The 57,231-nt window shown below is 65.6% G+C and carries 49 protein-coding genes and 1 pseudogene (1 of these 50 only partly in view); 21 read left to right on the plus strand and 29 right to left on the minus strand.

Annotated features, from left to right (window positions below; genetic code table 11):
* Positions 1-84: 84 nt before the first annotated feature.
* Positions 85-507 (plus strand): annotated as a pseudogene (locus AC5RV1_RS13905) (HNH endonuclease); the annotation flags it as partial.
* Positions 508-662: 155 nt separating this feature from the next.
* Here AC5RV1_RS13905 and AC5RV1_RS13910 read toward each other — a convergent pair.
* The 3 genes from AC5RV1_RS13910 to AC5RV1_RS13920 all read right to left on the minus strand — a co-directional run bounded on the left by AC5RV1_RS13910 (position 663) and on the right by AC5RV1_RS13920 (position 4,149).
* A complete protein-coding gene (locus AC5RV1_RS13910) occupies positions 663-2,021 on the minus strand; it encodes an ABC transporter substrate-binding protein (RefSeq protein ID WP_493949152.1) in 1,359 nt (452 codons plus the stop codon).
* Between the two features lie 252 nt (positions 2,022-2,273).
* On the minus strand, positions 2,274-3,215 hold the full coding sequence (locus tag AC5RV1_RS13915) for a carbohydrate ABC transporter permease (RefSeq protein ID WP_493994954.1): 942 nt from the start codon (positions 3,213-3,215) through the stop codon (positions 2,274-2,276).
* Entirely contained in the window at positions 3,205-4,149 is a 945-nt protein-coding gene (locus tag AC5RV1_RS13920) for a carbohydrate ABC transporter permease (protein ID WP_493949150.1), read from the minus strand. The genes AC5RV1_RS13915 and AC5RV1_RS13920 overlap by 11 nt, the downstream gene beginning before the upstream one ends.
* A gap of 355 nt (positions 4,150-4,504) precedes the next feature.
* Between AC5RV1_RS13920 and AC5RV1_RS13925 the strand changes: the two genes are divergently transcribed.
* Genes AC5RV1_RS13925 through AC5RV1_RS13940 form a run of 4 tightly spaced genes read left to right on the plus strand, consistent with a single transcriptional unit; the run spans position 4,505 to position 10,367 of the window.
* Positions 4,505-5,800: an ABC transporter substrate-binding protein gene (locus tag AC5RV1_RS13925; RefSeq protein ID WP_493994955.1), complete on the plus strand. Its 1,296-nt coding sequence runs from the start codon at positions 4,505-4,507 to the stop codon at positions 5,798-5,800.
* Between the two features lie 51 nt (positions 5,801-5,851).
* Positions 5,852-7,075 (plus strand): acetylxylan esterase, encoded by a 1,224-nt coding sequence (locus tag AC5RV1_RS13930; protein WP_493994956.1) that lies wholly within the window; start codon positions 5,852-5,854, stop codon positions 7,073-7,075.
* On the plus strand, positions 7,075-9,192 hold the full coding sequence (locus tag AC5RV1_RS13935; protein WP_493994957.1) for a DUF6807 family protein: 2,118 nt from the start codon (positions 7,075-7,077) through the stop codon (positions 9,190-9,192). The genes AC5RV1_RS13930 and AC5RV1_RS13935 overlap by 1 nt, the downstream gene beginning before the upstream one ends.
* Before the next feature lie 53 nt (positions 9,193-9,245).
* Positions 9,246-10,367, plus strand: a complete 1,122-nt coding sequence (locus tag AC5RV1_RS13940; RefSeq protein ID WP_493994994.1) for a M24 family metallopeptidase — start codon at positions 9,246-9,248, stop codon at positions 10,365-10,367.
* 120 nt (positions 10,368-10,487) lie between these two features.
* Here AC5RV1_RS13940 and AC5RV1_RS13945 read toward each other — a convergent pair whose 3' ends face one another.
* The 5 genes from AC5RV1_RS13945 to AC5RV1_RS13965 are packed head-to-tail and all read right to left on the minus strand — an operon-like array spanning position 10,488 to position 16,426.
* Positions 10,488-11,939, minus strand: a complete 1,452-nt coding sequence (locus AC5RV1_RS13945; protein WP_493994958.1) for an aldehyde dehydrogenase (NADP(+)) — start codon at positions 11,937-11,939, stop codon at positions 10,488-10,490.
* A 52-nt stretch (positions 11,940-11,991) separates the two neighbouring features.
* The gene (locus tag AC5RV1_RS13950; RefSeq protein WP_493994959.1) at positions 11,992-13,095 is read right to left on the minus strand and encodes a mandelate racemase/muconate lactonizing enzyme family protein; all 1,104 of its coding nucleotides are present in this window, start codon (positions 13,093-13,095) and stop codon (positions 11,992-11,994) included.
* Positions 13,095-14,000, minus strand: coding sequence for a 5-dehydro-4-deoxyglucarate dehydratase (locus tag AC5RV1_RS13955; RefSeq protein ID WP_493949143.1), 906 nt, complete (start codon positions 13,998-14,000; stop codon positions 13,095-13,097). Before AC5RV1_RS13955 ends, AC5RV1_RS13950 begins: the two co-directional genes overlap by 1 nt.
* A complete protein-coding gene (locus AC5RV1_RS13960; protein WP_493949141.1) occupies positions 13,997-14,962 on the minus strand; it encodes an NAD-dependent epimerase/dehydratase family protein in 966 nt (321 codons plus the stop codon). Before AC5RV1_RS13960 ends, AC5RV1_RS13955 begins: the two co-directional genes overlap by 4 nt.
* Before the next feature lie 18 nt (positions 14,963-14,980).
* Positions 14,981-16,426 carry a Gfo/Idh/MocA family oxidoreductase gene (locus AC5RV1_RS13965; protein ID WP_493949140.1) on the minus strand — a complete coding sequence of 482 codons (1,446 nt, stop codon included), beginning with the start codon at positions 16,424-16,426 and terminating at the stop codon, positions 14,981-14,983.
* 363 nt (positions 16,427-16,789) lie between these two features.
* On the opposite strand from AC5RV1_RS13965, the gene AC5RV1_RS13970 reads away from it, so the two are divergent.
* Positions 16,790-17,824, plus strand: coding sequence for a LacI family DNA-binding transcriptional regulator (locus tag AC5RV1_RS13970; protein WP_493994960.1), 1,035 nt, complete (start codon positions 16,790-16,792; stop codon positions 17,822-17,824).
* Here the strand turns inward: AC5RV1_RS13970 and AC5RV1_RS13975 are convergent.
* Positions 17,821-18,528 carry a FadR/GntR family transcriptional regulator gene (locus AC5RV1_RS13975; protein WP_493994961.1) on the minus strand — a complete coding sequence of 236 codons (708 nt, stop codon included), beginning with the start codon at positions 18,526-18,528 and terminating at the stop codon, positions 17,821-17,823. The two genes, AC5RV1_RS13970 and AC5RV1_RS13975, sit on opposite strands and share 4 nt — an antisense overlap.
* Positions 18,529-18,635: 107 nt before the next feature.
* Between AC5RV1_RS13975 and AC5RV1_RS13980 the strand changes: the two genes are divergently transcribed.
* Entirely contained in the window at positions 18,636-19,985 is a 1,350-nt protein-coding gene (locus AC5RV1_RS13980) for an alpha-hydroxy acid oxidase (protein ID WP_493994962.1), read from the plus strand.
* A 67-nt stretch (positions 19,986-20,052) separates the two neighbouring features.
* On the opposite strand, the gene AC5RV1_RS13985 is transcribed toward AC5RV1_RS13980, so the two are convergent.
* Positions 20,053-20,631, minus strand: a complete 579-nt coding sequence (locus AC5RV1_RS13985) for an ArsR/SmtB family transcription factor (protein WP_493949136.1) — start codon at positions 20,629-20,631, stop codon at positions 20,053-20,055.
* Positions 20,632-20,708: 77 nt separating this feature from the next.
* A complete protein-coding gene (locus tag AC5RV1_RS13990; RefSeq protein ID WP_493994963.1) occupies positions 20,709-21,920 on the minus strand; it encodes an acetoin utilization protein AcuC in 1,212 nt (403 codons plus the stop codon).
* A 104-nt stretch (positions 21,921-22,024) separates the two neighbouring features.
* Here AC5RV1_RS13990 and AC5RV1_RS13995 point away from each other — a divergent pair, with 104 nt between their 5' ends.
* Both AC5RV1_RS13995 and AC5RV1_RS14000 read left to right on the plus strand, forming a co-directional pair.
* The gene (locus tag AC5RV1_RS13995; protein ID WP_493949133.1) at positions 22,025-23,455 is read left to right on the plus strand and encodes a TrkH family potassium uptake protein; all 1,431 of its coding nucleotides are present in this window, start codon (positions 22,025-22,027) and stop codon (positions 23,453-23,455) included.
* A 40-nt stretch (positions 23,456-23,495) separates the two neighbouring features.
* Positions 23,496-24,134, plus strand: a complete 639-nt coding sequence (locus tag AC5RV1_RS14000) for a potassium channel family protein (RefSeq protein ID WP_172801511.1) — start codon at positions 23,496-23,498, stop codon at positions 24,132-24,134.
* Positions 24,135-24,148: 14 nt separating this feature from the next.
* On the opposite strand, the gene proC is transcribed toward AC5RV1_RS14000, so the two are convergent.
* From proC to AC5RV1_RS14025, 5 genes are all read right to left on the minus strand, one after another.
* Positions 24,149-24,982, minus strand: a complete 834-nt coding sequence (gene proC / locus AC5RV1_RS14005; RefSeq protein ID WP_493949132.1) for a pyrroline-5-carboxylate reductase — start codon at positions 24,980-24,982, stop codon at positions 24,149-24,151.
* A 270-nt stretch (positions 24,983-25,252) separates the two neighbouring features.
* On the minus strand, positions 25,253-26,242 hold the full coding sequence (locus tag AC5RV1_RS14010) for a Ppx/GppA phosphatase family protein (protein WP_493994964.1): 990 nt from the start codon (positions 26,240-26,242) through the stop codon (positions 25,253-25,255).
* 72 nt (positions 26,243-26,314) lie between these two features.
* Positions 26,315-26,767 (minus strand): SseB family protein, encoded by a 453-nt coding sequence (locus AC5RV1_RS14015; protein ID WP_493994965.1) that lies wholly within the window; start codon positions 26,765-26,767, stop codon positions 26,315-26,317.
* Between the two features lie 47 nt (positions 26,768-26,814).
* Entirely contained in the window at positions 26,815-29,544 is a 2,730-nt protein-coding gene (topA, locus tag AC5RV1_RS14020; RefSeq protein WP_493994966.1) for a type I DNA topoisomerase, read from the minus strand.
* A gap of 124 nt (positions 29,545-29,668) precedes the next feature.
* Positions 29,669-31,330 (minus strand): DUF7059 domain-containing protein, encoded by a 1,662-nt coding sequence (locus AC5RV1_RS14025; RefSeq protein ID WP_493994967.1) that lies wholly within the window; start codon positions 31,328-31,330, stop codon positions 29,669-29,671.
* A gap of 68 nt (positions 31,331-31,398) precedes the next feature.
* Here AC5RV1_RS14025 and AC5RV1_RS14030 point away from each other — a divergent pair, with 68 nt between their 5' ends.
* Both AC5RV1_RS14030 and AC5RV1_RS14035 read left to right on the plus strand, forming a co-directional pair.
* Entirely contained in the window at positions 31,399-31,875 is a 477-nt protein-coding gene (locus AC5RV1_RS14030) for a DUF6023 family protein (RefSeq protein WP_493994968.1), read from the plus strand.
* Positions 31,876-31,913: 38 nt separating this feature from the next.
* Positions 31,914-32,486: a DUF6023 family protein gene (locus AC5RV1_RS14035; protein WP_493994969.1), complete on the plus strand. Its 573-nt coding sequence runs from the start codon at positions 31,914-31,916 to the stop codon at positions 32,484-32,486.
* Between the two features lie 47 nt (positions 32,487-32,533).
* Here AC5RV1_RS14035 and trhO read toward each other — a convergent pair whose 3' ends face one another.
* Complete coding sequence (trhO, locus tag AC5RV1_RS14040) at positions 32,534-33,427, minus strand: oxygen-dependent tRNA uridine(34) hydroxylase TrhO (protein WP_493994970.1); 894 nt, start codon at positions 33,425-33,427, stop codon at positions 32,534-32,536.
* Positions 33,428-33,575: 148 nt separating this feature from the next.
* Here trhO and AC5RV1_RS14045 point away from each other — a divergent pair, with 148 nt between their 5' ends.
* Both AC5RV1_RS14045 and AC5RV1_RS14050 read left to right on the plus strand, forming a co-directional pair.
* A complete protein-coding gene (locus AC5RV1_RS14045) occupies positions 33,576-34,268 on the plus strand; it encodes a GNAT family N-acetyltransferase (RefSeq protein ID WP_493949123.1) in 693 nt (230 codons plus the stop codon).
* 83 nt (positions 34,269-34,351) lie between these two features.
* Positions 34,352-36,727, plus strand: a complete 2,376-nt coding sequence (locus AC5RV1_RS14050; RefSeq protein WP_493994971.1) for a DEAD/DEAH box helicase — start codon at positions 34,352-34,354, stop codon at positions 36,725-36,727.
* Positions 36,728-36,798: 71 nt separating this feature from the next.
* Here AC5RV1_RS14050 and AC5RV1_RS14055 read toward each other — a convergent pair whose 3' ends face one another.
* The 7 genes from AC5RV1_RS14055 to ssd form a co-directional block, all read right to left on the minus strand.
* Positions 36,799-37,155, minus strand: a complete 357-nt coding sequence (locus AC5RV1_RS14055; protein WP_493994995.1) for an Rv3654c family TadE-like protein — start codon at positions 37,153-37,155, stop codon at positions 36,799-36,801.
* A 17-nt stretch (positions 37,156-37,172) separates the two neighbouring features.
* Entirely contained in the window at positions 37,173-37,613 is a 441-nt protein-coding gene (locus tag AC5RV1_RS14060; RefSeq protein WP_493994972.1) for a TadE family type IV pilus minor pilin, read from the minus strand.
* A gap of 128 nt (positions 37,614-37,741) precedes the next feature.
* The gene (locus AC5RV1_RS14065; protein WP_493994973.1) at positions 37,742-38,092 is read right to left on the minus strand and encodes a DUF4244 domain-containing protein; all 351 of its coding nucleotides are present in this window, start codon (positions 38,090-38,092) and stop codon (positions 37,742-37,744) included.
* A gap of 168 nt (positions 38,093-38,260) precedes the next feature.
* Positions 38,261-38,881 carry a type II secretion system F family protein gene (locus tag AC5RV1_RS14070; protein ID WP_493994974.1) on the minus strand — a complete coding sequence of 207 codons (621 nt, stop codon included), beginning with the start codon at positions 38,879-38,881 and terminating at the stop codon, positions 38,261-38,263.
* Positions 38,878-39,747: a type II secretion system F family protein gene (locus AC5RV1_RS14075; protein ID WP_493994975.1), complete on the minus strand. Its 870-nt coding sequence runs from the start codon at positions 39,745-39,747 to the stop codon at positions 38,878-38,880. Before AC5RV1_RS14075 ends, AC5RV1_RS14070 begins: the two co-directional genes overlap by 4 nt.
* Positions 39,744-41,009 carry a TadA family conjugal transfer-associated ATPase gene (locus AC5RV1_RS14080; RefSeq protein ID WP_493994976.1) on the minus strand — a complete coding sequence of 422 codons (1,266 nt, stop codon included), beginning with the start codon at positions 41,007-41,009 and terminating at the stop codon, positions 39,744-39,746. Before AC5RV1_RS14080 ends, AC5RV1_RS14075 begins: the two co-directional genes overlap by 4 nt.
* Complete coding sequence (gene ssd, locus AC5RV1_RS14085) at positions 41,006-42,070, minus strand: septum site-determining protein Ssd (RefSeq protein WP_493949156.1); 1,065 nt, start codon at positions 42,068-42,070, stop codon at positions 41,006-41,008. The genes AC5RV1_RS14080 and ssd overlap by 4 nt, the downstream gene beginning before the upstream one ends.
* Before the next feature lie 278 nt (positions 42,071-42,348).
* Here ssd and AC5RV1_RS14090 point away from each other — a divergent pair, with 278 nt between their 5' ends.
* Positions 42,349-44,067, plus strand: coding sequence for a bifunctional 3'-5' exonuclease/DNA polymerase (locus AC5RV1_RS14090; RefSeq protein ID WP_493949112.1), 1,719 nt, complete (start codon positions 42,349-42,351; stop codon positions 44,065-44,067).
* Positions 44,068-44,243: 176 nt separating this feature from the next.
* The gene (locus AC5RV1_RS14095) at positions 44,244-44,435 is read left to right on the plus strand and encodes a YegP family protein (protein WP_493949111.1); all 192 of its coding nucleotides are present in this window, start codon (positions 44,244-44,246) and stop codon (positions 44,433-44,435) included.
* A gap of 83 nt (positions 44,436-44,518) precedes the next feature.
* Here the strand turns inward: AC5RV1_RS14095 and AC5RV1_RS14100 are convergent, their stop codons facing one another.
* From AC5RV1_RS14100 to AC5RV1_RS14110, 3 genes are all read right to left on the minus strand, one after another.
* Positions 44,519-45,196, minus strand: coding sequence for an NUDIX hydrolase (locus AC5RV1_RS14100; protein WP_493994977.1), 678 nt, complete (start codon positions 45,194-45,196; stop codon positions 44,519-44,521).
* The gene (nth, locus tag AC5RV1_RS14105) at positions 45,193-45,987 is read right to left on the minus strand and encodes an endonuclease III (protein WP_493994996.1); all 795 of its coding nucleotides are present in this window, start codon (positions 45,985-45,987) and stop codon (positions 45,193-45,195) included. Before nth ends, AC5RV1_RS14100 begins: the two co-directional genes overlap by 4 nt.
* A 66-nt stretch (positions 45,988-46,053) precedes the next feature.
* Positions 46,054-47,436, minus strand: coding sequence for a reticulon family protein (locus AC5RV1_RS14110; RefSeq protein WP_493994978.1), 1,383 nt, complete (start codon positions 47,434-47,436; stop codon positions 46,054-46,056).
* Between the two features lie 403 nt (positions 47,437-47,839).
* Between AC5RV1_RS14110 and acs the strand changes: the two genes are divergently transcribed.
* Both acs and AC5RV1_RS14120 read left to right on the plus strand, forming a co-directional pair.
* The gene (gene acs / locus AC5RV1_RS14115) at positions 47,840-49,849 is read left to right on the plus strand and encodes an acetate--CoA ligase (RefSeq protein ID WP_493994979.1); all 2,010 of its coding nucleotides are present in this window, start codon (positions 47,840-47,842) and stop codon (positions 49,847-49,849) included.
* A gap of 205 nt (positions 49,850-50,054) precedes the next feature.
* On the plus strand, positions 50,055-50,846 hold the full coding sequence (locus AC5RV1_RS14120) for a DeoR/GlpR family DNA-binding transcription regulator (RefSeq protein WP_493949107.1): 792 nt from the start codon (positions 50,055-50,057) through the stop codon (positions 50,844-50,846).
* 21 nt (positions 50,847-50,867) lie between these two features.
* Here the strand turns inward: AC5RV1_RS14120 and AC5RV1_RS14125 are convergent, their stop codons facing one another.
* Positions 50,868-51,890, minus strand: coding sequence for a LacI family DNA-binding transcriptional regulator (locus tag AC5RV1_RS14125; RefSeq protein ID WP_493994980.1), 1,023 nt, complete (start codon positions 51,888-51,890; stop codon positions 50,868-50,870).
* 10 nt (positions 51,891-51,900) lie between these two features.
* A complete protein-coding gene (locus AC5RV1_RS14130; protein ID WP_493994981.1) occupies positions 51,901-53,106 on the minus strand; it encodes a Gfo/Idh/MocA family protein in 1,206 nt (401 codons plus the stop codon).
* 212 nt (positions 53,107-53,318) lie between these two features.
* On the opposite strand from AC5RV1_RS14130, the gene AC5RV1_RS14135 reads away from it, so the two are divergent.
* From AC5RV1_RS14135 to AC5RV1_RS14150, 4 genes are all read left to right on the plus strand, one after another.
* On the plus strand, positions 53,319-54,263 hold the full coding sequence (locus tag AC5RV1_RS14135) for a carbohydrate ABC transporter permease (protein WP_493994982.1): 945 nt from the start codon (positions 53,319-53,321) through the stop codon (positions 54,261-54,263).
* Between the two features lie 8 nt (positions 54,264-54,271).
* Positions 54,272-55,198 (plus strand): carbohydrate ABC transporter permease, encoded by a 927-nt coding sequence (locus AC5RV1_RS14140; RefSeq protein WP_493994983.1) that lies wholly within the window; start codon positions 54,272-54,274, stop codon positions 55,196-55,198.
* 59 nt (positions 55,199-55,257) lie between these two features.
* Entirely contained in the window at positions 55,258-56,595 is a 1,338-nt protein-coding gene (locus tag AC5RV1_RS14145) for an ABC transporter substrate-binding protein (RefSeq protein WP_493994984.1), read from the plus strand.
* Between the two features lie 156 nt (positions 56,596-56,751).
* Positions 56,752-57,231: the start of an alpha-galactosidase gene (locus tag AC5RV1_RS14150; protein ID WP_493994985.1), read on the plus strand. 1,701 nt of this gene lie beyond the right edge of the window; 480 of the gene's 2,181 nt are visible here — the first part of the coding sequence; the start codon lies at positions 56,752-56,754; its stop codon lies off the right edge, out of view.

A 57,231-nucleotide genomic window follows, 5' to 3' on the forward strand; every position in this document is an offset into this window, starting at 1 on the left:
GGCAAAACGACACCAGGGCCACGTTCGTCCGAAGTCACAGCACCAGCCTGACAGCCAGTCTCGGACCGGCTGTCAATAACACTCCCAGACGACACCTGCCGCACCCCCTACTGCGACGCGCCCATCCGCCACCACGACCACATCATCCCCTGGCACAAAGACGGCCCCACCAACAGCGGAAACGGACAAGGCCTCTGCGAAGCCTGCAACCACACCAAAGAAGCACCCGGATGGACAGCCACACCTACCCCGGGACCCCGACACTCAGTAGAACTCCGCACACCCACGGGCCATACCTACCGATCCACTGCCCCACCCCTGCCAGGAACCGCATTACCGATGGCCGCGAAGCACTCGGTCCAGGTACTCGGCCGTGTTGCACCACGCAACTTCCGCCCCAGCGGCGGCGGGTCCTTATCCCGTCGGGCGACCGGGCCCAATAAGCAGAACGCCTTGGGTCCCACGGCTTGTAGCGGCTTACCACTGACGGCCCGAACAACTCCTTAAACAGCTCCGCCTTAAACAGCTCCGTCCCGGGAGGAACCAATGGTTCCTGCCGGGACGGAGCTGCCACCCGCCGTCGGACGTTATGGGCGGAGGAGGCGTCCTCCCAAGGTGTCCAGAGCCGTGTTTGTTGGCGGTGTGAAAACTAGGCGTGAATGCTAACTGCTGATGGCGGACTTCATCTCGTCATGCGCCTTCTTGCCAGCCTCTTCCGTGGATAGCCGCTCGAAGAGAACCTCAGAGGTGTAGCGCTTGATGATTTCCTGGATGGAGCCGGCGCCCTTCGGCGGCGGAGCAGGAGCCTCGCCCAGCTCGTCCTTGATCTGGTCGATGAACTTGACCACCTTGACGTCAGCAGGAGTCAGCTTGGATTCAATGGCTGCCCGGACATCCGAGTTCGGGTAGACACCGCGGTCGGCCAGGAGCGCTTCGCCGGCCTTGACGTTGTTGGCCAGGAAGTCGATGAACTTGGCCGTTTCCTCAGGGTGCTTGGTGCGTGAGGAAGCAGACCAGAACTGCGAAGCCTTGTACCAGAGTCCGGCGTCATCGGCCTTTCCGGTCTTAGTGGGGAACCGCAGGATCTTCAGGTCACCGCCGGATGCCTTTTCGAGGGCAGGAGCCTGGTTGGACCACCAGAAGGCCATGCCGTTCTTGCCGGTGGCGAGTCCGCTCTGGTCCAGCGGCGCGGCCTCAGCTTCTACCACCTCGGAAGCGGACGGAACTGCCTTCTTCTCGCTGAGCTGCTTCAGGAACTCCCACCATTCGGCGATGTCGCTCGGCTCAAAGCCCAACTTGCCGTCGGACGTGTACAGGGACTTGCCGTTCTGGCGGAGCCAGACGCCCAGTGAAGCCTCATCGGTTCCGTAAGCTGCGGCGCCGTAGGTGCCCTGGGGAGACTTGGCCGTTATTTCGGTGGCAATCCGTTCGAAGTCCTGCCAGGTCCAGGTGGAGTCGTCGGGCAGCGGCACTCCAGCGGCTTCGAAGACTTTGGGGTTGGCCAGGATGGTTGCGGCGTTAATTCCGGCAGCGATGCCGGTCAATCCGTCATCACTCTTGCCGGCATTGAGCGCGGCTTCGTCGAGTTTGGAGGTGTCGATCTCGTACTTCGACAGGTCCAGAAGGGCCCCGCGGCTGGAGTATTCAGTGATGTACTTTTCGTCCATCTGGATGATATCCGGGGCATCGTTGGCCGCGACCTGAGTGGCCAGCTTGTCCCAGTAGCCGCTCCAATCACCAAATTCGGGCTTGATCTTGATGTTGGGGTTTTCAGCCTCGAACTGCTTGATGGCTTCCTGCGTCAGCTGGGCCCGCTTGTCGCCACCCCACCAGGAGAAACGCAGTTCGACGGGACCATCAGCGCTTTCCGAAGCAGCTCCTCCGCCACAGGCACTAAGGGCCATGACGACGGCGGCAGCGGCTGCTACCAGGCCTGTCTTGCGTAGCGGGCGGCGTGAGCCCGTGGTGGGTGTCTCTGCCGATTGCTTGGCAGCAGACGCAGGGCGGGTAAATAGCGGCACTGGATACTCCGATCTTCTTTGATCATGATGCTGGTTGATCAGGTGCTGGGGATTGGGTGGGGGGATGAAACCAGGAGCAGGAGGGGAAAACGGGAAACCGCTTTCTGCACCTAATGCTACAAGTGCTCAACTTGTATTACAAGATGTTTTTGAAACTCTTTTGGAACTGCAGAAACGGCCCGCCATCGGACGGGCCGTTTCGCGAAGTGCCGGAGCGCCATCAGCAACTGCCGCGCTGCTGATCGGCAGGGACTACTTGATGCCGGTGGTCGCGATGCCCTTGATGAGGAATCGCTGGCCAAACAGGAACACCAGGAAGACCGGCAACAGTGACACGATGGACATCGCGAACAGCGATCCCCAGCTCGTGGCCGACTGTGCATCCACGAAGGCCCTCAGTGCCACCGGAACCGTGAACATGTCCGGGTCCGTCAGGTAGATCAGGGCGCCGAAGAAGTCGTTCCAGGTCCAGATGAAGGTAAAGATGGTGGTGGTGGCCAGTGCCGGCACCATCAGCGGCAGGATGACCTGCAGGAAGATGCGCGGGTGGCCGGCTCCGTCGATCCTGGCGGCCTCGTCCAGTTCGCGGGGAATGCCGCGGATGAACTGCACCATCAGGAAGACGAAGAACGCTTCCGTTGCCAGCAACTTGGGAACGATCAGCGGCCAGAACGTATTCACCCAGCCGATCTGCGAGAACAGGATGTACTGCGGGACGATCACCACGTGGAACGGAAGCATGATGGTCAGCAGCATGATGCCGAACAGCAGTTTCTTGGCGGTGAACTGCAGCCTGGCGAAGGCGTACGCAGCCATCGAGCACGAGATCAGGTTGCCCAGGATGGATCCGATCACCACAATCGCGGAGTTGATCATGTAGTGCCCGAAGGGGTGGGTCAGCGCGGACCAACCGGACGTGTAGTTGCTCATCTCCAGGCTGTTCAGCCACAGGCCGGGCTCCCGGAAGATCAGCTCATTGGGCCGCAGCGAGGACACCACCATCCACAGCAGCGGGTAAATCATGAGCCCGCCGGCAAGGATGAGGATGGCATGTTTCATCAGCGCTTTGCTGCGCTGCGCCTTGCTGAAGGCCAGGGTGCCCCGGGACTCCCTGACTTTGGGCTTGCGGCGGTTCGTAGGCTTGCCCGCGCCGGCAGTCTCCGGGGTGGGCAGCGTCTCAAGCTTAGTCGTCATAGAAAACCCAATACTTAGAAGCGATGAAGTTGATGGCGGTGAAGATGCCGATGATCACCAGGAGGAGCCAGGCCATGGCGGACGCGTAACCCATGTCGAACTGGCCGAATCCCTTTTGGTAGAGGTACAGGGTGAAGAACATGGTGGAGTCCGAGGGCCCGCCGTTACCGCCGGAGACGATGAACGCCTGGGTGAACGACTGGAACGAACCGATGATCTGGAGCACAAGGTTGAAGAAGATGATGGGGCTCAGCATCGGCATGGTAATCCGCCAGAACTGCTGGAGGGTGGTAGCCCCGTCAACCTTTGCCGCCTCGTAGTACATGGCAGGGATCTGCCGCAGGCCTGCCAGGAAGATGATCATGGGAGCGCCGAAGGTCCACACGTGCAGCAGGATGATGGAACCAAGGGCCGTGCTGGGATCCGAGATCCAGCCCGGTCCCTGGATACCGAACATCGCAAGGACCTGGTTGACCAGGCCGGTAGTGCCGAAAATCTGCTTCCAGAGGATGGCAACAGCCACCGACCCGCCCAGCAGGGACGGCAGGTAGAACACCGAGCGGTAGAACGGCAGCCCGCGCAGGCCCTTGTCCAGGACAAGGGCGATCAGCAGCGCCACGGCCAACTGGAGCGGGACGCCGATGAAAACGTAGGTGAAGGTCACGCCCAGGGAGTTGTGCAGCCGGGCGTCCGTGAGCATCCGGGTGAAGTTCTCCAAACCGACCCATTCCGGAGGCTGGAGGAGGTTGTAGTCCGTGAAGGACAGGTAAAGGGACATCAGCATCGGGCCGATGGTGATGGCGACGAGGCCTACCAGCCACGGCAGCAGGAAGATATACGCGGCCTTATTGTCGCGGCTGTTCGCCTTCTTCTCTTCCGGGGTCGCTTTACCCTTCTTCCGGGAAATCGAGCTGAGTTCGCTGATGGCGCTCACTGCGGCAACCCCGTTCCGTGTAGCAGGCCCGCTGCAGCCGGCATTCCAGCCGGGCGCGATGCCCTGGGTATGTGTTTAGCGGCCATGTGGTCTCCTTTGGTCATCGTGGCCTCCACGTATTTGGTATCGCCGGAGCGAGTACGGACGCCCACCGCCCCGGGCGCAGTTCCTAAAGAAGCGGACCAGGAGTGGCGGTCATCCGTTGCATCACCTGGCGGTGGTTCGGATTCAAAAGCGGCTCGGTACCAAAGTAAACGGTTTCTTGACTCTTGTATAGCCCTTTGTTAGTTTTTGAGAAAACGCTTTCTGTTACCGGCGTCACTTCACCGGAAAACACCAACTGAGGGGCAGGACAATGCGGTTTAGTCTCAAAAAGTCGTCCAAGGCAGTCGCCGGCGCATCGGCAGCGCTGGCACTCGTTTTAACAGGCTGCGGCAGCAGTCCGGAAGCCAGCAAGGTGGGGACTGTTGAAGACCCCGTCACCATCCGCTTCGCCTGGTGGGGCAACGATTCCCGCGCCAAGACCACCCTGGAAGTCATTAAGGACTTCGAAGCGGCGAACCCCACCATCAAGGTGCAGGGCGAGAACACGGAATTCAGTTCCTACTGGGACAAGATGGCCACACAGATCGCCGGGGGCACCACTCCGGACGTCTTCGCCATGAGCGGTGCCTATCCCAGTGAATACGCGAGCCGGGGCGTGCTGCTGGACCTGGACAAGGTCAAGGACCAGATCGATACGTCAAAGTTCGCAGAGGGCACAGTGGACCTGGGCAAGATCGACGGCAAGCAGTACACCATCACCGCCGGCGTCAACTCCATGTCCATGGTGGTCGACCCGAAAGTATTCGAGGCCGCCGGAGTCGAGCTGCCCGACGACGAGACCTGGACCTGGGACGACTACGCCGAAATCGCCGCCGAGATTACCAAGAAGTCTCCGGCCGGAACCTTTGGAACCACCCCCATGACCAACGACTCGTTCCTTGCGGTATGGGCACGCCAGCACGGCGAGGACCTCTACACCGATGACGGCAAGAAGCTGGGCATCAGCGAGGACACCGCCACCGAGTGGTTCGAGATGAACAAGAAGCTGATGGAAACCGGCGCCGCACCGTCGGCCTCCCAGACTGTCGAGGACAACTCTGCCCAGCCCGAGTTGACGCTGATGGGCCAGGGCAAGCAGGGCATGAAGATCTCTTGGAGCAACCAGATGAACTCATACTCGGGTTCACCGCTGGTGATGATGAAGCTCCCGAATGAGAGCAAGCAGCCGGGCGCGTGGTTGCGGTCCTCCATGGAATACGCCGTCTCTTCGAAGTCGGCTCACCCCAAGGAAGCAGCCATGTTCATCAACTACCTGGTGAACAACGTGGACGCGGCCACCAAGATCAAGAGCGACCGCGGCATGCCTGCCAACACCGAACTCAAGGCCGCCATCACGCCTCTCCTCAAGGAATCCCAGCAGAAGGAAGCGGAATACCTGGACCGGATTGCCGAGCTGAAGATCGAGCCGCCGTTGCCCTTCCCCGCCGGATCGTCGGCCACCATGGAGGTCATTAACCGGCTCAACACGGATGTACTGTTCGGAAAGACCTCACCGCGGGATGCTGCCAAGGCCTTTATCCAAGAGGTCAACTCGAACCTGGGCTAACCGCACGCCCGGACAATTCCGCACTGCAACATCAGAACAGGAGGCAGGCCAGTGAGCCCCGATGCCGAACTGACCTTCGAAGCCCGGCCACCACGGCCCAGCGCGATAGCCGGCTACGGCGACTGGCCTGCCTATGTTCAGCAAAACCCCCGGTACCAGGCCGCCGCCCCGGCGTCGCAGGAACTTGCGGACGCGCTTGGGGTACCTGGCGCGTCCCAGCAGCCTGAGGTAACCGTCCATTGGGCGAAAACGTACGACGGCGTCACCACCTCCCAGCTCAGCTGGCAGTTGGGTTTCGGCCCCCGCACCACTGGCTGGCTGGTCCGGCCGGCCGGGGTTTCCGGACCCCTGCCCGGTGTCCTTGCCCTGCACTGCCATGGGGGCAACAAGTTCGGCGGGGCGGACCGGCTGGTGGAACTCCCGGAATCACATGCCTCGGCGGAAAACGCACGGGCAGGCCACTACGACGGCCGCGCGCTTGCCATCGAGGTGGCCCGCAGGGGCTTCGCCGTCCTCGCCCACGACACGTTCGCCTGGGGCAGCCGCCGCTTTGACCTTTCCGTTCCGCCGTGGCGGACGGCCTCGGCCCTGGAGGCGCGGCTGGCGCAGTGGCGGCAGGACGGCGTCGTGCCTTCCGAAGCTGATGAATACAACGCCGCCGCCGCATTCCACGAGGAAACCGTGGCCAAGACCGCCGGCCTGCTGGGCACCAGCCTCGCCGGCATGGTGGCCCATGACGACCTGGCGGCCCTGGAGATTCTCGCCGGACTGCCGGACGTGGACCAGGACCGGCTGGGCTGCATCGGCTTCTCGGGTGGCGGTGGCCGCGCCCTGGCCCTTGCCGCCCTGAGCCCGCGGATCCGCAGCTACGTGGTGACGTGCATGATGACCACTTTCCGGTCGCTTCTTCCCGCCCACCTGGACGCGCATTCCTGGCTGCTGCAGACCCCCGGCCTGTGGCGGCTGGGTGACTGGCCTGAGCTCACGGCAAGATCCGGCGCAAGACACCTGCTGGTGCAATACGCCCTGGCAGATGAACTTTTCCCCGAAGACGGCATGCGTGAGGCCCACCGCATCCTGGAGTCACTGCACCGCCCGGGGAGCTACACCGGAAGCTTCTGGCCGGGCGGCCATGTTTTTACGGCCCGGATGCAGGAGGAAGCCCTGGACTTCCTGTCTTCCACGCTGCATGCCACGCAGCCGGACACATCCGGCCCGGCTGCTGCGGGCACACCCGACTTCCAAACCACCTTCAGCCCGGGAGGAACTTCCTGATGACTCAACAATCCGCCACCGCGGAGAACAGCACCCGCACGGCACCGGCAACTGACCCGGCAGCGGTTCCGCGCATAGCCTTGGTGGGCGTCCACGGATTCGGCGAACGCCACCTTGCCAACCTCGCCCGGCTCGAGGAAGCCGGGGCCCTGGAACTGGTCGCCGTCGCAGACCCCAATCCTCCCGCAGAAGGACGGCTGGCAGAGTCGGTAGCCGTCTTCGATGACCTGGGACAACTGCTGGCAGCGGATCCGGGGGTCGACGTCGTTATCCTTGCCACCCCCATCCAGACGCATGCCCCCCTGGCCCTCGCGGCGTTGGCAGCGGGCAAGGATGTCTATGTGGAGAAGCCGCCCGTGGCGTCCCTCGCCCAGTTCCAGGAGGTGCTGGCAGCCGCTGAAACGGCCCGGCTGCTGGTCCAGGTGGGCTTCCAGAGCTTGGGATCCCACGCATTGCCCGCCATTCGCCGTTTGGTGGAAGCGGGCGGGATCGGTGACATCCTCGGCCTGAGCGCGAAAGGGCAGTGGGTGCGGAACAAGGCCTACTTCAAGCGTTCGCGCTGGGCCGGGAAGCGCAGCCTGGACGGCATCGACGTGGTGGACGGTGTGGCAACCAACGCCCTCGCCCACGCCGTGGCCACCGCACTGCATATGGCAGGAGCACACACGCTCGCGGACGTGGAAACAGTGGAGACAGACCTTTACCGGGCACACGACACCCAGAGCGATGACACGTCCATCATCCGCGTCCGCACCACCGGCGGGACCACACTGCTCTGCGGGCTGACGCTGTGCGCGCCCGAGCAGCAGGATCCGTCCGTCACGGTGCATGGAACCCGCGGCGAGATCACGTTTTTCTATACCCGGGACGAGGTGGTCATCAGCACCGCCGACGGCCAGCGCCGCGAGAAATTCGGCCGCACCGACCTGCTCGAGAACCTGTTGGATGCCCGCTCGACGGGTGCCCGGCTGCTGTGTTCCCTGCCGGACACCGGTGCTTTCACTTCCGTGCTGGAGGCCATCCGAACAGCCCCGGCACCCCAAGCCATCCCCGCGGCCGGCATCACGTGGGAAGGCGAGGGCGACGACGCCCATCCAGTTGTTCACGGAATCGGCACCTTGATCGAGCGCGCCATCAAGGCGCAGGCCACCTTTGCCGAGCTGGGAGTGCCGTGGGCGCGGGCCCTCCCGCCTGTCCGCACTTTGACGCTGGACGGCCAGGCCATGGCCCAGTACCAGGACGGCAGCCGTATCCGCGCTGTCTCGTCGCCACGGCCCTACCTGCACCCGGTACGTACCCTTCAAGGCACCGTGGTGACGGACCACCAGCCGCTGGACCACGTCTGGCACCTCGGCGTCGGCGTGGCCCTGCAGGACGTGGACGGCATCAATTTCTGGGGCGGGCGTACCTACACACGCGAAGCCGGACAATACGTTTGGCGTCCGGACCACGGCTGCATCACCAGCACAGCGACTCTTATTGAGGAAACGGCCGCCACGTCCCGCGGCCACGACGGCCGGCTGCAGGAGACCCTGAGCTGGAACGGGCCCGACGGCACCCCCGTCCTGGTGGAGGACCGAACCTGGACCTGGTCCGGCATCAGTTCCACCGCCTGGCAGCTGTCCCTGGACTTCGCCCTCTCCCCCGCCGGGAACCAGCCGGTCAGCCTCGGAAGCCCCGGTTCCAACGGTCGCCACGAAGGAGGTTACGGCGGGTTCTTCTGGAGGCTGCCGGCCTGCGACAGCGCCGCCGTCTGGACAACCGCCGGCGCCGGCGAATCCGAGGTGCACGGTTCGGTAACGCCCTGGCTCGCCTGGGCGGGGAAGTTCGAGGCGGGGACGTTCGAGGCCGGAACGCCCGACGGCGGGACTGCCCAGGGCGGCACGCCGCACGGCAGCGCCACCCTCGTTTTCGTCGCGGCAGAAGGTTCCACCGACCCCTGGTTCGTCCGGGCGGACGGCTACCCGGGAGTGGGCCAGTCACTCGCCTGGGACACCCCGGTTATCGCAGAACCGGGCACTTCCGTCCAACGCAGCATCACCGTTTTTGTGGCCGACGGCATCCTGGGCACAGCAGACATCGAAGCATTGATCAACCGGCAGGGGAATCGTTCATGAGCCAGACAACAGCAGACACCGCACCGCTTCCGGGCAGAGGGAGCGGCACCGCGATGCTGGACCCGACGCCATCAGGACCCGTTGCGGCTCCTGGCGTCCGGGTGGCACCAGCCTCCGCGGAGGACCGCGCGGTCAAGCGGAGCCGGGTCCTGGACATCCTCGACGCCAAGGGCCAGGATTCCCTGCTGCTCACCACCCACACGGCGCTGACGTGGTACTTGGACGGCAGCCGGGTGCACATCAGCCTGGCCGGCGATCCCATCGCAGCCGTCCTCGTGGACCGCGACGGCGACCACCTGGTCACCTTCAACAATGAAGCCGGCCGCATCGCTGCCGAGGAACTGCCCTCCGGCGTCACCCTCCACTCGGTGCCCTGGTACGGCAACCTGCACGAGGTGGCAGCCGCCGTCGGCACCACCGGGAAGGCCGCACCGCTGGCCGAAGGAGCCGTAGCAGCTGAGCTGCGGGCGGCCCGCCAGCAGCTGCTCCCGGCTGAAAGCGCGCGGTATGCCCGCCTCAGCGCCGACGTCGCTGCCATCATGACCGACGTGCTCTCAACGGCACGGCCGGAAACCACCGAGTTTGAGCTGGCATCCACGCTGGCCGCCCGGGTTGTAGCCGCCGGTGCGGAGCCGCTGGTCCTCCTGTGCAACGGCAGCAGCCGAAGCGACTTCCGGCACCCGCTGGCCACCCACTCGCCCTTGGGCCGGCGTGCGATGGCTGTGGTGTGCGCCCGCCGGGACGGCCTGGTGGCCAACATCACCCGCTGGTTAAGGTTCGACGCCGGCACCCCGGAAGAGCGCGACGCCGAGGCCCGCATCGCAGCAGTGGAAGCCGACATCTTCGACGCCACCGTCCCCGGCGCCAGGCTGGACCGGATCTTTGCCGAGATCCAGGCCGCCTACGCGCGGCACGGTTTCGGCACCGAGCAGTGGGAACTGCACCATCAGGGCGGGCCAGCCGGCTACGCGGGACGCGACCCCCGGGTCACCGCAGCGGCGACAGACACGGTGGTCCTGAACCAGGCCTTCACCTGGAACCCGTCCGGGCCCGGCGTCAAGATCGAGGACACCGTCCAGCTCACCGAATCCGGACTGCAGGTCCTTACCGTGGACCCCCGGTGGCCCTCGACGACGGTCAACGGCCTCCAGCGGCCAACCACGCTCCAGCTCTAATCAAACGCTCTCTCACTTAATGCGCCAAAACGCGAAACGCTCTCTCAGTCGAAGCCGGAGTACAGGCAAGCAACTGAGAGAGCGTTTCGGTTAAACCCACATCAACTGAGAGAGCGTTTCCTAGGGGAGGATGAGTTCCCCGTCCACCCGGCGCGGGATGGCGAGCGGGTTGCTTTCGCGCAGGGCCGGGTGCAGGACCGCTTCGGGCGCATCCTGGTAGGCAACCGGACGCTGGAACCGGCGGACCGCCGTCGCACCCACCGAGGTGAAGAGCGAGGTGGTGGCCGGGTAGGGACCGCCGTGCTGCTGTGCCCAGTTGACGGCCACGCCGGTGGGCCAGCCGTCGAAGAGGACGCGGCCGGCCAGGTTGGACAGCTGCTCCACGAGCCCGGACACGTCCTCGCCCGGCTCCGCGTGCACCGTGGCGGTCAGGCTGCCCGGTACCCTGGCCAGGACTGCGGACAGCTCCTCCTGGTCCGTGTATTCGATCAGCATGGTGGTGGGGCCGAAGCACTCCTCCAGCAGTTCCTCCGGGCGCTCAAGAGCCTTCGCCGCGGAGGTGGAGAAGACCACCGGGGCGGCTCCATTGGACACCGCATCCTGGTCCACGCTGCCGCTCACCACGTCAACGCCTTCCACGGAAGCGAAGCTGCGCAGCCCGTCCGGGTACGCCTCGGCGATCCGGGTGGTCAGCATGCCGAGCGCCGGCTTGTCCTTGCTGGCCTCCGCCACTTTCGCGGCGAAGTCCGTTCCAGCCGGAATGAAGACCAGCCCGGGCTTGGTGCAGAACTGGCCGGCGCCAAGGGTGAAGGATCCGGCCAGCCCCTCGGCAAGCTGCGCGGCGCGCTCTGCCAGGGCCCGCTCGGTAACGACGACGGGGTTCAGGCTGCCGAGTTCGCCGTAGAACGGGATGGGCTCGGGGCGGGACGTGGCCAGGTCGAAGAGGGCGCGGCCACCGGGGATGGAGCCGGTGAAGCCGACTGCTTTGATGGCGGGATCCTGTACCAGCGCCGTTCCCACCTCGCGGCCGGCCACCAGGGCGAAGAGGCCTTCCGGCGCTCCTGCGGCAGACAGTGCCTCGGCCATAATTTCGGCTGTCCGCTCCGAGAGGCGCAGGTGGCCCGAGTGGGCCTTGACGATGACGGAGCAGCCCACGGCAAGGGCGGACGCGGTATCTCCGCCGGCTACCGAGAACGCGAACGGGAAATTGGACGCGGAGAACACCGCAACCGGGCCGATGGGCCGCAGGATGCGGCGGAGGTCAGGCTTGGGTGGCGTGGAGTTGGGGTCGGCATGGTCGATCACGGCTTCGAGGTAGGAACCCTCGGTGATCACGCGGGCGAACAGGCGCAGTTGCCCGGTGGTCCGGGCCACTTCGCCCGTAAGACGGGTTGCGCCAAGGCTCGTCTCGGAATCCGCGATCTCCACCAGTTCCGCGGCGTTGGCGTCGAGCGCATCGGCCACGGCCGTCAGCCAGGCGGCACGTTCCGCGTCAGAGGCTGCTGCGGAGATTTTGGCTGCCTCCGTGGCGGCGGCCGTGAGCTCGGACAGGGAAAGAGTTGCAGTTGTCACTTGAGGTACCTGTTCTTCTTGTCTGGATTCATCGAGTCTGCGTTGATCTGCTTCAGCCTGCGTCGTGGAAGCGGAGGCCGAGTCCGGGCTGGTCGGTGAGCGTCAGCCGGCTGTTGCTGAACCGAACCGGCGAAGGGGCGGCCAGGATCCCCAGCTGCTCAAAGGAGGCCTCCTCCACGTCCTCCACCAGCGTGGGCTCCGCGAGCGTGAGCGCCAGCTGGCCGGACAGCTCCGGCAGCAGGTGCGGCATTACCTTGATGCTGTTGGTCCGTGCAAGCTCAACAATGCGACGGAACGGTGTAATCCCACCCACCCGGATGATGTTGGGCTGGATGATGTCCACTGCTTCCGCTTCGATGAAATCGCGGAAGCGGTAGATGGTGTGCAGGTTTTCACCGAGGGCGATCGGCACGGCCGAGTGCTTCCGGAGCCTGCGGTAGGCCCAGAGGTCGTCCGCGCGGATGGGCTCCTCAAGCCACTCAAGGCCAAACCCGGACAGGACGTCCAGGGCTTTGAGCGTAGTGGGCAGGTCCCAGCGCTGGTTGGCGTCGATCATCAGCTTCCGGTCCGGCCCCAGGACGGAGCGGACCGCGGCCACCCGTTCGGCGTCCTCGCGGATGTCCGGCTTGCCCACCTTGATCTTTACTGCCTGGTGCCCGGCGGCAACCCACCGCTCAGTCTGGGCTACGAGCTCCTCGAGGCTGTAGTGCAGGTTTACTCCCGAGCCGTACACCTCCGCGGACTCCTGGCGCTGCCCCAGGAGTCCGGTGACGGACGTGTTGGCACGGGAGGCCCGCAGATCCCAGAGGGCAAGGTCCACCCCGGCCATGGCGATGGTGGTCAATCCCCCGCCGCCGGCTTCATGCAGCCGTTTCCATACCGCGTCCCACACAACCTCCGGGTTGGCGGGCAGCCCGGTGATGAACGGGGCGATGTCGTAGTCCAGCAGGGCCTTAACCGCCTGCGGACCAATGGTGGGCGTCCAGGAGAAACCGTGCCCCGCGCCGCCGTCGTCCGTGTGAATCTCTGTGGCGATCACGTGGTTTTCCGGCGCCTCAACACCCCAGCTGCGGCGCAGCGGTACAGTGATGAGCCGGGTGCTCAGGCCCGTGATGCGCGGTTCCGTGCGGACGGCAACAGTTGCGGGGGCACTCATCAGCGACCAGCCAGCTCGTAGCCCTTGGCGAGGATGGCCTTCAGTTGCACCAGCTGCTCCTCGGTGGGGTCAACCAGCGGCGGGCGCACGGAGCCGACGGGCAGTCCGCCCAGGCGCAGGCCCGCCTTAATCAGCGAGACGCCGAAGCCCGGAGTCTGGTCGCGGAGCCGGACCAGCGGTGCGTAAAAGCCTTCCAGCAGGGCGTTGCGGCGGTCCTCGTCGCCGGCCATGTACGCGTCGTAGTAGGCCTTGGCGATCTCCGGTGCCATCGCGAAGGCGGCCGAGGAGTAGAGCGGGATGCCAAGGCCGCGGTAGGCGCCCTGGGTCAGTTCGGCGGTCAGCAGGCCGTTGAAGAACGCAAAATCCTCCCGTCCGGTGGCACGGACTGCGGATACAATTTCCTGGGCCAGGCCGACGTCGCCCAATCCGTCCTTGAAGCCGACCACCTTGGGGTTGGCAGCCAGCTGCGCCATGGACGTGGCGGTGAACTTGGCGTTGCCGCGGTGGTAAACGATCACCGGCAGGCTGCTGGCGTTGGCCACAGCCTCGATGTACGCCACGAGCCCGTCGGTGGGGCCGGTGACCAGGTACGGCGGCAGCACCAGGAGTGCGTCCGCGCCTGCTTCTTCGGCAGCGCGGGCCGCAGCAATGGCGTGGCCCAGCGGGCCGCCGGCGCCTGCTACTACCGGAACCTTTCCTGCGACAACCTCGACGGCGGCCGTGACCACGGTGCGGACCTCCTCGATGCTGAGGGCGTGGAATTCGCCAGTGCCGCAGGCGGGGAAAACACCGCCGGGGCCGAACGGGAGGCGGGAGCTGATGTGTTCCTTGAGCAGCGCTACGTCAACGGCGCCTTCAGCCGTAAAGGGGGTGACGGGGAAGAACAGTACGCCGTCGAATTTCATGGTGTCTCCTTGGCTCCGCTGCCGGCGGTAACCAGCGCAGAGTTCTCGTCGTTGAGGGTGGGATGGGACTTCAGTTCGGTGCGCCAGCTGCGCGTGGGGTGCCAGCCCAGGAGTTCCTGTGCTTTGGCAATGGAGAAGGCCGGGCTGGTGCCCGCGAGTCCTGCGCTGAGGGCCTCGCTTCCGGGCAGGAACTTGGGCATCAGTTCAGCCAGCGGCGCGGTGGCCAGGGCATCCGCGGCTCCGACGAAGAAGGTTTCCCCGTTGGGGATGGACTGCATCTTCTCCAGCAGCAGGTCCAGGAAGTCCGCCACGTCCCGGGCATCCACGTAGTTGAACAGTGCGGGCGCGGACAGGGCGGGATCGGCCAGCCGTTCGGCGAGCGTGTGGCCCTGCTGCGTCGGTGCGCCTTCCCATTCCTCCGGCGAAATGACAAAGCATGGGCGGAACGCCGCATAGCGGATCTTCTCACCCTGGGCGGCAGCGAAAGTCTGCATCGTCTGCTCTGCGATGAGTTTGGACAGCGCGTACGCGTTCCAGGGCCGCGGCGGGGTCCGCTCGTCCAGCGGGAACGACGGCGGCAGCCAGCCTGCGGGTGAACCGTAGCCCAGCACGGTGGGGCTGCTGGCGGTGACGATCTTCTGCACGCCGACCTCCGTCGCCGCACTGATCACGGCGAAGGCGAGCCGGGTGTTCGTGGCGAAGATGACGTCCTCAGGCGCGCTGAACGGTACCGCTATCGCCGCAAGGTGGATGACGGCGTCGGGCGTGGTTTCCCGGAGGAGGCGCAGCGCCTCACCCGGGGCCAGGAGGTCGGCAGTTTCCTGCACGACGCCGGCGGGCAGCTGTTCAGCGGGGACGGCGTCGCGGTCCACCGAGATGACCTGATGGCCCTTGCCGGCAAGTCCGGCCACAACGCTGCGGCCCAGGCGGCCGGAGCCGCCGGTGACAAATATTGTGCTCATGGTTGTTCCCAGCCCGCGTCAGTTGCCGCGGCGCAGGTCGACGCCGAGGTCCAGGTCCTCGATGCGTACGGGCAGGGAGGACTCGAGGGAGCGGTTGCCGGCGATGCCGACAGAGACGGAACGCAGCCCGTCCAGGTAGCCCGAGGGGCGTCCCAGCGGATCCTCGCCCGGTCCATTGAAGAGGTCCGAGAGGAGCAGTTCGTCACCGCCGCCGTGGCCGCCTTCGCCGTTGACGATCGGCACCTCGTAGGCGGCTTCCCAGTGGCGCTGGACCACGAGGCGTTCGCCGTTGCGGCGAATGGCGTCATCCTCTTCGATGGGGGTCGCGCTCGGGTCCACTACGGTCTTCTTGTCCGTGCTGCTGGTAACGGCAGCGCGTTCCACGACCTCCAGTTCGGCGCGGCCTTCGGTGCCGTTGACCGCTACCCGGTAGCCCTCCCAAGGGCTGTGGGCGTTCAGCGAGTAGCTCAGGCGCGGGCCACCCTGGTACTCCACCACCAGCGCGAGGTTGTCCTCAATGGTGATGCCGCCGGTGAAGACGTCCTGGTCCCGGCGGTAGCCGTCGTAGTGCTCGTTGTCCAGGAAGAGAGCCTTGAGCCGCTCATCTTCCCGCAGGTCGAGGGTGAACGGATCCTTCTCCGCGGTGGCCGGGGCATCGGCGTCGGGCGTTCCACGCTCGGGGCGCGGACCGAGGCCGCGCTCCGCGGCGTTCTTGTCGCCGTAGAACTTGAGTCCGCCGGAGGCGAAGACCCGCTCGGGAACGTCGTCGATCCACCAGTTGACGAGGTCGAAGTGGTGGGAGGCCTTGTGGATCAGCAGGCCGCCGGAGTTCTTCTTTTCGCGGTGCCAGCGGCGGAAGTAGTCCGCGCCGTGGACGGTGTCCAGGACCCAGCTGAAGTCGATGGATGTGACCTTGCCGATCACGCCACTCTGGATGATCTCCTTCAGGGCGCTGTTGCGCGGCGAGTAGCGGTAGTTGAACGTAACCACGACGTTGCGGCCGGTTTCGTGGACAGCCCGGGTGATGCGGCGGCAGCCGTCTGCGTCAATGGTGAGCGGCTTTTCGACGACGACGTCCGCCCCTGCGCGCAGTGCCTCAACAATGTAGTCGGCGTGGGTGTAGTCCGGCGTGGTCACCACCACGCGGTCGATGTTGTTGTCCTGGATGAAAGGGGTGAGGTCTGCAGGATCGAAGGACGCTACAGGCCCAGGTGCGCCCAGTTCCTGGATGAGCTTCTGGTAGAACTCCACGCGGCCGGGGTTGACGTCCGAGAACGCCACCAGTTCGGCGGTGTCTGCGTGCTTGCCGAAGATGGCGCGGATATACATTTCGGAGCGGCCACCGGTGCCGATCAAAGCCATACGGGCTTTGCCGCTCCGTCCTGCAGCACCGGCGGCGGCGGCGGTGTCCGCGGCAGTTGTTGCCGCCTCTGCAGCAGTACTCGACTCGGCTGTGTTGACCATGAGGGGTCCCTTTCGAAAGCTATTACCCGGCCGCAGCGGGCGGCCTCTGACGTTCGACAATCGGTGCACTGCTGCACCTGCCTAAGAAAGCGTTTTCTCAGGTCGCTATTAGATTTGTACCAACCGGAACGGGCATCCGTCAACCACTATCAGCATTGGGAGAAAGCGTTTTCTACTGCTTTCGCTGATGAAGCCGCTCACAGTAGCCCGAAAGTTGTGGGAAAACTTGGGAAAACAGTAGAAATCGCTTTCCCGCGCCGGTATATGCTTTGACTCAAGACACCGCCGGAGAACCGGCTAAACCTGCCGGCGGGCAGCACCACGGCTCAGGGCACGGCCCGCCGCGCTTAGGAAGGGACCACCATGGTCAGGAGATCGGCAACCGGCAGGATCGGGATCGCGGATGTTGCGGTCAAAGCTGGGGTGTCCCATGCGACGGTGTCCCGCGTAATGAACGGCAACTTCACCGTTGACCCGGACATCGCCTCCCGTGTCCGGGCCGCTGCGGCGGAGTTGAAGTACCAGCCCAACCCGGTTGGCCGCAGCCTCGCCCTGGGCAAGACCGACACCATCGGCATCGTGGTGCCGGACCTGGCAAACCCCACGTTCCAGGCAATCCTGCGTGGCCTGAGCCGTGCGGCTGCCCAGGACGGGTACCGCGTCCTGATCGCCGACTCGTTTGAGGTTTCCAGCGAAGAAACTATCCTCGCCGGCGAAGCACGCCGGCGCTGCGACGGCCTGGTCCTGTGCGCTCCGCGCATGAGCGACTCTGAACTGGAAGAAATTGCGCCGTCGCTCCGGCCGCTGGTGCTGATCAACCGCACTACCGCAGCAGCGGATGTACCAAGCCTCGTGGTGGACTACGGCCAAGGGGTGCAGGACCTCGCGGAGCACCTGGTGGATTTGGGCCACACCCGGCTGGCATTCCTGGCAGGCCCACCGCGAAGCGCGTCCAACGGCATGCGGCTCCAGGGCCTGGAAGCATTCAAGGCCGCCCACCCCCACGTGGATGTCCGGATGCTGGAAGGCGGCTCGGACTTCGACACCGGGCATGAAGCCGTGGACGCGGTGCTGGAAAGCGGCGCCACCGGAATTCTTGCCTTCAACGACCTGGTGGCCATGGGCCTCATGAGCGGGCTCCACGAACGCGGCCTCGACGTTCCCGGCGACATCTCGGTAACAGGTTTCGACGACATCCCCTTCGCCCGGTACACCACGCCTGCACTCACCACCGCCGCAGTCCCGATCACAGAACTGGGCGAGCAGGCGTGGCAGCAGCTCCGCGCGCTGATCCGCAAGGAAGACAACGACGCGCCCGGCAGCCGGTACCAGCCGCGCCTCCAGGTCCGGGCCAGCAGCGGCCCGGCCAAGGCTCCCCGCTCAACGGTTCACGGCTAGACCCGCGCTTCACCATCGTTGGGGCCAACTCCGGCCTCGCGGTAGTAGCCCTCGATGTGGGCTGCCACCAGCTTGGCCGCCCGGTCGCCGTCGTTATTGTGAACGGCGGCGAGAATGTCGTGGTGTTCGGTGCGCAGACGGGCTGCAGTGGCATCCCAGTCCGGCAGGTTGGCCGTCAGCCGGGACGCATAGCCGGTGATGGATTCCCGCAACGATCCCATCATCGCACTGACCACCGCATTGCCCGCCGCGTCCGCCAGGGCCAGGTGGAAGCGAACGTCAAGGGCAAGGAACTCATCCACTTCCATCGCTTCGGCATCCATCTTCTCCAGGAGCCGGGAGGCGGTGGCCAGCTCCGCTGAATCAGGTTTGGCATGGGACACCGCCCACGATTCCAGGAGCACACGCGTCTCCACAATGTCGGCAACGGGAAGGTGCTGGGTGGCAACGTGCAGCCGCAAGGCCGAGCCGAGGGCCGCCGTCGGATCCGAAATGACTACCGTCCCTGCCTCGGGGCCGGACCCCACTCCCGCGCGCACAACTCCCATCGCCTCCAGAATCCGGATGGCCTCCCGGACGGAGGTACGGGAGACCTTAAGCTGCTCGGCCAGCGATCGCTCCGCTGGCAGGCGGCCGCCTACTGCCAGCCGTCCCTCGGAAAGCTCGTTCTCAATCCAGGACAGGACAAGCTGATGGGTCTTCATGGGGCAATAGTAGTTGATGTGGTTGGACCACATGCCCTACAGTGTGGTTAGACCACAGAACGGTTTGCCCGAACGGCAGACCTGCCACTGGCCCAACGGAGGACGCCATGACCCACACCATCCAGCCCAACAACCCGGAGACCACACCCGCGCCGGACGCCACGGACGTTCCGGTAACGTCCGCGCCTTTAGCAGCAGCGGCTCCTGCAGGAAAGGCGTCCGCCGTCCCGGCAGCCCTGAAGCGCCGCATTCCCAAATACGCCGACCTGGCTCCCCTGATGCAGTTCAAAAAGCCTGAGTTCAGCAAGGAAGCCCGGCTCAAGCGCGCCAGCACCGTGTGGGAATTGCGCGACATCGCCAAGCGTCGCACCCCGCAGGCGCCTTTTGATTACACGGACGGCGCTGCTGAGGAGGAGATCACCCTCCGCCGCGCCCGCCAGGCCTTCCTGGACATCGAATTCCGTCCCGGCATCCTGCGGAACGTGTCCACTATCGACCTGAGCACCAACATCCTGGGCAAGCCTTCCCGCCTCCCGGTGGGCATCGCCCCCACCGGCTTCACCCGGATGATGCAGTCCGAAGGTGAGTACGCCGGTTCCCAGGCCGCCGAAGCCGCCGGAATCCCCTACACGCTCTCCACCATGGGCACCGCCTCCATCGAGGATGTGGCGGCCGCCGCTCCGAACGGCCGCAACTGGTTCCAGCTGTACCTGTGGACGGACCGCGACCGCTCGCTGGAGCTCATCGAGCGTGCCGCCAAGGCGGGCAACGACACCCTGATGGTCACCGTGGACACCGCAGTGGCCGGCGCCCGCCTCCGCGACGTCCGCAACGGCATGACCATCCCGCCGGCGCTCACCATCAAGACCGTCCTGGACGCTTCCTACCGCCCTGCCTGGTGGTTCAACTTCCTCACCCACGAGCCGCTCACTTTCGCCTCGCTGTCCCGCTACACGGGCACGGTAGCGGACCTGATCAACTCCATGTTCGACCCCACCCTCACCTTCGAGGACCTGGACTGGCTGCGCGAAACCTGGAAGGGCAAGCTGGTGGTCAAGGGGATCCAGACCGCCGAGGACGCCCGCCGGGTGGTTGACCACGGCGCAGACGGTGTGGTCCTCTCCAACCACGGCGGCCGCCAGCTGGACCGCGCACCCATCCCGTTCCACCTGCTCCCCGAGGTCAAGCAGGCGTTCACCGCGGACAATACTGACGCTGCCATCATGCTGGACACCGGCATTATGAGCGGCGCGGACATCGTGGCCGCCCTCGCGCTCGGCGCGGACTTCACCCTGATCGGCCGGGCCTATCTCTACGGCCTGATGGCGGGCGGCCGGGCAGGCGTCGACCGCACCATTCAGATCCTCGAAAAGGACATGGCCCGCACCATGGCCCTGCTGGGCGTCAGCAAGCTCTCCGAGCTGACCCCGGACCACGTGCGCCTGCTGAACAAGTAAGTCCCCGCCCACGTAAGCAGCCTCCATGTCCCTGCTGGACACGGAGGCTGCTTACGTGCTTTAGGGGCTACTTCTTACGGCCGAACTTGGGCAGGTTGGGCAGGTTCGCCAGCAGGTCAGCTGCCTTGGTGGCTGCGCGGCCCACGGTCCGGCCAATCTGCTGGGGCACGCTGTCATCGCTGAGCGGGGCAGTGGTTCCGCCAGGGATGACGACGGCGGGACTCAGGTCAGCGCCATCGGGCGCCAGCACGCCGGCCGAGACAGCCTCTGCCGCCACCGCACCGGCTGTGACATCGCCGCGCCTGGCCGGAGCAGAAGGAGCCGCAGAACCGGCGTCCGGGATGGAGGCGGACGCTGCCGGAGACTCCTGGGCGGGAGCCGCAGCGCCGACGTCGAAGGTCTCAAGCCAACTGGCGATCCCTTCCAGCGGTTTGCGGTTTAGCGCATAGTAGCGCTTTTGGCCCTGCGCCCGCATGCTCACCAGCTGGGCTTCCCGCAGGACTTTCAGGTGCTTGGAGATGGTGGGCTGGCTCGCTGCCAGCTCCTCCACGAGCTCCCCCACGGCCTTGTCTCCGGAACGAAGGGAGGTCAGGATGTCCCGCCGGGTCGATTCCGCAATGACGGCAAATACGTCGTCTGTCACCATGCCTCCAACCCTAGCGACATATGCCCCGAAAGGCATCAACTATTTCGCCGGCCTGGGGCAGAAGGAGGACACATCGATCAGTCGAACCAGGGATCCAGTCCATGCAGTGGAAACACCGCCTTGCGGGTGGCCATCACGGTGCGGTCCACGGCGTCGTTGGGGTCGAACCCCACTTCCCAGGACCGCCACCATAGCTCCACGTCGTCGCCCATCAGTCCGGGCGCTGCCGCCCCGAATTTGTCCTCGACGTACCCCCGCCAGTCCTCCGGGACGGCGGTCCGCAGCGGCACGGGCCTCCCCGCGGCGATGGCAATCAGGTGGCTCCAGGAACGCGGAACCACGTGCAGGACGTTGTACCCGCCGCCACCGGTGGCAAGCCAGCGGTTATCGCAATAGCGGGCGGCGAGATTCCCGACGGCGGTGGCCGCCTCCCGCTGCCCGTCAACGCTGAGGTTGAGGTGCGTGAGCGGATCCGTGCGGTGCGAATCACAGCCGTGTTGGCTGACGATCACCTCGGGCTTGAAGGCTGCCACCAGTTGCGGAACTACCGCGTGGAACGCCCGCAACCAGCCTGCGTCACCCGTCCCCGAAGGCAGCGCGATGTTGACCGCACTTCCCTCAGCATTTGGCCCACCGATCTCGTTGGCGAACCCGGTGCCGGGGAACAGGGTGAGCCCGCTTTCGTGCAGGGATACGGTGAGCACACGGGGATCGTCCCAGAAGATGCTCTCCGTCCCGTCCCCGTGGTGGGCGTCGACGTCGATGTACGCCACCTTGCGGATGCCGCCGTCGAGCAGCTTCTGCACGGCCAGCGCGGCATCGTTGTAGATACAGAACCCGCTCGCTTTCTCACGTGCGGCATGGTGCATGCCTCCGCCGAAGTTCACCGCGTGCAGGGCCGATCCCTCCAGGATCCTCGAAGCGGCCAACAGCGACCCCCCGGCCAGCCGCGCGGCGGCTTCATGCATACCGGCGAACGCAGGATCGTCTTCGGTCCCCAGTCCGCGGGCTTCGTCAGCCGCATAGGGATCCTCACTGACCCTGCGGACCGCAGCCACGAACTCAGCCGAGTGGACTGATCCCAGCTCAGCGTCGGTGGCCACGCCGGGCTCTGCCACTGAAACGTGGGCGAGGTCGAGGAGTCCCAGGCTTCGGGCCAGGCGTGCCGTGAGGTCCATCCGTTCGGGCGCCATGGGGTGGCCCGGACCGAAATTGTATGCGGTCATGTCGGCACCCCACACCACCGTCGTCGGCGGCGCGGGCTGGCTGAGGCCGGGCAGATATGTCATCAATCACAGGCTACCTGAGCCCGCGCCCCTTCCGGCCCGGCCATTACGCCGGCATAAGTGGTTTACTACTGAGGGAAGCAGATTCGACCGAGGACAAGCCACACATGACGCAAAGCCAGTCGAGGCCCCGGAACCCGGCCAGCTGGCATCCCGCGCAGGAGCGGGAGGGCCTCTGGGTTCTGACGCGGCTCCGCGACTTCATTGACGAGATTGCCAACACCTCGCCGGCCCGGCTTGCGCTGAGTGCGTTTGCCGCCGTGTGCCTCGTGTTCACGTTCCTGCTGTCCCTGCCCATCTCCTCCGCCACCGGTACTGTCACGCCACCCCACCAGGCCCTGTTCACAGCCGTGTCCGCGGTCTGTGTCACAGGCCTGACGGTGGTTTCTACGGCCGTGCACTGGTCCTTCTTCGGCCAGCTGGTCATCCTGGTTGGCGTCTTCATCGGCGGCCTTGGCACCCTGACGCTGGCGTCACTGCTGGCGCTGATGGTCAGCAAACGCCTCGGTGTCCGCGGAAAAATTATCGCAGCGGAATCGATGAACAACGCTGGCCGGCTTGGCGAGGTGGGTACCCTGCTGCGGATCGTCATCACCACGTCGGTGGTCATCGAAGGAATCCTTGCGCTGGCCCTTATCCCGCGGTTCCTGACCCTGGGCGAGCCCTTCTGGCAATCCGTCTGGCACGGCATCTTCTATTCCATCTCGTCCTTCAACAACGCCGGCTTCACCCCGCACTCGGACGGTATCGTGCCCTATGAGACCGACCTCTGGATCCTCGTCCCCCTGATGCTGGGCGTCTTCCTGGGCAGCCTCGGATTTCCCGTGGTGATGGTCCTGCAGCAAAACGGGCTGAACTGGAAAAAATGGAACCTGCACACCAAGCTCACCATCCAGGTCTCCTTGATCCTGCTGGTGGCCGGCACGTTCCTATGGGGGCTGATGGAGTGGGATAACACCCGGACGATCGGGGGGATGGATTTCGGCGACAAGATCACGCATGCCCTTTTCGCCTCCGTCATGACGCGGTCCGGCGGATTCAACCTGGTGGACCAGAACCAGATGGAGTCCACCACCATGCTCCTGACGGACGCGCTGATGTTCGCCGGCGGCGGGTCAGCCTCGACGGCGGGCGGCATCAAAGTGACAACCATCGCCGTGATGTTCCTGGCAATCATCGCCGAGGCGCGGGGCGATGCCGACGTCAAGGTCTACGGCAGGACCATTCCCCAAGGCAGCATGAGGGTGGCTATTTCGGTGATTGTCGCCGGCGCCACCCTGGTGTCCGTGTCCGCCTTCCTCCTGCTCCACATCAGCGGTGCTTCGCTTGACCGGGTGCTGTTCGAAACCATCTCGGCTTTTGCCACGGTCGGGCTGAGTACCAACCTCAGTGCCGAGCTGCCGCCGTCGGGCGTTTATGTCCTCAGCGCCCTGATGTTTGCCGGCCGCGTGGGCACCGTGACCCTCGCCGCCGCACTGGCCCTGCGCCAGCGCAGCCAGCTGTACCACTACCCCGAAGAGAGGCCCATCATTGGCTAGTTCCCCAGACGCCCCCCGGCGCCCCGCACACAACGCCCCGGTGCTGGTCATCGGGCTGGGCCGCTTCGGTTCCTCCACCGCCGAGCAGTTGGTCAAGCAAGGCCGGGAAGTGCTCGCGATCGAACGGGACCGGACCCTGGTGCAGAAGTGGGCGCCGCTCCTGACGCACGTTGTCGAGGCGGACGCCACCAACATCGACGCACTCCGCCAGCTGGGCGCGCAGGAGTTCAGCTCCGCCGTCGTGGGCGTTGGCACGTCCATCGAGTCCTCGGTGCTGATCACCGTGAACCTGGTGGACCTTGGCATTGAGCATCTGTGGGTGAAGGCCATTACGCCCTCCCACGGCAAAATCCTTACCCGCATCGGCGCCAACCACGTGATCTACCCTGAGGCCGACGCTGGCGTCCGGGCTGCCCACCTGGTGTCCGGGCGCATGCTGGACTTCATCGAGTTCGACGACGATTTCGCCATCGTGAAGATGTACCCGCCGCGCGAAACAGTCGGGTTCACCCTCGACGAGTCCAAGGTCCGGTCCAAGTACGGCGTAACGATTGTGGGCGTCAAGTCACCCGGGGAGGACTTCACCTACGCGCGGCCGGAAACCAAAGTGTCCTCCCGCGACATGCTCATCGTGTCCGGGCACGTGGACCTGCTGGAACGCTTCGCGGCCCGGCCGTAGTCCCCGGCCGCACCTTAACCCAGCTGCTTGGTTATCTCCGCGGCCCTGTCCGCTGCTGCGCGCGCTCCGGCGGCGATGATGGACGGGATGCCTCGCTCGTCGAAGGTTGCGATGGCCCGTTCCGTGGTGCCGTTGGGGCTGGTCACCGCTTTGCGCAACGCCGAAGGATCAGCGCCGGGCTCGGCGAGCATAAACCCGGCGCCGGCCACGGTTTCGCGGGCCAGGAGCAGGGACAGCTCCGCGTCCAGGCCCAGCTCCTCCCCTGCGGCGGCCATGGCCTCGGCAAGGTAGAAGGCGTAAGCGGGGCCTGAGCCGCTGATGGCCGAGAGGGCGTCCACCTGTCCTTCCGGCACCTCGACGACGGTTCCGGCGCCCTGCAGGATGTCCTTGACCTTTTGCAGCTGTTCCGGGGTGCAGTTGGTGCCCGGAGAAACTGACACAACGCCCCGTCCCAGCTTGGCAGGAGTGTTGGGCATGCTGCGGATCACCGGCTGGCCGGCGGGCAGGGCGGCTTCAAGCTGGGCAATGGAAACAGCGGCGGCCACACTCACCACCACGGTGTCACGAGCCAAAGAACCGCTGATCTCGCGTGCGAGGTCGGTGATGCCAACGGGCTTTACTCCCAGGATCACGACGCCGGAACCCTTGGTTGCCTGCTTGTTGTTATCCGGCTCCTCCTCACCGGCGATCGCGGTGATGCCGTGATAGCGCTCGGCGAGTTCCGCGGCACGCTCCGCGCGCCGTACGGTGGCCACGACGTCGGCCGGATCCGTGCCGGCTTCCAGCAGGCCGCCGAGGATGGCTTCGTTCATGGACCCACAGCCAAGGAATGCGATTCGGTTGCTCATGGCTCCATCATTGCAGTTTGGTCCTGCCGGCGCAGAAACCGCTTGGCAAATTTCCCCTGAACGGGAACTCCCTGTTACGCGTTCACAGGTGGCTCACATGTCCAGTGCAGGTCCCTCACAAGTTGCGCCCCTACTGTAGTTATTACCTCATTGAGGGTGCGAGTGATGCGGCAGGCATGGGGATGTCTGCCAGGGCACCGGTGGCTGGCAACAGGTTTTCCCCCATTTTCCTGTTGCCGGTCCCGGTGCTTCCGCGTTTAACCGCTTGTCCTAGACGGACGCCTCCACGGGCTGCGGGGCCGCAACATGCGCGGCGGGCTCCAGCGGACCGGAGAACACCAACTGGTCGAGGCGCCGGAGGATCAGTCCCTCACGGAGAGCCCACGGACAGATCGTGATTTTCTTGAACTTGAAAAGCTCCAAAGCCGTCTCAGCGACGAGCGCCCCGGCAAGCAGCTGGTGGGCCCGCGCCTCCGAAACGGCCGGCAAGTGGAGCCGGTCCTCGGCTTTCATCGCGGAGATCCGCTGGGCCCAGACCCCGAGATCCGAGCCGCGCAGCTCACGCTTGACGTAGGGGCCCGCCGCGCTGGGAGCGGCACCGGCAATCCGGGCGAGGGAGCGGAAGGTCTTGGAGGTTCCGGCGACGACATTGGCCCGGCCCAGCCCGTCGAACTCGCGCACCGCAGGCTTAAGCGTGGCACGGATATAGCGCCGCAGTTCCTTTACGCTCTTGGCCGAGGGTGGGTCCTCGGCCAGCCAGTCCCGAGTGAGCCTGCTGGCTCCCAGCGGCACCGAGGTGGCGGCCTCCGGCAGTTCGTCCTGGCCGAACGCCATCTCGAAGGAGCCGCCGCCGATGTCCAGGTTCAGGATGGGTCCGGCACCCCAGCCGTGCCAGCGACGGACCGCGAAAAAGGTCATGGACGCCTCTTCGCTGCCTGTGAGTTCCTGCAGCGTGACGGTGGTTTCGTGCTTAACGCGGGCCAGGACCTCGGGGCCGTTGGTTGCCTCGCGGATGGCGGAGGTACAAAAAGCAAGGAGGTCCTCGGCATTGTGCCGGGCGGCGAACTCCCAGGCCTCCAGCACAAATTCGGTGAGCTCGTGCTGGCCGGCGTCGCTGATGCTGCCGTCCGGCTCCAGGTACTGGACCAGGGACAGCGGCCGTTTGTGCGATGCAAAGGGCACTGGCCGCGCGCCGGGATGGGCATCCACCAGGAGGAGGTGGACAGTGTTGGACCCGATATCGAGGACGCCTAGCCGCATGCTGCCATTATTGCCCGGCCCGGTCCTTCTGATCCAACTGGCACGTCACATCAGACGGGCACGGGGAGAAAGTCAGATCCCGGTCGGATCAGCCGGAGCACCGTCGGGAAGCTCGTCGGCACGCTTGAAGTCGCGCTTGATGTTGGCAACGCCTTCGGGGTTGATCTCGAAACCGTAGGCCGCGCCCGGATTAATGACCATGCCCAGCTCATCACCGATGTTGGCGATAATGGCTGCACCCTGGGTGCCCAGGACGTTGGGGGCTGCTTCCAGGTACTGCTGGTCAACGCGGCTCGGATGAGAGAAGACAGCCAGGACGGGGTCGCCGTCGGCATTGGCCAGAACGAGCGGCTCCACCTGGGAATCCTCGCCCTCGATGCCGTCCGAGCTGACGATGTAAACCTCGCTGTTCAGGAAGGACAGGATGACGTCCACGGGGCTGGCGTCAGGCTGTCCGCCCTTGGCGAGCTTCTCCTCGAGGTCGTTGAGCGGCTGGAGATCCGTGTGCGCGGGCTGTTCAGTCATATACCTACTCGACCACGTTGTGGTGGCCCGCGCAAACGGTCTTCCGATTACTTCTTCGCCGTGGCCTTCTTCTTGGCCGGAGCCTTGCGGGCGGTGGCGGTGCGCTTCACCGGGCCCTTGGCGCGCTTCTCGGCGAGGAGCTCAACAGCCTGTTCACGCGTGAGCTCCTCCAAGGAGGTGGCCCGCGGAACGGTGATGTTGGTGATGCCGTCGGTGATGTAGGGACCGAAGCGGCCTTCCTTCACCACAATGTTCTTCTCCGACACCGGATCCGGCCCGAACTCCGCGAGCGGCGGCACGGCGGCGCGGGCACCGCGCTGCTTGGGCTGGGAGTAGATTTCCAGCGCCTGCTCCAGCGTGATGGTGAAGATCTCCTCCTCGGAGCCAATCGACCGGGAGTCGGTGCCCTTCTTCAAGTACGGACCGAACCGGCCGTTCTGCACGGTGATGAGGTTGCCTTCGGCGTCCTCACCGAGCACGCGGGGCAGGCTCATCAGCTGCAGCGCCTCATCGAGGGTCATGGACTCCACAGTCATCGACTTGAAGAGCGAACCAGTGCGCGGCTTGGCCTTCACCGGCTTCTTGGGCGGCTTGGGCTTGCCGTTCTTGTAGTACTCCACTGGCTGGTTGGCGATTTGTTCCTCGGTCATCTCGGGGATGATTTCGGTGACATAGGCGCCGTAGCGGCCGTTCTTGGCAACAATGGTGTGCCCGGTGTGCGGATCAGTGCCCAGGACGCGTTCTTCCGGTGCAGCGGTCTCCATCAGCTCAATGGCCTTGGCCGCCGTCAATTCGTCCGGTGCGAGGTCCTCCGGCACGTTGGCACGCGCCGACTCCACGATCTCCCCGGTCTTCGGGTCAACGGTGGCCGCGGAACTTTCCAGGTACGGGCCAAATTTGCCAACCCGGAGCGTGATCTCGTCCGTGATGGGAATTGAGTTGATCTCCCGCGCGTCGATCTCGCCCAAATTGTTGACGATGCTGAGCAGGCCCGGATCGGAGTCTTCGCCAAAGTAGAAGTGTTTGAGCCAGGAAGCGCCTACGGCCTGGCCGTTGGCGATCTTGTCCAGGTCGCCTTCCATGTCCGCCGTGAACTCGTAATCAACGTAGTCGCTGAAGTGCTGCTCCAACAGGCGGATCACGGAGAAGGCGATCCAGCTCGGGACCAGGGCAGAGCCTTGCTTCCGGACGTAGCCGCGGTCCTGGATGGTGGAGATGGTGGACGCGTACGTGGACGGGCGGCCGATGCCCTTTTTCTCCAGTTCCGCCGTCAATGACGCTTCCGTGTAACGCGGCGGGGGCGAGGTCTCGTGGCCCACTGCGATGATCTCGGAAGCGGCGAGGGCGTCCCCCTTGGCCACATTGGGGAGGCGGCGGGCTTCGTCGGATTCGTCGTCGCCGCGGGTCTCGTCCTTGCCTTCCTCGTAGGCTGCCAGGAAGCCGGGGAAAGTGATGACGGTACCGGACGCGGAGAACTCAGCGTCCCGCCCGTCGGAGGCAACGGCACCCAGGCGGATGGTCGCCGTCGACCCCTTGGCGTCACCCATCTGCGAGGCGACGGTGCGCTTCCAGATCAGTTCGTAGAGCCGGAATTCGTCACCCGAGAGCTGCTTCGCCACCTGCGCGGGAGTGCGGAAGGAGTCACCGGCAGGACGGATGGCCTCGTGTGCCTCCTGCGCGTTGGCTGCCTTGCCGGTATACACGCGCGGGGATTGCGGGATGTACTCGGGACCGTACAGCTCCGAGGCCTGGCGCCGGGCAGCGGTCACGGCTTCGTCGCTCAACGCGGACGAGTCCGTACGCATATAGGTGATGTAGCCGTTTTCGTACAGCCGCTGGGCCACCTGCATGGTGCTCTTTGAGGAGAACCGCAGTTTGCGGCCCGCTTCCTGCTGCAGCGTTGAAGTGGTGAAGGGCGCAGCCGGACGCCTGGTATAGGGCTTGGTGTCAACAGAGCGGACGCGGAAGTCCGCGTCCTGCAGCCCCGCCGCCAGGGAGGTCGCCAGCTCCTCGTTGAGGTGGGCAACGTTCTTTGACGTCAGTACGCCGTCGTCGTTGAAGTCCCGGCCGCTGGCTACCTTGGCACCGTCGACGGCGGCGAGCTTGGCTTTAAAGGAACCCGCGTCGGCGCCGAACTGGCCCGTGAGGTCCCAGTAGGAGGCGGCCTTGAAGGCCATGCGTTCGCGTTCGCGGTCAACCACCATGCGGGTAACCACCGACTGCACGCGGCCTGCGGACAGGCCACGGGCCACCTTGCGCCACAGCACCGGGGAAATTTCGTAGCCGTAGAGGCGGTCCAGGACACGGCGGGTTTCCTGGGCGTCCACCAGGGCCGAATCAACATCACGCAGGTTGCCCATGGCGCGCTGGATGGCTTCCTTGGTGATTTCGCCGAAGGTCATCCGATACACCGGCACCTTGGGTTTGAGCACTTCCAGCAGGTGCCACGCGATGGCCTCGCCCTCGCGGTCCCCATCGGTTGCGAGATAAAGTTCGTCGGCATCCTTGAGCGCAGCCTTGAGCTCGGTTACCTTTTTCTTCTTGTCCGCGGACACCACGTAGTAGGGCTTGAAGTCATGGTCAATGTCGACGGCGAACTTGCCTACCGAGGTTTTCTTCAGTTCGGCAGGAAGTTCCGACGGCTGCGGCAGGTCGCGGATGTGACCAATGGAGGCCTCTACGATGAAGCCCTCGCCCAGGTACTTGGCGATGGTCTTGCTCTTGGCCGGAGACTCCACAATCACGAGTTTCTTGCCGGTTTTGGCCTTGCTTGGCACGGTGCTCCTACAGAAAAAGGTTGCTCGGGCAGATGCGCCCATACTGGCCTAGTTCACCATATTTTGGAGAATTGTGCGCATCCATGTGGAAAAGACGGGGGTTCTGCGGAATGCTTTTCGCGCCTCAGTCTGCGGCCGGGATCAGGAAGCCGTCCCGGACCAGGTTGGCCACGTCGGTGAGCAAACCGCTCCGGAACGAGCCGGCGTCGAACCCTTCCTCCCCGGTTCCTTGGACATCCGCACCGCCGCCCAGCAGGGCCTCCAGCGCACCGGCAATCTGGCCTGCGGACAGGTCGCCGTCGCAGGCGGAAATAAACCCGGCGAGTTCGGTGCTGAGGAGGTTGGTCCGGCGCAGGCCCGCACCTTGGCGGAGCAGGATCACCCCGGGGTGTTCGGCGCCGGGCCGCTGGTGGCGTTCCTCGGTGACGTCGTCGGCCACCAGCAGGTGCGCTTCGCTGATGTTGTTCGCTGCGAGCCAGTCCTGGCGTTCCAGGGCGGCGCCGAGGTGGGGGCCGATGGGCTGTTCGATGGGGTAGGTGATTTCCTCGAACCGGCTAAAGGCAGCCTGCCCGGGTGAAAGGGGCCGGCGCAGCAGCACCATTCCGAAACCGATACCCGCCACGTTCCGGGACTCGAAGTCTGCAAGGTAGGCCTCGTAGGCATCACGGTAGTGCCGCCGGTCACGGCCCTCGGACGCGTCGCGCAGCCATGTTTCGGCGTACTCCTCCGGGCCCACCATCTCCCGCTGGATGAACCAGGCGTCCACGCCCCCGGGCACCCAGCCCTGGGGGCGTTCGTGCCAGGCAGCACCGGCCGGCACCTCCCAGTTTCCGAGCATTTGTGCAGTACCGCCGGGAGCCAGCACGGCCGGTAGCCCGGCCACGAGGGCCGCCACGATTTCATCGCCCGGGAGGCCGCCGTCGCGGTACGTGAACTGCCCGGACGACTCCTCCCCCGTACTCCGCGGAGTGATAACGAAGGGCGGGTTGGAGACCACCAGGCCGAAATCCTCGCCGGCGACGGGCTCCAGGAGCGAGCCAAGGCGCAGACTTACCCTGTCCTCCAGCCGGGCCGGGTCCACCGACAGCGCCTCTGCGTTAAGCAGGATGTTGAACCGCGTAAAGGCCAGGGCCCGTTCCGAAATGTCCGTGGCCGTCACGTGCTCGCAGTGGTGCAGCAGGTGGAATGCCTGGACGCCGCAGCCCGTTCCCAGGTCCAGCGCACGCTTGGTGTGCCGCCGGAACGTTGTTTGCACCAGGGTGGTGGAGGCCTGGCCGATGCCCAGGACGTGGTCGTGCCGCAGCACCCCTTCCTGCTGATGTGCCGCGAGGTCGCTGGCCACCCACAGTTCGGCGCCGCCGCTGCCGTCCTCGTTTGCGTCCCAGCCGTACGGCCGCAGATCGGCTTTAGCCGCCAGGAGGGAGCCGCCGAGAGCGGGCTCCACCAGCCCCAGCTTCTGCAGGCCCTCGGCACGGATGCCCGGCAGGGCGGCGTCGAGCGTTTCGCCGGGCTGCGGCTCGGCGAGCAGCCATAAGCGGACGACGGCGGCGAGCGCCTTCGCGCCTTCGTCCCGCCGCTCCGCGCGCTCGGCGGCCAGCAGGGCGGGGATGATCTGGTCACGGTTCAGCGCTGTGTAGGCCGATTCGCCCAGAAGCCCGGCGACGCCGTCGAGCGTGTAATCCACCTGGCGCAGGTCCGCGGCAAGCACCGTGAGGAGATCCTGGAGGTCGCTGCGGGGAGCGTCGGGGATGTTACCGGCGGTGAACTCATATGGGGATTTAAGCACCGCCCAAGTTTAGTCCGGCGCCGGCTGCCGGAAACCGGGACGGGTGCCGGACGGGGTAGCGTTGAGGTATGCCGACACCGCCTCCCATCCTTTTGCGCGCCCGGAAACAGCCTGTCAACCCAGGGCACCGCCGCCTTTCTGCGTGGGCACTCGCGGGTATCGTGGCTGCGGCCCTGGCGGGGTGTTCGCCCGTGGTCTCGATCGAGAACGCGGACGTTCCCGGATGGCGCGCCACTGCACTGCCAACAGCCCCCGGCACCCTGATCGAAGACGCCGGCAAGATCCTCAACCGGGACCGCATTGTCCAGGAGGCGCGTGACATCCCTGCCGGCCGCTACACCCTGACGGCGACGTGCGAGGGCGGGGGCAAGGCCTTTTTTGCGGTGTCATTGGACCGGGAGCCTGTGGTGGACGCCGGAGCGGCGTGCAATGGCAGCAGGGAGATCACCAGGATCGCTCTGCCGCGGTCCGGGACCCTCGAAATCAGCACGTCCAGTGTGGACGCGCCCCTTATCTACGCCTATCAATTGACGCCGGCCGAATAGGTATGGCCCGCAGCGGCGCGCGGGCTTAAAGTCGGACTATGCCCAGTGTGCGGACCACCTCCGCGCCTTCCCCGGGGCGGACAGCCCGGGCGCCGCGGACGCGGAACCCAGTGGCCGCCGTCGTCCTCGGGCTTGTGCTGGCGGCAGGACCGGCGCTCAGCGGCTGTGAATACACGTACGACGACGGCCGGAGCTGGGGCGATACTGCCGAGCCTGCGGAGACTGTGGCCCCTGCGCCTATATTCACAAGGGATCCCTTGCAGCGCGAGCCCGTCAGTGAGGCCGAGCTTGAAGCGTGGGTGGCCCGGACCCTTCCCGATACCGGCCACCCCGTGGTCCATGCCGCGGCCGGACTGCTGGCCATGGGCGAGGTGCGGACCGAAACCACTGCCGTAATGCCAACGGGCACCTACGCACTGGCCCTCACGTGCCGAAGCCAGCGGCGGGTGACTTTCACGGTCCGGAGCGATTCACTCACCTTGGTGGAGCTGGGGCTGCGCTGCGGGGTCAACCGTGAAAACGTCATTTATCTCTCCGCCGAAACTGCCTTGAACATCACGGTGGAGGCCAGGACTTCTGCCAACTACGCCTATCGCGTGCGGCGGCTGTGACTCTTTCTGGCGGACTTAGGCCGGCTTAGGCTGCACAGCCGCCGTCGTCAGGCCGCGCAGCCTTCAGGGCAGCGGAGGGTTTCCGGGTTAGATGCGCACTCCGAGCAGTACAGGGTGAGGGTGCGGCAGCTGGGGTTGGAACAGTTTTCGAACTTGCTGGTGGGGGCGGCGCAGCGGGTGCATTGCCCGATGGTTTTGGCGTCCTCACTAAACTCGAGGTGCATGCGCTTGTCGAACACGTACAGCGAGCCTTCCCACAGTCCCTGGTCCTTAAACGTTTCGCCGTACCGGACGATGCCGCCGTCCAGCTGGTACACCTCTTTGAAGCCGCGGTTAACCATCAGGCTGGAGAGCACTTCACAGCGGATGCCGCCGGTGCAGTAGGTGACCACCGGCTTGTCCTTCAGGGAGTCGTACTTACCGGATTCCAGCTCCTTGATGAAATCGTGGGTGGTGGCAACATCGGGGACGACGGCGTCCTTGAACCGGCCGATCTGGGCTTCGAAGGCGTTCCGGCCGTCGAAGAAAACAACCTCCTCGCCGCCCTGCTTCTTGGCGTCAACCAGTTCGTGTAGCTCTTCGGGCTTGAGGTGGGTACCCCCACCCACCACGCCGTTGGCGTTCACCTTGAGTTCACCGGGCGCGCCGAAGGAGACGATCTCGTCGCGCACCTTGACGCTCAGCCGCGGGAAGTCCTCGGCGCCGCCGTCGGACCATTTGACGTCGATACCGTGGAATCCCTTGTATTCGCGGGTGGTCTTGACGTACTGCTTAACTGCGCCAATCTCGCCGCCCACTGTGGCGTTGATGCCGTCCTTGGAAATGAGGATGCGGCCGATCAGTCCCAGCTTCTCGCACAGGGCACGCTGCCAAAGCCGCACCGCATCAGGATCTGCGATGGGGGTAAAGCCGTAAAAGAGCACAATTCGGTTCAAAGCCACGTATTTAAGGGTAACGGCTCGAATTCCGGCAGCCTGCCTGTCAGGCCCACAGCCCTCCCTCATCCCGGCGCATCACAATTGCATAAGCACCATGCTTCAGCCGCGCCTACCCCTGTTGCTTGTGAGCGGGCTGGAATAGTCTCATCCCATGAGCCCGGAAACCATGGTTAACGACATCACTGGCCTTCTCGAAGTATGGGTGGCCGGCTGGGCAGGCTGTCGCGGGTACCGGACATCCTCTGAAGGCCGCTTCCCCGCCGCGCTCCGCGCTGACACCAGCGGGGAATGGGAGTTTTTTGCGTCCGAGCCCACGGATGGGGAGTTTGCGGCTTTGGCTGCGAAGACGGCGGAAGTGCCGGCGCGGGTCCTGACGATCCTGACCAACGACCTCGCCCGGTACTCGGCCCTGGCCCGGCAGCATGGGCTGAACGTCACTTCCGACTCCCAAGCCATGATGATCGTGGATATGGAAACCCAGGACGCCGAGGATCCCTGGCTTTCCGACGATGACTTGGCGCTCACAACCTCCTCGCAGGACGGTGTGCACTACGCGGTTGTCCGGTCCGGGGAGGCTGTGGCTGCCAGCGGCCGCGTCTATGTTGTGGGCGATACCGCGGTGTTCGACAAGATCATCACCGAACCGGCCTTCCAACGGCGTGGACTGGGAAGTTTCATCATGCGGGCCTTGGCGGCGCAGGCTTTTGAACATGACGTGCAAAGCGGCCTGCTGCTGGCATCCCTGGACGGCCAGAAGCTTTATTCCCACCTGGGCTGGACCACCGTCTCCCGCGTGCTGATGCTTTCGGCATCCCACGACGGGTCCGATCTGTCCCTGAGCTAGTCCGCAGTTCCGGGCCGCTTGCCGGGTTTACCCCGAGGGCGAACCGGGCCCGCTCATTTGTTGCGGAGTGAAAGAATATTGGGGTGAACCCCCATGACTCCCTGATTCCCTTGCTGGGCCGCGGCCCGGACCCGGAACAGCTGCGTCATGTCCGCACCATCCCCGCCCGTGAAGCCGTGCATGAGCCGTGGCCCGAATGGGTTCACCCCGATCTGGTGGCCGCCTATGGTTCGCTCGGTGTCCACCAGCCCTACCGCCATCAGGTTGAAGCGACGAACATTGCCCAGGGCGGGGAGCATGTTGTGGTTGCTACCGGCACCGCCTCCGGGAAGTCGCTCGCCTATCAACTGCCGGCGCTGGACGCCATCCACCGCTCTGAACTGCGGGTTCTTGCCGACCCCGGAAAGATTCACGACGACGGAGCGGTCACCCTGTACCTGTCCCCCACAAAGGCCCTTGCGGCCGACCAGTTGAACGCCATCAGGGCCCTCAAACTGCCCACCGTGCGGGCGGAAACCTACGACGGCGACACCGACCCGGCGTCCCGCCGCTGGATCCGCGACCACGCCAATTTCATCCTGGCGAACCCGGACATGCTGCACTTTGGCATCCTTCCCAACCACGCCTGGTGGGCGGGGTTTTTCCGCCGCCTCCGCTACGTGATCATTGACGAGGCCCACAGCTACCGCGGTGTTTTCGGCTCGCATGTAGCCAACCTGATGCGGCGACTCCGCCGGATCTGCGCGTACTACGGTGCCGGCTCTGCTTTCCCTGAGCCTGTCTTCATCGCTGCCTCGGCAACCGCATCCGACCCCGATATCTCCTTCGCCCGGCTCATCGGTGCACCCGTCCGGGCGGTGTCGGAGGATGGCTCACCTCATGGTTCGACCACGGTGGCTTTCTGGGAGCCTGCGCTGACCGAGCTTAAGGGTGAGAACGGTGCCAGGGAGCGGCGTACCGCTGTCGTGGAAACCGCGGACCTGCTGGCTAACCTGGTGTCAGCGCAGGTCCGCACCATAGCCTTCATCAAGTCCCGGCGCGGCGCGGAGACCATCTCGTCCATCACCAAACGCCTCCTGGACGAGGTCGATCCAAGTTTGCCGCAGCGTGTAGCTGCCTACCGTTCCGGCTATCTTCCCGAGGAACGGCGGGCAGTGGAGAAGGCGCTGCGCTCGGGCAGGCTCCTGGGTGTTTCAAGCACCTCCGCCCTGGAGCTGGGCATCGACATCTCCGGGTTGGACGCCGTCCTGGTGGCCGGCTGGCCAGGCACCAGGGCTTCGCTTTTCCAGCAGATTGGGCGGGCCGGCCGGGCGGGGCAGGACGCCATCGCGGCGTTTGTGGCCAGTGACGATCCGCTGGACACGTTCCTGGTGAACCATCCGGAAGCGATCTTCGATGTCTCGGTGGAAGCTACCGTCTTCGACCCGTCGAACCCGTACGTACTCGGTCCGCATCTCTGCGCGGCAGCGGCCGAACTTCCGCTCGGTGTCGGCGAACTTGACCTGTTTGGGAGCACCGCAGAGATGCTGTTGGACCGCCTGGTGGCCCAAGGCTATCTTCGCCGGCGGCCCGCGGGCTGGTTCTGGACCCATTCCCAGAGCGCCGCGGCATTGGTGAACCTGCGGGCTGACGGGGGTGGGCCGGTAAGCATTGTCGATGCTGATACTGGCTCCCTCCTCGGAACAATGGACTCTCCCCAGACCCACTACCAGGCGCACACCGGCGCCGTTTACATTCACCAGGGCGACAGCTACGTGGTGGAGGACCTCAACGAGGACGACCGCTGCGTGGTGGTCCGCCGGGCCAATCCCGACTACTACACCACGGCGCGGGATGTGACGCAGATCGAGGTACTGGAAACCCAGCGCACAGCCACCTGGGGTGATGTTTCCCTGCATTTCGGCGACGTGAAGGTCACGACGCAGGTGGTCTCCTTTCAACGCAAGGCCCTGATTTCCAATGAGATCCTCGGCGAGGAACCGCTTGATCTTGGCGCCAGAGACCTGTTCACCAAGGCCGTGTGGTTCGTCGTGGATAACCGGTCCCTCACCGCCGCCGGGCTGATCGAGGCCCAGTTCCCGGGTGCCCTGCATGCCGCGGAACACGCTGCAATCGGCCTGCTTCCCCTGGTGGCCTCCAGCGACCGGTGGGATATCGGTGGCGTCTCCACTGCTCTGCATGCCGACACCGGGGTGCCCACCATTTTTGTGTATGACGGGCACCCTGGCGGGGCCGGCTTCGCCGAACGCGGATTCGATAAGGCGAAGGTGTGGCTGGCCGCGACGCGGGACGCCATCAGTGCCTGTGAATGCGAATCTGGCTGCCCCTCCTGTGTCCAGTCACCCAAGTGCGGTAACAAGAACAACCCGCTCGACAAGGCAGCGGCGGTCACCCTGCTCGATGTCCTGCTCAAGGACGCCACCGAGGCCAGCGGCATGAGCGTGGACGTCCAGCGCTGACGGGTCACCGGGGTTCCTTCTAAGGGGAGGTCCGGCGTTTGGGAATCGGGCGCCAAGGGAGAAGTCGCACGCTACGGCGGAGGTCCTGCCCGGGCATGGCCGGTAGCTGCACCCAAAATGGTTCTCCCCGTCAGCTCGGTGTGAACCTCAAGCGTGTGCCCCTCCCCCTCCGAGCAGCTAAGCACCGAGGCACCATGCCGGGCAGCTACCTCCGCAGCGAGCGTGCATGATTCCCCGTCCGTGATGCCGCGCAGGGCGTCGGCGCCGGCGAGAGCAGCAAGATCAGCGGCGGCGGCTGCCCTGCTGGCCATCACAGCCGACTGGCCCAGGAGCAGCAGCAGTGCCATGGCCATCATCACCACCAGGGCCAGTCCCGCGGCCAGCACGGTCCCGGACCCTCGTTCCCGGCTGTCCGTGCCGTGCTTCATCTTCACGCTGAAGCCCATCACCCGGCGCCATCAGCCAGCCGCACATGCAGCTGCCCGTTAGCCCTGCCGCCGTGGGCGCCCCAGTGGTCCGGCCGGTGCGGCCGGTGCGGCATTGCGGATGCCGTTTCACTGCGCGTCGAAGCGCGGGCAGTGAGCGTCCAGGGAATCGACGCCCCCAGCGGGCCGCCTACCCGATCCGTGACGGTCACACTCAGCCACTCCCCCTCTGCTGCGATAACCGTGGAGGCCGACGCACCCGAGAGGGTCCGGACGATCCTTTCCACTTCGGCGGAATCGTCACCGCGGGCCAATGCCCGGGCGCCGGCCCGTGCTCCCTCTTCCAAACGCAGCTGGGTAACACCGGCCGCCGCACCTGCAAGGAGCATTGCCAGCAACAGCAGGACCGCAGGCAGCGTCACGGCGAATTCCGCGGTGACTGCACCGCAGGACCCTGCCACGTGTCCGCCTTGGCTACGGCAGCGATCCCATAGCGGGCAGTACCGGGCGACTCCCGAAAATGGCCACGGACCCCTCCGGTTGCCTGGACCCGGAGGCAACCGGAGGCGCCACGCGTCCGGTGCACAGGTCATGGCAATGCCAGTGCCGTGCGGATCAGGTTCAGCAGGAACCCCCGTACTTCCTCGCTGCGAAGGATCAAGACCAACAGCCCTGCAAAGCCGACGGCTGCGAGAGTCGCGATGGCGTACTCAGCGGTGGCCATGCCAGCTTCCGACCCCATGAGGCGGCGCACGCCAGAACCGTGACGCGGAAGAGTTGCTCCAGGGTAAAGCTCCACGACGTTGGCCGGCAATCCAGCGGCGCCAGCGCCGCGGGAATACGCGGCCTGGCGGCCGTTCAGGCGTCGTTTGGGGTTCGCTCGGGATGCGGCGAGTGCTGCGGCTCCGGCGGCGTAGTGGCGGTCCTGGTTGATGGACATGGGCTGTTTCCTTTCTCTGGGCCGGCAGGGCTGCCGGCTTCTTCGACTCTTCCGGGCCCGGCTGCAACCGCTAAGGCCTGGGCTGGTGTAAGTGGAAAAGTCAGGTCTGTTCCCCCTGTGGAGGGAAAGAGCGTGTCTTTGTGCTGCCGGCCGGCACCCTTGTGCCGGCTAGGATCCGGACGGCACCAGGGCAAGCAGGACGGGTACCACGCCCAGGCAAATGAAGGCCGGAAGTGAACACAGGCCCAGCGGGACCACCAGCTTCACGCCCAGCGAGGCCGCCCGCTTCTCAGCAGCACGAAACCTTTCGCGGCGGAGCCTGGCAGCCTGCGCATAGAGGATGGCGGAGGACGGCGCCCCCGTGAGTGCCGCGAACCCCAGCGCGTCCCGCAGCTCCAGGATTTCGGGAAGCCGGACTGCTGAGCTGCGCCACGCCGTTTCCCAGTCCGCTCCAATTGCGAGCGCCGAAACAACCGGCCGGAGAGACGCCCTGTACTCGGTGGAAGCACAGGCCGACACCAGTTCGAGGGAACGCCCAATCCCGGACCCGGCATCCAGCATGGCTGCCACCAGTTCGAGCATCATTGCGGTGTCCCTCAGGCCATCGGAACCGGCCCGGTTCCGCGGCCGTCCCTCCGCAGCCGGCGGATCGCTTCCCGAAACGTGGTGGCCGGCCGATGGCAGGTTGATGAGCCGCTTGCGTGCACTGCCCTTGCCAGGACACAGGAGCCACGCCGCCGAGGCCATGGCAAGGAAGATCGAAATTGCCAGAACAGTAGATTCGGTCATGGCACTCCAGCACCGGCCGCTGCTGCCACCAGCTTGGCGGACCACACCCTGCCCGCCACGGTCAGCGCAATCCCGGCCGCCAGGGCTGCGAGCCCCAGCGGAGTTCCCAGCAGTGTGGCCAGCGGGTCCACGCCAAGGGCGATTCCCAAGCCCAGTCCCATGAGCGGAAGCCAGGTCAACAGAGTGACCGTGGCCCTGGGTCCGGCGAGCGCTGTCTGGCGGGCGGCGTCGGCGTCGTCCTCCACTTCGAGCTGCGCCGCGAACCTGGTGAGTACGTCGGCCAGGGGGCAGCCACTTGCTTCTGCGATGTCGAAGCAGGCGGCCAGTTCCGACCAGATCCGGAGTTCCCTGTCGGGCCGCGAAAAGGCTCCAGATAAGGAGCGGCGGATGGCCTCCGATACCGGCGTTCCGGTGCTGGCAGCCGTGCGGGCTGCAGCCAGTACCACGGCCGAGCCACCGCTCAGGCCGCTCGCCCGCAGCCCTGCGGTTTCTCCCTGCGCCCGGCCGGACGGTGACCATGGCCGGGCCCCGGAACCAAGGCCGGACGCAGTCAAGGCTGCGGCCCCCGGTTCCGCGGCAGTGCCATAGACAAACCACAGCTCGTCCCACAGCCGGGCCGGAGTTCGCCCGCCTTTAAGCAGGGCAGCCAGTTGCTGAACCACAAGAGTCATGGGCACTGCGGAACCATATATTGCCGCTCCCCTGGCGCCGGGCCTGAGCCACCGGAACCGGCGGCCCGAGCGACTGCCTGTTGCTGAGGGAGCAAGACTGCCGGCTGCGCGGCGCAGCCTCGCTGGCGCGCCGCGGGGCGGGCGAAGAATCAATAACGCAGCCAGCACCAGAGCTGCTGCAAGGTAAACGGTCACAGGGTGTTCCCCGGCTCCAGTCCAAGCCGGCCGGCGAGGGCGGGCCATGCCGGACCTGGAACGGCGGCGCCCCCTGGTGCCTCCAGGGCGGACAGCACGTGAAGACCGGTGGGGCCGCCGGCAATGACTCCAATACACGTCACTTCCCTGCCGCGGCTGGTCCTTTCGACGTGGATCACCACGTCCAAGGCACTGGCCGCCTGAAGCTGAACACCTTCCGGGCTTAACCCGGCGAGCGCACCCAGTGCCGTGAGCCGGGCGGGCACCGCAGAAGCGGTATTCGCGTGGATGGTTCCGCCCCCGCCGCTGTGGCCGGTGTTCATGGCTGTCAGTAATTCGCGTACCTCGGCGCCTCGGCACTCCCCGACCACCAGCCGGTCAGGCCGCATGCGCAGGGCCTGCCGGACAAGCTCGCCCAAGCTCACTTCCCCGCCGCCTTCAAGGTTTCCGTGCCGGGATTCGAGGGAGACCACATGCGGATGGACGGGGTTCAGTTCCAAAGCATCCTCAATCAGGACCAGCCGCTCCTCCGGGGCACAGAGACCGAGCAAGGTGGACAGCAGGGTTGTCTTGCCGGAACCTGTGGCGCCACTGATCAGAAAGCTCAGCTTGAGTTCCAGCACCTTTCCCAGCACTTCCTTCACGAGGGAGCCGAACATGCCGGCAGCCTGCAACTCGTCCAAGGTGAAGACCCGCTCGCGGCGGATCCTGATGCTGAGCAGCGTTCCCGCCGTGGACACCGGCGGCAGCACGGCATGGACGCGGTAGCCGCCCGGCAGCCGCACATCCACGCAAGGTGAACCGTCGTCCAGGCGGCGCCCTCCTGCGGCCACCAGCCTGCAGGCAAGTGCCCGCAGCTGTGTCTCTTCGGCGAAAGCCACGGCCGCGCGTTCAATGCCCCGGCCGCGGTCCACCCAGACGGAATCCGGTGCATTGACGAAGATATCCGTAACCGCCGGATCCCGGGTGAGCTCCTGCAGCGGTCCCAGCCCGTTCAGCTCCGCGCTGATGCGCTCCACCGCCGCAAGCGACCCCGCCGTGCCCAGCAACTTGCCGGTAGCCTGAACGGCGGCTGCCACCCGGGACGGCGTCACTGCCCCCGCGTCAGCCATCATGGACTCACGGACCGATTCCAGTAGTCCTGAGTCCACTGGAAGGCGGGCATCCCGGCGTGGATCACGGCGCTGGCTTTCAATGTTTCGGGTACGCCGCCGCAGTCCGTCCACCGGTCCCGCTCCATGCGGAGAAGGCTGCTGCCTCATCCCAGCTCGCCTGCGGGCAAGTCATCCCCGAGGGAATCGAGCACGGAGGCAGCAAAATGCCGGACGTTCCGCCGCCTGCCCAAGTCCAGGAGGCGGCCGGACTCCATGGCCGCACTGACACCGCGAAGCTCAGGAACGCGTCCCTGCACGGGAAGCCCGATGGCCTCGGAAATGAGGGATCCGTCCAGTGCCGCCCCTGGCCTGCCCCGCACCAGAAGCGCAGCTTCAATCGGCGGAAACTCCTGAAGCAGGCGTACGGCTGCGACAGCAGCCTTCAGCTGCGCGGGAACCACCATCATGATGCGGTCGCAGTCCCACGCATAGGACTGCAACGGACCGGTTCCCCTGCCAATGTCCACCACCACCAGCTCATACCCCCGGCGAGCGGCATCCAGCACCCCAGTGGTGGTAGCCGCTGCTACCGGAACAGGTTGTTCCCGGCTGGCGGGCCAGGACAGGAACGAGAATCCCCCCGAGACCGGAAGCGAGTCAGAAAGCTGGCCGGGATCGATGCTGCCACGGGCTTCAGAAAGATCAGGCCAACGGAGGCCCGGTGTCTCTTCCGCAGCGATGGCAAGTTCCAGCCCGCCGCCCCACGGATCGCCGTCAACGAGCAGTACCCGGGCACCCATGCCGGCGGCCGCCTGGGCTATCCAGATGGCCGCGGTGGTGGCTCCGGCCCCGCCGCACCCGCCGGTGAGGCCCAGGATGAGTCCGCCAGGGCCCGGAGACCGGGAGCGGCTCAGGTGATCCGCGAGCCAGGCAGCGGCATCCGGCAGCACGGCCACCCTCTCCGCGCCGAGGGCTGCAGCCAGGTGCCACAGGCTGTCACCTTCACCATCCAGTCCCACGAGGACGGCTGGTGCCCGCCGCCGGGGCGGCAGTTCACGGATATCACTCCCCACCAGAACTGCCGCTGCGCCGTCCCAGTACCTGCCGCCCTCAAGTGCATCGGCTACCACGCGAAGTTGGGCCCCCGCGGCGGCGACAATGCGCTCCACTTCGGCCCGCAGGAAGGCGGAGGAGGTGACCAGCAGCACCTCTTCCGCACCGTCGGGCAGCCACGCGCCTCCGCTCCCGCCCGGATCCCCGCCGTGAGCCACCCCATCCGGCGGTGCCCCCGGGAACACATCAGCGATCCGCCCGAACGAGGGCGCAGACCGGCCGGGATCAACGTGGGACGGGGTCAGCTGGTGCCTGCTCATGCAGCCACTGTCCCGCCACGAACCGGAGGGGATAAGGGCAGCGAGTCCGTATGTGAACAACGCCGGTTCCACCCGCCCTGTGCAGGAAGAGTCGCCCGGCATAAGGACCGTCGAAGACAAGGCAGAATTGGACCATGTACCTCCTGCTAGCCGCCCACCCCCAGGGCGCGGTCCTGCAGGAACTCACACAGGCCGGCAGCCCCCATCCGTCCAACCCGGAACCCTCGCCTGTCAGCCTAAGTGAACTGGCCGCCGTCGTCCGTGATCTTGAACGCCGGCCGCGGGGCGGGCAGCCGCCACGCTGGATCTGGCACCGGACCCAGGACTGGTACCCGTCCCTGCTGGCGTCCGGGGTGGAACTGGACCGGTGCTATGACCTGCATCTGTGCGGAAATATTCTTGCGCACTCGCAGTTCGCCGCCCACAGTGACTACGCCTTGAACTCGGACAAGGTGACGCTCGATGACCCGCAGCAGCCGCCCCGGGCCCTCCAGCCGCCTACGCCGTCACCGGAACAGGACGCGCTTTTCGACGATCCGGACACCGGCTTCAGCCCCCGGCACACCCTTGAGGACCTTCGGGAGGAATACGCCGCGCAGCAGGTGGCCCTGGCGTCGGTCAGCCCCGAGGAGAACCGGCGCAACCGGCTGCAGCTTCTTCTGGCCGCCGAATCCGCCAGCGCCATGATCGCCGCTGAAATGCAGCATGCCGGGGTCCCCTGGCGGGAGGACCTGCACGAGGAGATCCTGGCCGATTATCTCGGCCCCCGCCCGCCCGCGGGCCACCGGCCGGCAAAACTGGAGGCGTTGAACCTTGAACTGCGCGGCATATTGAACGCGCCCACGCTGAACCCGGATTCCCCGCAGGACCTGATGCGTGCCCTGCACCGAAACGGGATCGAGGTGAAAAGCACCCGGCAGTGGGAGCTGAAGGAATCGAAGCACCCGGCCATCGCCCCGCTCCTGGCATACAAGAAACTGTCGCGCCTGCACGCGGCCAACGGGTGGGCCTGGCTTGATGCGTGGGTGGCCGGCGGCCGGTTCCGCCCCGAATATGTGGTGGGCGGCGTCGTTTCGGGCCGCTGGGCATCAAGGGGCGGCGGCGCCCTGCAGATTCCGCGCCAGATCCGCGGCGCCGTCCACGCCGACCCCGGGTACAAACTGATCGTCGCGGACGCCTCCCAGCTTGAGCCCCGTGTGCTGGTTGCCTTGGCAAAGGACTCGACCATGGCCGAGGCCGCCCGGGACAAGGACCTCTACGCAGGCATTGCCGCGAAGGGGTTCGGTGGCGACCGCGCCAAAGCGAAAATGGCGCTGCTGGGAGCCATGTACGGAGCCACCTCCGGTGAGGCAGGGCGGCTTATGCCACAGCTCGCCAAAACGTATCCCCGGGCTGTGGACTTCGTGGAACGGGCCGCCCGCGCCGGTGAGTCCGGCGGAACGGTCAGCACCCGGCTGGGCCGCAGCAGCCCGCCGCCGTCGGACCGGTGGTTCCAGAGCCAGCGCTCTTCGTCGGCCGAGGAGCAGCGCCGGGCGGAATCGATTGCACGTTCCAGAGGGCGTTTTACGCGCAACTTCGTGGTCCAGGGCTCGGCGGCGGACTGGGCTGCGTGCTGGCTCGCGGAATTACGACGGCGGCTGCGCACCTTGCACGCGGAAGGTTCCGGCCGGGCGGAACTCGTCTTCTTCCTCCACGACGAGGTGATGGTCCATGCGCCGGAGCACTTGGTCGATGCCGGCATCAGGGCGATCGAGGACGCCGCCAACGCCGCCAAGGAACTGCTGTTCGGACCTATCCCCGTGGAGTTCCCGGTGAGCGTCGCAGTGGTCGATTCGTACGACCACGCAAAGTAGGACCTCCTCCCGGATGCTTCCCAAAGAGGGCCCGCACCGCGACATTCGTCGAGAAATGTAACCTACCCGGCAGTAGCTCGCCGGGCTGCGGTGACGCGGGTTACAGTCTTGTGGTGACTGAAACAGATCGGTCCAAAGGTTGATGCAACGACGCACACCAAGGGGAGGTCCGGCATATGGCGGGCAGGTTTGAAATACATCGGGTAGGGGACGAGTCGTACCGGCTTAGGCTGACGGACGCGGACGGCAACATCGTTGCCGTTTCACCAAACTTCAAGTCCCTCAACACCTTAGTTGAGGGCATCAACGCCATGCGGGAGAATGCGGCCACCGGCATCGTGGTGGATCTCCGCCAGAAGCAGGCCTGACCGCTTGGGACGAGAGAAACCAGCCGGAGCCAAGGACGCCCGGCGAGGTAAATGCCGGCGAGTGGAAGCCACGCAAACAGAAGTCAGACACCCATCGGATGGACCCGGTCCCGGTCCCACGGCACAGCCCACCCGAGTTGCTCAAAGAGTCCGTTCAGGACTATTCCCGTAAATCCCCAAACCACCACACCGTTGACGGTGAACGCGGGGCTGTCGAAAGTACGGCCGGCGCGGTGGACCGTGGCCATGACCCTGTTGTCCGGGTCCAGCAGGTCCCGGACGGGGACCCGGAACACCTGGGCGGACTCGGCATAGTCCACCACCCGGATGGGCGATGGCGACCGCCACCACCCGAGCACCGGCGTGACGAGGAAGTTGCTGTGCGCGAGGCCGAGCTCCTGAAGGGTGCCCAGGACTTCAACGCCGTCCGAGTCCAGACCCGTTTCTTCCTCCGCTTCGCGTAAGGCCGCCTCTACTGGCGTTTCCCGGGCGTCAATGCTGCCGCCCGGGAAAGCCACCTGCCCGGGATGGGATCCCAGCGTGTGCGCGCGCTCCAGCAGTAGGACATCAAGGTCTGCCGGTGCCAGCGGCTTCCCGGACACAGCCGGAACGTCATCCAGCGCACCGAAGAGCATCAGCACCGCCGCCTTGCGCGCCCGTTTCGCGTCCACGGTGAGGGTTGCCCACAGGGGGTCAGGGGAGGCAGCCGATCCCGCCTCCGCCCTGCGCGCCAACTCCATCAGGTCCTCGCGGGCGCTCACGGTCTCCTCTTTTGGGATGCCATCCTGATTTCGGCTGCCCTGTGCGTTTCAGCCTGCAGTTGTGCCAGCAGGGCTTCGCTGCCCGGAGCGAGTTCGTACTTCAGCAGCTTGGCCGCCTTGACCGGATCTGTTTCGCCTAAACCGTAACTGGGGCACCAGTTGGCGACGGGGCACGCCCCGCACGCTGGCTTCCGGGAGTGGCACACGCGCCGCCCGTGGAACACCACCCGGTGGGACAGCATGGTCCAGTCCCGCTTCTCGAAAAGCTCGGCGACGTCGTACTCGATCTGGACCGGGTCCTCCGACTGGGTCCAGCCGAATCTGCGGGCGAGGCGGCCAAAGTGGGTATCAACCGTGATGCCGGGGATTCCGAAGGCGTTGCCCAGCACCACGTTGGCAGTCTTGCGTCCCACGCCGGGCAATGTCACCAGGTCCTCCAGCCGCCCCGGGACAACGCCGTTGTACTCGTCCACTAATTTGGTGCACAGGGCGATGAGGCTGCGCGTCTTGGCCCGGAAGAACCCGGTGGGCTTGATGATGTCCTCGATCGCTGCCGGATCCGCCTCTGCCATGGAACGCGGGTCCGGATAGCGGCCAAACAGCAGCGGGGTGATCTGGTTGACGGTGACGTCGGTGGTTTGCGCCGACAGAACGGTGGCCACCAGCAGTTCAAACGGGTTGCGGAAATCGAGCTCCGCATGGGCATAGGGGTATTTCTCCGCCAAAGCCCTGTTGATGCGCCTCGCCCGGCGCTTCAGCCCAAGCAAGGACTCCTGGGACACCACGGGCATGCCCGTAGCCTGGCCGGCGGGTACTGCCGACCCGCCGGCCTTGGAAGCCCGGGGTGAGGCCATGCGTTAGCCGCGCTCGATATTGCTGAGGTCGCGCAGCACGCCCAGCCGCCCGTCGGTGTGCTGGACCAGGAACTCATGCCCGCGGTCCTCGAGGGCAAGCACCCAGCCGCCCGGCTCAATGACGAAGGCAGGCGCCCCGGTACGGGGATCGAATGCGGTCCGGTGCTGGGCCACAGCAAACCAAAAAGCCTCGTGGATGGGCTGTTCCTCTGATTCCTCCGGCCGGCTGGCCGGGTCCACTGTTGCCCCGATGGGCTCCTCGGCCCGGACCTGCTGATGCACGGCCGTCGCTGCGGGCGGCTCCCAGGTACCCCGGGCCGCAGAACCAGCGGGGGCATCGCCGTCATGATGCGCCAGGGCGGAGGAGCCGTTGGCTCCGCCACCCCTCACGGGCACATCTCCGAACTGCGTCTCCTCGGCGGCGGGCGCAGAGGCAGGGCGTACGACGTCGGCTGCCTGGGTGGGCGGGCCGGCATCACCTTCCGGAGCACGCTCGGAAACTTCAGGGGCGGTGGAGACGGGGCCGTTCGCTGCGGGCCCACCGGCCGCAGTAACGCCGGCGGTTGGGACAGCAGCAGTGGCGGGTGAAGGGGACGCAGCTGCCGAGGGAACCGCGGCTGTCGCCGGCGGCTGGTAAGAGGCTCCGGTCTGGACTGCGGAAGATCCGGCCCCGGCACCGCCAAACAGCTTGCCGCCGGCAGCGCCGAGCAACTTCCCGACCCCGGGCTTGGAAGCGGAAGCGGACTCCGGGCCGCGGGAGTCTGCCGTGTCCGACCCGGCCTTCGGCGGTTTGGGCGCCCGCGGCTTCCGTACGGGAACGGCAGCCTCACGGGCCACCACATGGGCGGGGATTTCCGCACGGTCCTGGAAATCCGGGGAGATGTAAGGAAGGAACCGGCCCAGGACGGTCACGGCGAAAAGCACTACCGCGCCGATCAGGCCCACCATGAGGCTGGGAACGTAGGCTCCTGCCACGGACAGGAAGAAGAAGGCAACAGCGAACGACGCCACCACGGACGCGAACTGGTCGATGGACAGCGAGCCGATCCTGATCTTCGTACCCGGTGCCAGCCTCCGCGCGGCGAAGAGTGCGCTCACCGCCAAGGGCAGGACGATACCCAGCCCCAGGAAGAAGAGGTTGTTCAGGTTCCAGAGGTTGTAGCGACCGCCGAACATGGGAAGCAACGAAGCGACAAACAGGATGACGGTACCGGCAAACACTGCCAGGTCCCGGATGGTGAACGGACCGAGCACGGCCTCATTGCCATTCCGGCCCTTGACTCCGGTGGCGGCCTCCGGGCCTGCACCGGGGGCCGAAGCGGTGGCGGGCCCCGAGCCTGCCTCTGTGTCGGGGCCGGTTTTCTGGCCGAAGCTCTGCTGGTTCATTCTGTTCTCCTTAGCGTGGCGGCACCGGGGCTGTGGCCCGAAACCGTGCCGTCGTACGGCGGTTCCGTCCTTTCCAGGCTCTTGCCAAGCCCGGGAAGGACGGTCCGCAGTGAAGTCACAATCCCATCTCAGCCTAGTCAACAGCCTTACTGATCACTAGCTGGCCATGCCGCCGGGCAGCCGCCGGGGACTGCGCGTGGAACCATTCATCGCTTAATAAATGCCGTTCGCGGGCTGGTCTGTGACACCGCACACATCCGCTGCCCCCACGCATTAGTCTTGATTCCGGAACAGCTCTTTGCGGAAGACCCGTGGGCAGCCGGTGCCCGACGTCGTGCAGGCGGCGGAGCCCGGCCGGCAGCGGATCTCCGCGCAGCAAAGATCGATCAATGATGAGGTTCACATGTCCCAGGACACTCCAAGCTCCACCGCCACTGCGCCCTCAGGCTCCGGGCAGGGCGGCCAGCAGGGCGATGCCTTTGAAAACCTGCTGCACGAAACCAGGGCGTTTCCACCGTCCCCGGAGTTCGCCGCTGACGCCGTGGCCACCGCCGCGGAGTATGAAGAGGCTGCTGCTGACCGGCCGGCTTTCTGGGCCCGGCAGGCGCGGGAGTTGCTGACCTGGAGCAAGGACTTTGACCAGGCGCTTGACTGGTCCAACCCGCCGTTCGCGAAGTGGTTCGTGGGCGGGGAAGTCAACGCCGCCTACAACGCACTGGACCGGCACGTGGAGAATGGTCGCGGTGACCGCGTGGCCATCTACTTCGAGGGCGAACCCGGCGACACCCGCACGTACACCTACGCCCAGCTGACGGAAGAGGTGAAGAAGACAGCAAATGCTTTCGAGTCCCTCGGCGTGGTCAAGGGTGACCGGGTGGCGGTGTACCTGCCGATGATCCCGGAGGCCGTCATCACGCTGCTCGCCTGCGCCCGGATCGGCGCAGTGCACTCGGTGGTGTTCGGCGGCTTCTCCGCCGACGCGCTGCGCTCCAGGATCGAGGACGCCGAGGCCAAACTCGTGGTAACCGCGGACGGCACGTACCGCCGCGGCAAGCCCAGCGCCCTGAAGACCGCTGTTGATGAGGCCCTCGCTAAGGACGGCCATACGGTGCAGAACGTGGTGGTGGTCAAGCGCAACGGCCAGGACGTGGACTGGCATGAGGGCCGGGACCACTGGTGGGGGGACACCGTGGACGCCGCCTCCACCGAGCACACCGCGGTTGGCCACGACTCCGAACACCCGCTGTTCATCCTCTACACGTCCGGCACCACCGGCAGGCCCAAGGGCATCCTGCACACCACCGGCGGGTACCTTACCCAGACCGCGTACACGCACAAGGCAGTGTTCGACCTGCACCCGGACACGGACGTGTACTGGTGCACGGCCGACGTCGGTTGGGTCACCGGCCACTCGTACGTCACCTACGCCCCGCTCATTAACGGCGCCACCCAGGTGATGTACGAGGGCACCCCGGATTCCCCGCACCAGGGCCGCTGGTGGGAGATCGTGGAAAAGTACAAGGTGTCCATCCTCTACACCGCCCCCACCGCGATCAGGACGTTCATGAAGTGGGGCCGGGAAATACCGGACAAGTACGACCTGTCCTCCCTCCGCGTCCTCGGCTCCGTGGGCGAGCCCATCAACCCTGAGGCCTGGATGTGGTACCGGAAGGTCATCGGCGGGGACCGGACCCCCATCGTGGACACCTGGTGGCAGACCGAAACCGGTGCGCAGATGATCGCCCCGCTGCCCGGCGTCACCGCGACCAAGCCCGGCTCCGCCCAGGTGCCGCTGCCCGGCATCGCCGTGGACGTGGTGGACGAGATGGGCGAATCCGTACCCGACGGACACGGCGGCTTCCTGGTAATCCGCGAACCGTGGCCGGCAATGCTGCGCGGCATCTGGGGCGACCCGGAACGGTACAAGGACACCTACTGGTCCCGCTTCGAAAACATGTACTTCGCCGGGGACGGCGCCAAGAAGGACGAAGACGGCGACATCTGGCTCCTGGGCCGCGTGGATGACGTCATGAACGTCTCCGGGCACCGGCTCTCCACCACGGAAATCGAATCGGCCCTGGTCTCCCACCCCGCCGTGGCTGAAGCCGCCGTCGTGGGTGCAGCGGACGAGACCACCGGCCAGGCCGTCGTCGCGTTCGTCATCCTCCGCGGCGACGCAGTGGACTCCGGAGATGAGATCGTCCAGGAACTCCGGAACCACGTTGGCAAGGAGATCGGTCCCATCGCCAAGCCCAAGAACATCCTGGTGGTCCCGGAACTGCCCAAGACCCGGTCCGGCAAGATCATGCGGCGCCTGCTCAAGGACGTCGCCGAAGGCCGCGACCCAGGCGACGCCACCACCCTCTCAGACCCGACAATCATGCAGCAGATCGCGGCGTCACTCAGGAAATAAAGGGAGAGGATTGGCGGTCATCCTCCGAGGAATGTGCAGTCGCTGGTTCCAGGCCGGCGCTTGCAGCTGATGGGTGGGAGTTATCCGGACGCGTGCGTCAGAGGCGAGGGACGAGCCAGCACGCGGAGGATGACTCCCACCCATCAGCGTGGTGGGCACCCTAGACTGAGAGCAGCCCCGCCCCCTGCCCGAAGGAACCGCCCAGATGCTCGCCGTCGCACGCCACCAGGCTATTTTGGACGCTCTTCAGCGGGAACGGGTTGTCCGGGTCTCGGATCTTGCCCACCAACTGGGGGTGTCCCTCATGACAGTGCGGCGCGACATCGAAGTACTGGAGGAAGGCGGCCGCCTCGAGCGTATCCACGGCGGCGCGAAGATTCCGGGCGACACCAGTACCCATGAGCCTGGCTTCGACCTCAAGTCCACCCAACTGACTGCCGAGAAACGGGCCATTGCGGTGGCGGCTGCCGGGCTGGTGCAGGAAGGCATGGCCGTGGGCCTCAGTGCGGGAACCACCACCTGGGCGCTGGCCAAGGAACTCACCAACGGGCCCCGGATCACTGTTGTCACCAACTCGGTGCGCATTGCCGACCTGTTCCATCACGGCGCCTCCGCCGGTTCCGCCCGCTTCGCCTCCACGGTGATCCTGATCGGCGGCGAGCGCACGCCGTCGGACGCTTTGGTGGGCCCCATCGCCACAGCGGCGCTGAAGCAGCTGCACCTGGACGTGCTGTTCCTAGGCGTTCATGGCATGGATGCCGCAGCCGGGTTCACCACACCGAACCTGTTGGAAGCCGAGACGGACCGCGCGTTCGTGGCAGCCGCGCGCAAAACCGTAGTGTTGGCCGACCACACCAAATGGGGACTGCTGGGCATCAGTTCCATCGCCTCGTTAGAGGAAGTGGACGAGGTCATCAGCGATCCCGGCCTTGGATCCGAGGCACAGCGCATCCTCCAGGAGCGGGTGGGCCGGCTGCGGCTCGCCGCCCTCGAGTAGCACGCCCTTTAGTAGCAGCCGCTACGTGCAGCCGCAGGATTGCCTGACATGCAGGGTGGTGTCGAAAATCCGGTGCCGGGGTTTCTCCCCACGGCTGGCTCCCACCAGCGCCGCTACCGCTGCCTCCGCCATCACGGCAACCGGCTGTTCCACCGTGGTCAACGGAGGCCATGAGTATTCGGACTCGGCGGAACCGTCAAAGGATGCCACTGCGATATCCCGCGGAACGTCCAATCCTGCTTCATGGACCGCCCGCAACAGGCCGATAGCCTGCATATCCGATGTGGCGAAAATTGCTGTGGGCCGGTTCACCGACGCCAGCAGCCGCTGGCCGGCAACATAACCGCCGGGCCGGTTAAATGCGCTGTACACAATCGGCCCCTCCGGCAGGCCCGCTTCCTGCAAGGCTTCCCGCCAGCCCACCTCACGGCCGTCAGTGGTGCCGGAGACGTTGGTACCCATGGCCAGGCCGATGTTTTTGTGTCCATGGCCAATCAGGTGCTCCACAGCGATCCGGGCGCCGGCTGCCAGATCCACGCCAATGCTGTTGAAGCCGGGCGCATCCCGTTCTTGGTTCAGCAGGACCGAAGGGATGTCTGCCGTTTCCAGGACCTCCAGGTCGGGTTCAAAAAGGACACTGGCCAGCAGCACCCCGTCCACCTGCCGGGCGGCAAGGTTGCGGATGTTGCGCCGCTCCTTCGCCAGGTTTCCGTCGGAGTTGCTGAGCACCAGGGCGTACCCCAGGGCTGCCGCAGCATCCTCCACGGCGTGCGAGAACAGCGAAAAGAAGGGGTTGGAGATATCCGGGACCACAAGCCCCAGCGTTTCACTGGAGCCCAGCTTTAGCGCGCGTGCCGCCGCGTTGGGGCGGTAGCCCAGGACGCGGATGGCGTCCTGAACCTTGGCTTCGGTGGCCGGTGCCACCTTCTTGGGCCCGCCGTTGACAACGTAGCTGACGACGGCGGTGCTGACGCCGGCGTATCTCGCCACGTCCTTGCGGGTCACCGGGCCGCCTCGGGCAGCCTGCACGGCCGGAGTAGTCATGCTGTCCATGTTAGGTACAGGTACCCGGCGCATCGCCGAAGTCACGGATGGGAAGCCGTGCGCCGCCCTGGAGGGCCGACTGGTGGGCCACGATCCCCGGGAGGGTAAAGCGGGCGGCCACCCAGGCGTTCACGGGAGGAACGGTGCCGTTGTTGACGGCGGTCACGAAGTCGTCCACGAGGAAGTGGTGGCTTCCTTCATGGCCGTTGGGTGCGCCGCGGAACTCCTCCGGAAGCCGCTCGGGATCATGAACCGGGGCCAGGCCGGAAACGAAGGCGTCCCTTAGTTCAACTGCCACGTTGGCCAGGGAAGGATCATCCAGGGACATGCTGGGATGGGTTTCCAGCTGCTCCGAAATGTCGTGGACGTTCGCTTTGTCCTGCCAGACGGTGACTTTCGCCAGCTGTTCGAAGCTTCCCTCGGTCCCGAAGAACCGGAACCGGGCTTCGCGGATGTGTGAGGGGTAGCCCACGCGGCGCATCTCGTTGGTGCGCATCACGCCGCCGTCGTTCAGTTCAAACAATGCCGTGGCGTTGGAGAAGTCGTTTCCGAACATGCTGACGTCCCTGTCGAAGACACCGTCATTGCGGTCATCCTTGACCCCGACGCAGCTGACGCTGACGGCATGGGCGGGAACCGCACCCAGTACTCCGCCCACGGCATGGGTGGGATACAGCATGGGCGGGTAGCTGGCGGTTTCCTTCCAGCGGTCACCTCCGCTGTACTGGTACGCCTCGTAGAAGCCCAGGTCCATGTCGTGGACGTAATCGCCCTCGGTATAGAAGATCCGGCCGAACTTTCCGGCGGCATGCTGCTTTCGCGCGTACACCGTGGCCGGGTTGTAGTAGCTGGTCTCCCCCATCATGTACACCAGGCCGGTGTCCCGGACAGCTTCGATGATGCTGGCAATTTCCTCCTCGGAGATTGCCATGGGGACAGCCGAGTAGACGTGCTTGCCGGCGCGGAGCGCCTGCTCCACCAAGGGTCCGTGCGTCCAGCGTTGGGTGAAGATGGCCACGGCGTCGACGTCGGAGGCAAGCAGGTCTTCAAAGCTCGCCTTCGATCCGGCCAGGTGATAGCGGTCCACTGCCTCCGTAGCGCGTTCCGGCACGTCGTCCGCCACATACACGGCGCTCACGCCGGGGTGCAGATTGAAGAGGTGGGCGAACTGGCTGCCGAATTGGCCAGCGCCTACTACGCCGATTGAGAACGTCATTGTCTGCCTTCCGTGGAGGTAAGGAGGGGTCGCCGGGCAAGCGCTGTCCCTCAAGAGGCCAGTGTTGCAGCACAATCTACTCGAGTCAACAGCGCAATCGGAGGGAGGAAGTTCACACCTGCTGCTAGAGAAAAATTTCTTGCTACCCCCTTTCTACTCGTGTAGATTCCTTTCCAGTTGTTACCCCCATCACAGTCAGGAAAGGGTCGAAGATGACCACCCTTGCCAAACACTCGAGATCCGCTTCGCCCGCTTCGGCGTCCTCCCCCAGGCCGCAGGGCAGCCACCGCCGTTTCGGCGACCTTAAGATCGCACTGCTTTTCATTGCCCCGGCAATGATCGGGTTCATCGTTTTCTACGTCGTTCCGACCATCCGGGGCCTGTACCTCAGCTTCACGGAGTACAGCATCCTCGGTGAACCGGAATGGATCGGCCTGGACAACTACACGGCGATCGCCAAGGACCCGCTGTTCTGGAATTCCCTGGCTGTCACCGGGCAGTACGTCTTCATCAACATCGTCGTCCAGACTGCCTTGGCCCTGGGCCTGGCCCTGCTGATGCACAAGGTCGCGAAGTCCACCCTTATCCGCGGCGCCCTCCTGCTGCCCTGGATGATGTCAAACGTCATCGCAGCACTGCTCTGGTTCTGGATGCTCGACTACCAGATCGGCGTGGTGAACCAGTTCATCGAATGGGCCGGCCTCCCCCGCGTCGCGTTCTTCGGAAGTGAGGAGTGGGCCATCCCCACCCAGGCCCTGATCAACACCTGGCGCCACATGGGCTACACCGCCCTGCTCATCTTCGCCGGCATGCAGGCCATCCCCGGCCACCTCTATGAAGTGGCCAAACTTGACGGTGCTTCACCGTTCCAGACCTTCCGCAAGATCACCATTCCCCTGCTGCGGCCGGTGCTGGTCCTCGTCCTTGTTGTCACGGTCATCGGCTCATTCCAAGTCTTCGACACCGTTTCAGTCACCACGGGCGGCGGGCCGGTTAACGCCACCCGCGTCATCCAGTACTACATCTACCAGCGCGCCTTCACCGAGTCGGACTTCGGCTACGGATCCGCCATCGCCGTCATTCTCTTCCTCATCCTCGCCCTGGTGGCCTTCATCCAGATGAAGTTCCTCAAGGGCAACGAGTCGGACCTGGACTAGGAGCCCGCATGACCACCACCACGAGCCGCGCACCGCTGCCGGCCGCAACCCGCCGTCGTCGTCCCTTCAACCCCCGCCGTGCGGGTGCCTGGGCCCTCCTGGTCCTCGCGATCGCGGTCTCCGTCCTCCCGTTCCTCTGGGTGCTGCGCACAGCGTTGTCAACAAACGCGGCGCTGGCTTCGAATTCAACAAGCCTGCTTCCCGCGGAATTCACCTTTGGGGCGTTTATGCGGGTGTTCGGGCTACAGAGCCCGGCCGACGCCGTCGCAGAAGGCGGCTCCGGTGCCGCCATCGATTTCTGGCTCTACCTGCGGAACTCCATCATTTTCTCCTCCATCACCACTGCCGGGGCCGTGTTCTTCAGTGCAATGGCTGCCTACGCCTTTGCCCGCCTGCGCTGGAAGGGCCGCAACGTAGTGTTCAGCCTGTTCCTGGGCACCATGCTGGTCCCGCCGATCTTCACGGCCCTGCCCAACTTCCTGCTGATCAAGAACCTGGACCTGCTCAACACGATGCTCGGCATGGTCCTGCCGTACGTGTTTATGACCCCGTTCGCCATCTTCTTCCTGCGCCAGTTCTTCCTGAACATGTCCCGCGAGGTCGAAGAGGCAGCCATGCTCGACGGCGCCAAGCACCTGCGCATCTTCTTCCAGATCATCCTCCCCAACGCCGCAGCACCCCTCGCCACGCTCGCACTGCTCACCTTCATCGGCCAGTGGAACGAATACTTCTGGCCCCTGCTGGTCGGTTCCCAGGACGACGTCCGCGTACTCCAGGTGGGGCTGGGCGTCTTCAAATCACAGTCCCCGCAAGGAGCGCCGGACTGGTCCGGCCTGATGGCAGCAACCCTCATCTCGGCCCTGCCGGTACTGATCCTCTTCGCCGCCTTCGGCAAGAAGATCGTCAACTCCATCGGCTTCTCCGGCATCAAATAGGTACCCGCCCCTCATTACCTCCTGCACTCCCATCCCATTCCCGAACGGAAAGTAGAACCATGAAGAAATCCCTCGGCGCCGTTGCCGTCGCCGCAGCCGTCGCGCTCTCCCTGTCCGCCTGCGGCGGATCCTCCTCCGAAGAAGCCGCCAAGGGCGAAATCAGCTACTGGCTCTGGGACGCCAACCAGCTCCCCGCCTACCAGCAGTGCGCTGACGATTTCACGAAGGCCAACCCGGACATCACGGTCAAGATCACCCAGCGCGGCTGGGACGACTACTGGAGCACCCTCACCAACGGTTTCGTCGGCGGCACCGCCCCCGACGTCTTCACCAACCACCTCGGACGCTACGGCGAACTGGCGGAAAACAAGCAACTGCTGCCGATCGACGACGCCGTCGAAAAGGACAACGTGGACCTGGCCGGCTACAACGAGGGCCTCGCCGATCTCTGGGTGGGCCAGGACGGCAAGCGCTACGGCTTGCCCAAGGACTGGGACACCATTGGCCTGTTCTACAACAAAGCGATGCTCGCCGGCGCCGGCATCACCGAGGACCAGATGAAGGACCTTACCTGGAACCCGCAGGACGGCGGCAGCTACGAAAAGGTCATCGCGCACCTCACCGTGGACAAGAGCGGCAAGCGCGGCGACGAACCCGGCTTCGACAAGAACAACGTTGAGGTCTACGGCCTGGGCCTGAACGGCGGCGGCGACTCCTCCGGCCAGACCGAATGGAGCTACCTCACCAACACCACCGGCTGGTCCCACACGGACAAAAACCCGTGGGGCACCCAGTACAACTACGACGACCCCGAATTCCAGGCCAGCATGGACTGGTTCGCCGGCCTTGCTGACAAGGGTTACATGCCCAAACTGGAGACCACCGTTGGTGCCGCCATGGCCGACACCTTCGCGGCCGGCAAGTCCGCCATCAACGCCCACGGCTCCTGGATGATCGGCCAGTACACCGGCTACAAGGGCATCGAAGTCGGCATCGCCCCCACCCCGGTGGGTCCGGAAGGCGAACGCGCGTCAATGTTCAACGGCCTCGCCGATTCCATCTGGGCCGGGACCGAGAAGAAGGGCGCTGCGATCAAGTGGGTGGAGTACCTCGCCTCGGCTGACTGCCAGGACGTCGTAGCCTCCAAAGCCGTCGTCTTCCCCGCCCTCAAGTCGTCCTCGGACAAGGCCGCGGAAGCCTTCAAGGCCAAGGGTGTGGACGTCACCGCGTTCACCGAGCACGTCAAGAACAAGACCACGTTCCTCTACCCGATCACGGATAACACGGCCAAGGTCAAGGGCATCATGGAACCGGCCATGGACGCCGTCGTCTCCGGAAAGGCCCCCGCCAGTTCCCTCACCCAGGCCAACGAACAGGTCAACGCCCTCTTCAAGTAGGCCTTGCCCCACGGCGTGGTTGCGTATGTGGTCGCAGCCACAGCACTGGATGCCGCCGTCTTCTCCTCGCGGCGGCGGCATCCGGCCCATCCTTTTCCCCTCCGAGCTACCCGTTCCGCGTCACCGGACGCACCCTTGAGCACCGAAAGAGATCCTATGGACCCCCTCCACCTCCGTTCCGCCGGCACCAGCCTGGTGATCAGCTTCGACAGCGGGGAGGCCGAGATCATCCACTGGGGCGCAGATCTTGGCAGCACCCTGCCGGACCTCACCATCCTGGGCGAGCCGGTCCCCCACTCCGCGGTGGACGCCACCGTTCCAGCGGGCCTCCTCCCGCAGGCATCCTCCAGCTGGCGTGGCCGTCCCGGCCTCCGCGGCCACCGCATTGCCGACGGCGTCTCCGGCCTTGACTTCTCCCCGCGGCTCCGGGCGGTGGCAGCGCGCATTGAGGGCAACAGGGCGGTCATCAGCCAGGCCGATCCGGAGGCTGGGCTCTCCGTGGAATCCAGCCTGACACTGCACGACGGCGGGCTGCTGGAGCTGCGCCACACCGTCACCAATGACGGCACCACCCCTTACCAGCTGGACGAACTGGCGACGGTCCTCCCGGTGGCCCCGGACGCCGTCGAACTCCTT

It is taken from the genome of Arthrobacter sp. Hb9-2 (assembly GCF_059091165.1).

Excerpts from the sequence above, each read along its gene's own strand:
- AC5RV1_RS14080 (WP_493994976.1), bottom strand. The coding sequence starts at position 41,009 with ATGAGGCAGCAGCCTTCTCCGCATGGAGCGGGACCGGTGGACGGACTG.
- AC5RV1_RS14055 (WP_493994995.1), bottom strand. The coding sequence starts at position 37,155 with ATGAAGCACGGCACGGACAGCCGGGAACGAGGGTCCGGGACCGTGCTG.
- nth (WP_493994996.1), bottom strand. The coding sequence starts at position 45,987 with ATGCCCGTGGTGTCCCAGGAGTCCTTGCTTGGGCTGAAGCGCCGGGCG.
- AC5RV1_RS13950 (WP_493994959.1), bottom strand. The coding sequence starts at position 13,095 with ATGAGTGCCCCCGCAACTGTTGCCGTCCGCACGGAACCGCGCATCACG.
- AC5RV1_RS13915 (WP_493994954.1), bottom strand. The coding sequence starts at position 3,215 with ATGACGACTAAGCTTGAGACGCTGCCCACCCCGGAGACTGCCGGCGCG.
- AC5RV1_RS14135 (WP_493994982.1), top strand. The coding sequence starts at position 53,319 with ATGACCACCCTTGCCAAACACTCGAGATCCGCTTCGCCCGCTTCGGCG.
- AC5RV1_RS14015 (WP_493994965.1), bottom strand. The coding sequence starts at position 26,767 with ATGACTGAACAGCCCGCGCACACGGATCTCCAGCCGCTCAACGACCTC.
- AC5RV1_RS14095 (WP_493949111.1), top strand. The coding sequence starts at position 44,244 with ATGGCGGGCAGGTTTGAAATACATCGGGTAGGGGACGAGTCGTACCGG.
- AC5RV1_RS14130 (WP_493994981.1), bottom strand. The coding sequence starts at position 53,106 with ATGACGTTCTCAATCGGCGTAGTAGGCGCTGGCCAATTCGGCAGCCAG.
- AC5RV1_RS14065 (WP_493994973.1), bottom strand. The coding sequence starts at position 38,092 with ATGTCCATCAACCAGGACCGCCACTACGCCGCCGGAGCCGCAGCACTC.
- AC5RV1_RS14140 (WP_493994983.1), top strand. The coding sequence starts at position 54,272 with ATGACCACCACCACGAGCCGCGCACCGCTGCCGGCCGCAACCCGCCGT.
- AC5RV1_RS14125 (WP_493994980.1), bottom strand. The coding sequence starts at position 51,890 with ATGACTACTCCGGCCGTGCAGGCTGCCCGAGGCGGCCCGGTGACCCGC.
- AC5RV1_RS13925 (WP_493994955.1), top strand. The coding sequence starts at position 4,505 with ATGCGGTTTAGTCTCAAAAAGTCGTCCAAGGCAGTCGCCGGCGCATCG.
- proC (WP_493949132.1), bottom strand. The coding sequence starts at position 24,982 with ATGAGCAACCGAATCGCATTCCTTGGCTGTGGGTCCATGAACGAAGCC.
- AC5RV1_RS13960 (WP_493949141.1), bottom strand. The coding sequence starts at position 14,962 with ATGAGCACAATATTTGTCACCGGCGGCTCCGGCCGCCTGGGCCGCAGC.
- AC5RV1_RS13980 (WP_493994962.1), top strand. The coding sequence starts at position 18,636 with ATGACCCACACCATCCAGCCCAACAACCCGGAGACCACACCCGCGCCG.
- AC5RV1_RS13940 (WP_493994994.1), top strand. The coding sequence starts at position 9,246 with ATGCTGGACCCGACGCCATCAGGACCCGTTGCGGCTCCTGGCGTCCGG.
- AC5RV1_RS13965 (WP_493949140.1), bottom strand. The coding sequence starts at position 16,426 with ATGGTCAACACAGCCGAGTCGAGTACTGCTGCAGAGGCGGCAACAACT.
- AC5RV1_RS14110 (WP_493994978.1), bottom strand. The coding sequence starts at position 47,436 with ATGAACCAGCAGAGCTTCGGCCAGAAAACCGGCCCCGACACAGAGGCA.
- acs (WP_493994979.1), top strand. The coding sequence starts at position 47,840 with ATGTCCCAGGACACTCCAAGCTCCACCGCCACTGCGCCCTCAGGCTCC.
- AC5RV1_RS13975 (WP_493994961.1), bottom strand. The coding sequence starts at position 18,528 with ATGAAGACCCATCAGCTTGTCCTGTCCTGGATTGAGAACGAGCTTTCC.
- AC5RV1_RS13995 (WP_493949133.1), top strand. The coding sequence starts at position 22,025 with ATGACGCAAAGCCAGTCGAGGCCCCGGAACCCGGCCAGCTGGCATCCC.
- AC5RV1_RS14035 (WP_493994969.1), top strand. The coding sequence starts at position 31,914 with ATGCCCAGTGTGCGGACCACCTCCGCGCCTTCCCCGGGGCGGACAGCC.
- AC5RV1_RS14090 (WP_493949112.1), top strand. The coding sequence starts at position 42,349 with ATGTACCTCCTGCTAGCCGCCCACCCCCAGGGCGCGGTCCTGCAGGAA.
- AC5RV1_RS13990 (WP_493994963.1), bottom strand. The coding sequence starts at position 21,920 with ATGACATATCTGCCCGGCCTCAGCCAGCCCGCGCCGCCGACGACGGTG.
- AC5RV1_RS14010 (WP_493994964.1), bottom strand. The coding sequence starts at position 26,242 with ATGCGGCTAGGCGTCCTCGATATCGGGTCCAACACTGTCCACCTCCTC.
- AC5RV1_RS13955 (WP_493949143.1), bottom strand. The coding sequence starts at position 14,000 with ATGAAATTCGACGGCGTACTGTTCTTCCCCGTCACCCCCTTTACGGCT.
- AC5RV1_RS14070 (WP_493994974.1), bottom strand. The coding sequence starts at position 38,881 with ATGACCGAATCTACTGTTCTGGCAATTTCGATCTTCCTTGCCATGGCC.
- AC5RV1_RS14120 (WP_493949107.1), top strand. The coding sequence starts at position 50,055 with ATGCTCGCCGTCGCACGCCACCAGGCTATTTTGGACGCTCTTCAGCGG.
- AC5RV1_RS14045 (WP_493949123.1), top strand. The coding sequence starts at position 33,576 with ATGAGCCCGGAAACCATGGTTAACGACATCACTGGCCTTCTCGAAGTA.
- AC5RV1_RS14145 (WP_493994984.1), top strand. The coding sequence starts at position 55,258 with ATGAAGAAATCCCTCGGCGCCGTTGCCGTCGCCGCAGCCGTCGCGCTC.
- AC5RV1_RS13970 (WP_493994960.1), top strand. The coding sequence starts at position 16,790 with ATGGTCAGGAGATCGGCAACCGGCAGGATCGGGATCGCGGATGTTGCG.
- AC5RV1_RS14030 (WP_493994968.1), top strand. The coding sequence starts at position 31,399 with ATGCCGACACCGCCTCCCATCCTTTTGCGCGCCCGGAAACAGCCTGTC.
- AC5RV1_RS13935 (WP_493994957.1), top strand. The coding sequence starts at position 7,075 with ATGACTCAACAATCCGCCACCGCGGAGAACAGCACCCGCACGGCACCG.
- AC5RV1_RS13985 (WP_493949136.1), bottom strand. The coding sequence starts at position 20,631 with ATGGTGACAGACGACGTATTTGCCGTCATTGCGGAATCGACCCGGCGG.